Origin of the sequence: Piscinibacter sp., assembly GCF_050175855.1 — a bacterium.
Classification (GTDB): Bacteria; Pseudomonadota; Gammaproteobacteria; order Burkholderiales; family Burkholderiaceae_C; genus Piscinibacter.
The window spans coordinates 1-53,052 of sequence record NZ_JBFXIO010000001.1; the positions used below are offsets into that span (position 1 = coordinate 1).

The window sequence follows — 53,052 nt, forward strand, 5'->3', positions numbered from 1 at the left end:
CCACGAAGCGCACCAATCTGCACGAAAAATATGGAGCGTCCGAAAGTGCTGGAAACGTAAGTGCTTGTCGTGCAACGGGTTTTCAGAGCAAAGCGCACCAATCTGCACGAAAAGTACGACTACCCCTTCTGGCAGGCGGCTCGACCGGAACCAATCGGGCTTCGAAAAGGCCTGCTCCCACAGAAGTACCCCTGTGGGCAATTTCACCTGCAGCAACAACCACCCCTCGTTGCTGCCACGCTCACCTCGCCGTGAGTGTCGGCATCGGTAGGTCGGTAGCCGGCCGCTGAGATGGCTTCGGCGAGACAAGTTCGATCGCTGGACACTGGATGAATCTCGACGCGATGCGCTGCCAGGTCGACCTGTACCTGCGCTCCCGGGTCTGCAGCTTCGACCGCTTTGGTGATCGCATCGACGCGATGACCGCAAGTCATGTCCTTGACTTCGAAGGCAAGCATGTGAGTCCTCTATCGCTGCTGTTGGCCAGATCAGTCTCAACCTTCCAACAATGGGAAGGTCAAGCCAAGTCAACGCAAGACTCGGAGGGAGCTTTGGATCGCCGAGGGCGTCACGAGGAGAAGCCCATTGCCACGCTCTTGCTTTTCGGCGGACTTCGCGTGTCCTGGGGCGATCCAGCTGATGTGGCATTGAAGCTGCTCCACCCGCTGAATTGAGGCGCAAGATGTGAATTTGGCTCACTGCCGCCCGGCGCCGCAACGCACTACGAGGTCTGACATGTACGGATTCACCACCACCTTGCTGGGCCTGTCGTTCGACGACGCCCTGGCCAAGACCACGGCCGCCCTCAAGGCCGGGGGATTCGGAGTCCTGAGCGACATCGACCTCCAGCGCGCGATGAAGGAGAAGCTCGGTGCCGAGATGCTGCCGTACCGCATCCTGGGAGCGTGCAATCCACCGCTGGCTCACCAGGCATTGCAGGCCGAACCGGACATCGGTCTGCTGCTGCCCTGCAACGTGATCGTCCGCGAGGAGGCGCCTGGTCGCGTCGTGGTCGGCTTCCTGGATCCACAGACGATGGTGGGTTTAGTGGGCAAGCCTGGCGTGAAGACGGTTGCCGATGAGGCGGAAAGTCGGCTAAGGCGCGTGTGCGAAGCCCTGGGCGGCGACGAGACCCGGGCGGTCTGAGGGCGCGCCGCTCGCCGCCGAAGGGAGAAAGGTGGTGGCGTTCTTCAGGAACTCGACCACGTGGGTGATCGACTACCGCTACGAAGGCCGGTCTCGTCGCTGGGTCAAGGTGTTCTCGGCGGGGCTCGAACCGACCTCGCAGGTTTGCGAGGAACTGCGAGCACTGCACGGCGATCGAGCGACGTTGGTCCAGGTGCGGGTCGCGACTGCCGAGGAGGAGTCGCAGTTCCTGCGCGGTGAGGGTCCCCGGAACGTCCTCTGCCCGACGGGGCGTTCAGCGGTTGGCGGGAACGGCTGACGATGCGGCTACCGGCTTGCGGGCAATGACCGTGGCAAAGGACTTCTTCAGCCCGCCCAGGGCCGCGAAGTCGTCCCATGTCGACGAGACGATCTCCCATGTCGAGAAGCGGCGGGTCAGCGCATCGCGCTCGAAGAGGCAGTAGCCCTGCGGGTCGAACATGTCCATGTAGGTCGTTCCTTCGACCAGCACATTGACGATCAGGGTGCCCCCAGGTAGCAGGTGCGAGTCGAGTTCCGCCAGCGCCCGTTCCGCAGTGGCACAGTCGAAGAACATCAGGAGTCCGATCGACACCACGGTGTCGAACAGTTCCGTCAGTCGATGGGTCCGCAGGTCCGCGACCTCGGCGCAGATCGGCAGCCGCTCGGCCTCGGCGATGCGGCGCAGGTGCCTCACGGCCACTTCGCTGCCATCGAGTGCATGGACCGTGCAGCCGGAACGTGCCGCCGCCAGCGACAGCGCTCCCAGGCCACAGCCGAAGTCGAGCACCCGGCCCCGCAGATGTGGCAGCGCCGACTGCTCGAACGGGTTCAGCCCGGTCGCGGCGCCCTGGACCTGACGTTCGAACTGCCGGTCGAAGAACTCGACGCTTCGACTCATGTCCGAGCTCGGGGCAGGTTCAGCTCACCAGCAGACGCGGAGCCGCGCTTGTCGCCGCGACACTGCCGACCACGGCAGCCTGCTCGAAGCCGTGGCGGCGGAAGATCGCCAGGACCTCGTCGACTGCCGACGGCGCGCAGGACGCCAACAACCCGCCGCTGGTCTGCGGATCGGTCAGCAGGGCCTGGTCTTCGGCGGCGAAGGAGGCAGGCAGCGCGACATCAGCGCCATAGCCTGCCCAGTTGCGGCCCGACGCCCCGGTGACGAAGCCCTGCGACGCCAGGGAACGCACCCCAGGCAGCAACGGGACGGCCGACCACTCCAGCCGCACCTCGCAACGCGCGCCGCGCGCCAGTTCCAGCGCATGGCCCGCCAAGCCAAAGCCCGTGACGTCGGTCAGTGCGTGCACGCCCTGCAATGCCGCGAGATCGTGGCCCGGCGTGTTCAGCTTCGTGGTGGTGGCGATCATCCGGGCATAGCCCTCGGCGCCGAGCTGTTCCTTCTTCAGCGCGGCGCTCATTACGCCCACGCCCAACGGCTTGCCCAGCACAAGCAAGTCACCTGGCAGCGCGTCGGCGTTGCGTTTGACGCGCTTGGGGTGGACCAAGCCCAGTGCGACGAGGCCGTAGATCGCCTCGACCGAATCGATCGTGTGGCCACCGGCGATCGGGATGCCCGCGGTGCGGCACACCGAGGCGCCGCCCTCCAGCACCCGCCCGATGGTCTGGGTGGAGAGCACGTTGATCGGCATGCCCACCAGGGCGAGCGCCAGGATCGGCCGGCCTCCCATCGCGTAGACGTCGCTGATGGCGTTGGTGGCAGCGATGCGCCCGAAGTCGAACGGGTCGTCGACGATGGGCATGAAGAAGTCCGTGGTCGCGATCAGCGCCTGCTCGTCGTTGAGCTGATAAACCGCCGCGTCGTCGGCGGTCTCGATGCCCACCAGCAGCTCCTTCGGGATGGGCATCGCGGCCGTGCCCTTTAGGATCTCGCTCAGCACCCCCGGGGCGATCTTGCAGCCGCAGCCACCGCCGTGAGACAGCGAAGTCAGGCGGGGCTCGGCCGGCATGGCGGCGAGGGCAGGGCTGGCGGGTGCATTCATGGCGGGGATCCGGTTGGGTGGCGCGCCATCAGCGAGCCGACGAGTTGGTGCAGCCCAGCCCGTTCGGCTGCGGGGGCGAACAGGGCCGCGCGTGGGGCGAGCTGCGCCCACAGCTGCGGGAGCATATCGGGATCGTCGCGGGCGCGGGCGATCAGGGCGGCCAGCGCGGCGTCGTCGCCGACATCGAAGACACCGCCGTAGCCGCTGCCGAGCAGGCCCAGGTTGCCGTCGATGCGTGACGCCAGCACCGGCGTGCCGCTGCGGATGGCCTCGATGATCACGTGCGCGCCGCCTTCCATGCGGCTGGCGTGGACCAGCACGTGGGCAGCCTGGATGCGGCGGCGCACCGTGGCATGCGGCAGGCCCCCGAGCCACTGAAACTGGGGCAGGCGCGCTGCCAGCGCGGTGGCTTCGGCGCCGAGCGCCGGGTCCAGCGCGTCGCCGATGTGATCCAGGCGGATGTCCGTCCGCACGGCGAGGCGCTCGGCAGCGCGCCAGTACGTCCGCGGGTCCTTCTCCTCGCGAAGATGGCCGACCATCAGTGCGCGCAGATGGCGTGGCGTGCGGGTCATCGGCAGGCGTGCCGTGCAGGATTGCAGCACCACGTGGGCCTTGCCGCGCAGTGCCTCGGGCAGTGGGTCGGCACCCCGCTCGTTCAGCACCACCAGGGCATCGGCCAGCGTCAGCGAATGCCGGGCCTGGGCATCGGTGTCGATGTCGCGGTACAGGTCGGTGCCGGTGAGCACCAATGTCAGCGGGCGGTCTGGGTGTGCTGCATGCCATGCTTCGACGGACGCGGCGGATCGCCGTGCGTGCAGCGCGATCATCATTGCCTCGTCCCCGTGGGCCCAGCGATCCGTGAGGCGGACACGGTAAGCTGGCTGCAAGAGGCGGGCCCAGCGTTGGGCCGTCTGCCAATTGCCGTTGTTGGCCGCAGCCAGTGCCGGCGTCACGATGACCAGGGGTTCTCGATGCACGATGCAAGCCTACCGCGGATGGCCCGGGCGGCCCGCCAGGGCTCGGCCGCCGCCCTGGCCGAGGCGCTGAGGGCCAGCCGTGCCGACACGCTGGCGACGTTCACCGCCTACGAGCGGGCCCTGCCGGGCTGCTCGGTGCCACTGCGCGCCGAACTCAACCCGCCGCTGTGGGAACTGGGGCACGTCGGCTGGTTCCAGGACTTCTGGATCGCACGCAATCCGCAGCGGGCGCTCGGTGAGCGCGCGGACCCCGACGTGCCCCGGCGCGCGGCATTTCGGGCCAATGCCGATGCGTTCTACAACTCCAGCCGCGTGCCTCACGACAGCCGCTGGCAGCTGCCGCTGCCCGGCGCCGACGCCACACGAGACGACATGGCGCGGCAGCTCGAGGAAACGCTGGCGCTGCTGCGCGAGGCGGGGGCCGGTGACCCGGATCTGTACTTCTTCCGTCTGGCGCTGCTGCACGAGGACATGCACCACGAGGCTGCGCTGTACATGGCCCGCAGCCTGGGCATAGCCTTCGAGGATCCGCGCTGGCAGGCCCGACCCTTGCCCCCGCCGGGCGCGCCGCTGGCGTTCGCCGCATGCACTTGGCGGCTGGGCGGGCAGGCCGGCAACGGGTTCGCGTTCGACAACGAGTTGCCGGGCCGCACGGTCGCACTGGGACCGTTCGAGATCGACCGCCAGGCCGTGCGCTGGGCCGAATTCCTGCCCTTCGTGGAGGCCGGCGGCTATGACGATCCGCGCTGGTGGACCGAAGACGGCGCGCGGTGGCGCGCCGTGCAGCCGGTGGCCAGCCCCCGCTACACGCGTCGCAGTTCTTCCGGGTGGGCGCTCTGGCGCGATGGCCGCTGGGGCACGCTCGATCTGCAGCAGGCCGCCAGCCATCTCACGCTGCACGAGGCGCAGGCCTGGTGCCGCTGGGCAGGGCGGCGGCTGCCCAGCGAGGCCGAGTGGGAACGCGCCGCCTGCCAAGCACCGGAGGACCTCCGCTGGGGCGACGTCTGGGAATGGACCGCCAGCCCGTTCGCGCCCTTCGACGGATTCGAGCCGCATCCCTACCGCGACTACTCCGCGCCCTGGTTCGATGGGCGCCCGGTGCTGCGCGGCGCTTCGCATTGCACGCAGCCGCGTATGCGCCACCCGCGCTACCGCAACTTCTTTCCCGCCCACCGCAACGATGTGCCGGCGGGCTTCCGCACCTGCGCACCGTAACTCAACCGCTGGCCAGGAACAGGCCGAACCAGTCGCGCGCATCGGTCCACAACTGCGGCGCGCCAAAGCCGGCCTCGCGCAGGAGATCGCCGAAGCCATCCTTCGTCCACTTGTAGGAGTTCTCGGTGTGGATGCGCTCGCCGGCGGCAAAGCGCCGTTCGCCACCGGGCCATTCAACGACCTGGGCCTTGCGGGCCTCCAGATGCATCTCGATGCGCGACTCGACGCGGTTGAACAGCGCGACGTGCCGCCACTGGCGCACATCGAAGTTCGCGCCGAGGAGGGTGTTCAGGTGGCGCAGCAGGTTGAGGTTGAAGGCCGCCGTCACGCCCAGGGCGTCGTCGTAGGCCGCTTCGAGCACCGCGGTCGCCTTGACCAGGTCCACCCCGATCAGCAGCGCACCGCCCGCGGACAGGTCGCGCACCTGGCGCAGCAGCGCCAGCGCCCCTGATCGGTCGAAGTTGCCGATGCTCGAACCCGGGTAGAAGACCAGGGCCTGCGGTCCGACCAGGTCGGGCGGCATGGCCAGGCGGCTGGAGAAGTCCAGACCGACGCCGACCAGGTCCAGCGCCGGGTGTTCGCGCTGCAGGTGAGCCAGCGCCGCGGCCACGTAGTTCGCCGAGATGTCGACTGCGATGTAGCGTCGCGGCGCCAGCAGCGGAAACAGGCCCACACCCTTGGCACAGTTGCCGGCACCGAGGTCCACGATCACGGGGTGGTCGCCGGTGCAACGGCGAACGGCCTGCGCGATCGCCGGGCCGCTTGCCGCCAGGATCGCCGCTTCCGTGCGCGTCGGGTAGTACTCGGTGAGCTCGGTGATGGCGTCGAACAGGCGCGAACCCTGTGCGTCGTAGAAGAACTTTGGCGACACGGCGGCCTGCGGTCGCAGCAGGCCCGAGGCGGCCTCGGCGGCCAGGTCGGTGCCGCTGGTGTCATGCAACTGCAGCAATCGGGGAGTCGGCATCGTGCGCGCGCCAGCGGCGGGCCTTTGTCTCGGTCCTGCCACTCTACCGGGGCCGAGCCGCTAGAGTGCACAGCCATCCCGCCCCTTTTCCGTTGCGCAGGTGCCCCATGATCAGCTTCTCGCCCTCCCGGACCCTCCGCTCGCTACTCACCTGTGCCGTGATGGCCTGGTGCGGCATCAGCCACGCGCAGCAGGTGCTCCGCGTCACGGCCATTCCGGACGAATCGCCGACCGAACTCGCGCGCAAGGCGGCGCCGCTGATGAAGTACCTGGAGTCCAAACTGGGCGTCAAGGTCGAATACACGCCCGTCACCGACTACGCCGCGGCGGTGGAGACCCTGGTCAACCGCAAGGTCGACCTCGCCTGGTTCGGCGGCTTCACCTTCGTCCAGGCCCACGTGCGTTCGGGCGGCAAGGTGATCCCGCTGGTGCAGCGCGAAGAGGACACGCGCTTCCGCTCGGTGTTCATCACCACCGACCCCGGCATCCGGACGCTGGCAGACCTGAAGGGCAAGGACGTGAGCTTCGGCTCGGCCAGCAGCACCTCGGGCCACCTGATGCCGCGCAGCTTCCTGCTGCAGGCCGGGCTCGACCCCGACAAGGACTTCAAGCGCGTGGCCTTCAGCGGAGCGCATGACGCCACCATCGCCGCCGTGGCCGCCGGCAAGGTGCAGGCCGGTGCGCTCAACGTGTCGGTGTGGGAGAAGTTCGTGGCCGATGGCAAGGTCGACACGACCAAGGTGCGCGTGTTCTTCACCACGCCCACCTACTACGACTACAACTGGACGGTGCATGCCGACATGCCCGCTGCACTGCGCGAGAAGTTGACGCAGGCGTTGCTGGCCCTGTCGCGCGACACAGCCGAGGGCAAGGAGATCCTGGAACTCCAGCGCGCCACCCGATTCGTGCCGGCGCAAGCCGACCAGTACAAGGGCATCGAGGCCGCGGCGCGCAGCGCCGGTCTGCTCTGACCGCTGCGTCGTGAAGCTGGAACTCGCCGGGCTTGCCGCCCGACATGCCACCGCGCGACGGAACGCGCCGGACGCGCTGCTGAACCTGGGTTTCCGTGTCGAGTCAGGCGAGGCGGTGGCGGTGATCGGTCCCTCCGGCGCCGGCAAGACGACCCTGCTCGAGGTGCTGGCCTGCGCCCGCCCGCCGTCGCGGGGCGTGCTGAAGATCGATGGCGCGGATCCCAGGCGCCTGCACCGGCGCCTGCTGCGTGCCTTGCGGGGCCGGCTCATCCTGGTGCCCCAGGTGCCACCACTGCCACCACGCCAGCGCGTGGTCACCGCTGTGCTGGCCGGTCGGCTGCCATCGTGGAACCTGTGGACCAGCCTGCGCTCGCTGTTCTATCCGGTGGACATCGGCGCGGCCGACGAGGCGCTGGAGGTGTTCGAACTCGCCGACAAGTTGTTCGACCGCGTCGACCGGCTCTCCGGCGGCGAACGCCAGCGTGTCGGCCTGGCGCGCGCGCTGGTGTCGCCAGCCCGCCTGTGGCTGGTCGACGAGCCGCTCTCGGCGCTGGACCCGGCGCGGGCGCAGCGCGCCGCTGCATCACTGGTGCGCGAGGCCGGCGCACGCGGGGTCACGCTCGTGGCGTCCCTGCACCAGGTGGATGCTGCGCTGGCGCACTTTCCGCGCATCCTCGGCCTGCGCGAAGGGCAGCTGCTGTTCGACCTGCCTGCGGCCCAGGTCACACCGGAGCTGCTGGCCGCCCTGTACGCGCAGCACGAGGACGAACTGTGCGGCGAAGCGCCGCCTGTCGACGAGCCTCCCGCACCGGCGCCGCCGGTCGTGATGCAGTGCCGATGAGTACCGCGTTCGTCGCGCAACGCCAGGCGGCACAGCGCGACCCGGCCTGGCCGGGACGCTTGGGCTGGCTGCTGGCCGCAGTGGTGCTGCTGTGGCCGCTGCTCGTGACCACCGAGTTCAAACCCTGGGTGCTGCTGGACCCGCAGGCACTGCGCGTCACCGGTCACTTCATCTCCAGCTTCGTACCGCCGGCGCATTCGCTCGAGTTCCTGTCGCTGGTGGCGCGCGAGACCTGGCGCACGGTGGCCATCGCCACCGCGGGCATTACGCTGGGCCTGCTGCTGGCCGTGCCGCTCACGCTGGTGGCCACGCGGGCGTTGTCGATGTCGGCGCTGACCGGTCGCATGGCCCCGCTGCCCCTGGCGCTGCGGCAGGCCGTGCGCATGCTGCTCATTGGGCTGCGCAGCGTGCCGGAGTTGGTCTGGGCACTGGTCTTCGTGCGGGTGGTCGGCCTGGGCCCGGCTGCCGGGGTGCTGGCCATCGCGCTCACCTACGGCGGCATGCTGGGCAAGGTGTACGCGGAGATCCTGGAAAGCGGTGACGCGCAGGTCACGCAGACGCTGCTGCGCAACGGCGCCTCACGCCTGCAGGCCTTTGCCTACGGGCTGCTGCCGCAGAACGCGGCCGAGCTGACCAGCTACACCGTGTACCGCTGGGAATGCGCGATCCGCAGTTCGGTGGTGCTCGGCTTCGTGGGTGCGGGCGGGCTCGGGCAGTTGATGGACGGCTCGTTGAAGATGTTCGCCGGCGGCGAGGTGCTGGCCATGCTCATCGTGTTCGTGGCGCTGGTGGCGCTGGCCGACCGGCTGAGTGCGGTGCTGCGCCGCGCGCTGGGCTGAGCGTTCGAGAGGCCATCCGATGCGCCCGCCCGCCGCCAACCGCCCCTACCGGCTGCCGCCGCCGCTCTTCGATGCACGCTGCCGCGCCTGCCGGCTGACAGCAGGCGTGCTGTTGCTCGTGGTGGCGAGCTTCGCTTCGCTCGACATGCATTGGGGCGATTTCCTGTCGGTGGCCGCGCTGGCCAGCATGGGGCGCTTCCTGGGCGAATTCGCCCCGCCCGAACTCAGCGCAGGCTTCGTGCGCAGCGTGGTCGACGCCGCCTGGGAAACACTGGCCATGTCGGCGCTGGGCACGCTGCTGGCCGCTGCGGCCGGCGTGCTGCTGGCGCTGCCTGCCAGCCGGCTGCACGACCAGGACCGGGCGCCCGGCCGCGCGCCGGCCCGCCTGCTGCTCAACGCGCTGCGTGCCGTGCCCGAGCTGGTGTGGGCGGCGCTGCTGCTGATCGCGGCCGGCCTGGGCCCCTTCGCCGGGACGCTGGCGCTGGCGGTGCACACCACCGGCGTGCTGGGCCGGCTGTTCGCCGAGGCCATCGAGAACGCCGCGCCGGGCCCGGCCGCCGCGCTGCGGACGCAAGGCTGCGGCACGGCACGCGTGTTCCTCTACGCCACCTTGCCCCAGGTGCTGCCGCAGCTGATGAGCTACTCGCTCTATCGCTGGGAGAACAACATCCGCGCAGCCGCCGTGCTGGGCGTCGTGGGCGCGGGCGGCCTGGGCCAGATGCTGTCGTTCCACATGGGCTTGTTCCAGATGCACAAGACCGCCACCGTGCTGCTGGCCATGCTGCTGCTGGTGGCCCTGGTGGATGGCGCCAGCTTCGCGTGGCGCCGCTGGCTCACCCGCTAGGGCACATACTGTGGCCGGTCCATTTGATGGGAGCGCCAGCATGGATGCCGAGTCTTTCGATGCCATCGTCGTTGGCGCCGGTCAGGCGGGCCCGGCTATCGCGGCACGCTGCAGCCGCGAGGGCCTGAAGACCGCCGTGATCGAACGCCACCACTTCGGCGGCACCTGCGTCAACGTGGGCTGCGTGCCGACGAAGACGCTGGTGGCCAGCGCGCGCGCCGTCCGGCTTGCGCAGCGCGGCGCCGACTTCGGCTTCGACATCACCGGCCTGCGCGTCGACATGGCCCGCGTGATGGCCCGCAAGGACGCGATCGTCGCGAAGTCGCGGGACGGCGTGGAGACCTGGATGCGCGGGCTGAAGGGCACGGACGTCATCGTCGGCGATGCCCGGTTCGTCGGCCCGGCCACGCTCGAGGCAGCAGGGCGCCGATTGACCGCGCCGCGCATCTTCCTCAACGTCGGCGGACGCGCGGTACGGCCCGCGTTGCCCGGCATCGAGACGGTGCCGACCCTGGACAACGTGTCGGTGATGCAGCTGGACTCCGTGCCGGAGCATCTCGTCGTTGTGGGCGGCAGCTACATCGGTCTGGAGTTTGCGCACCTGATGCGCCGCCTGGGTGCCGCCGTCACGGTGGTGGAGCGCTCCGCGCGCCTGCTTCCGCGGGAGGACCCCGACGTGTCCGACGGCATCCGTTCGATCCTGGAGGCCGAAGGCGTGCGCTTCGAACTGGGCGCTGAGTGCCTGTCGCTCGCCCGGGCGGGCGAGGGCATCGTCGTCGGCGCAGCCTGCGGTGGCGGTGACGGCATTCTCGGAAGCCACGTGCTGCTGGCCGTCGGCCGCCAGCCCAACACCGACGGGCTGGGCCTGGAACTGGCCGGCATCCGCACCGATGCGCGCGGGTACATCGAGGTCGACGACCAGTGTCGCACCAGCGCCGAAGGCGTCTGGGCCGTGGGCGACTGCAACGGACGCGGCGCATTCACGCACACCTCGTGGAACGACCACGAGATCGTGGTCGCGAACCTGTTCGATGGCGATCCACGCCGCATCGGCGACCGCATCCCCTGCTATGCACTCTTCATCGATCCGGCTCTGGGGCGCGTCGGCATGACCGAGACCGAAGCGCTGGCCAGTGGCAAGCGTGTGCTGCGCGCCAAGATGCCGATGCAGCGCGTGGGCCGAGCGCGCGAGGCGGGTGAAACCTCGGGCTTCATGAAGGTGCTGGTCGATGCCGACACGCAGCGCATCCTGGGCGCGGCCATCCTCGGGATGAACGGGGACGAGGTGGTGCACGGGCTGCTGGACATCATGGCGGCCGACCAGCCGTACACCGTGATCTCGCGGGCCGTGCACATCCACCCGACCGTGAGCGAACTGGTGCCGACCTTGCTGCAGCAATTGAAGCCGGTCTGATCTGAATTCACCCCGGCGAAGCGGGATTCAAGATCGCAAGCGAAACCTGCATGGTTCGCCGCGGCAGATGCAGCGGAAGAGCCTTGGCTTGAGCGCTTCGGATGGGAACTCCAAGTCCCCGAAGCGGACGCGCCGTTGATGCCGGCAGTGTGTTCACCCCCGGCGTCTTGGCGCAGGTTTCCTACTTGGCTCCCGCCTGCCCTACCTGAGCAGCTTGCAGGATGCTCAGCAACGGCGCGTATCCGGCCTCCTGCAAGGCCTGTCCGCGCGCCACGTACAGATCCGCCGACCCCTTGACACCGTGACCTTCGAGCAACCGGTTCATGAAGTTGAAGAGGCAGACCGTGAGGACGGCGTCATGCAGGTCGCGCTCCGTCCAACCCGCAGCGACGATGGCGTCCACATGGCGCTGCGTGGCCTTGGCCGGGGCGAGGGTCAGCACCTTGGCGTAGGCCAGGATCGGCTTGAGTTTCGGGTCGACCGGTGCGCTGTCGATGTCGTCCAGCAGCGCGACGATGAGCGATTCCCCCACCCCATAGGCCTTGGCCGTTTCCGTGTGCACGCCGAAGCAGTATTGGCAGGCATTGAGGCCGGAGACGTAGGCCGCGATCAATTCCTTTTCCTTCGCCGTGAGCTGCGTGTCGGCGCGCAACACGGCGGTGTGGAACTCGATCAGCGCGCGGCCGGCGGCAGGGTTGAGCGTGAGGATGTGCCGCACGCCTGCATCGTCGGGCAAAGAAGAGATGAACGGCATGAGTCCTCCATGTGACGCGAACACGCGACCCCACGAGGTCGCCCTGATGGGATGAGCCGATCAGCCGCCCCCGCGTTGCGTGGCGAGGTCGAATCGGCGTTGCACCTCGTGCCGACGTTCTGCCGACAGGCCCGCGTACTGAAAGCGCACCTGCAGGCGCGGAATCTCGAGCAAGGCGATGCGGCGTGCGGCCAGCGGCTGCCAGACCAACCGGAGCATGCCGTCAGGGAACACACCACGGACCTCATTTGAAGCGGAGTCCGTCTCGATGTCCGCACCGGGCAGCGCGGCGGGCAGCGCTCGCAGCAGATCCGCCACGGTGCATCCCATGGTCTGCTCGAATTCCTCGGGGACGAATTCCGGCGTCATCTCAGGATGGTCGTGGCGGTCTGTGCCGCGGAGTGGTCAATCGACCTTGTAGGCCGAGAACACGGCATCCACCGGTGTGGCGAAGGCGTGGTTGCTGTAGTTGCTGAGCGTCTTCACGGCGATGGCCAGGACGATGTAGAGCACGTCCTTCTCCTGGAAGCCGGCGCCGAGGAACGCCTGCACAGTATCGGCGGCGGGACGCCCCTGGGTCTTGACCATCTCGGCCGTCAGTGCGTACAGGGCCGCGAGCCTGGCGTCGGGAATCGGCTGGCCGGCACGAACGGCCTGCAGCACAGGCCCCGGTACACCTGACTTCTTGTCGGCGATCATGCTGTGCGCGGCCGTGCAATAGGTGCAGCCATTGACCTGGCTGACGGCCAGGAACACCACCTCCTGCTCGGCGGGCTTCAGTCCCGACTCCGAACGGAACAGCGCGTAGCCGTGCAGGTAGGTGCTCAGCACGGCCGGCGCGTTGACCATGTTGGCGTACATGTTCGGCAGGAACCCCACCGCCTTGACGGCCTGGTCGAGGATGGCCTTCTGGGCATCGTTGGCGGTGGCGGGGTCGACGGCGTGCAGGGTGTGCAGGATGGGTTTGGCAGACATGGCGGTTCCTTTGGGCGTGGGTGAGCTGAGAAAGCCGTTCATCCTAGGAATGGCCGGGGTCGACGTGGATACTGTCCGTCGCGGACTGATGACCCGGCGTCTCGCCGGGCCCGTCGGGCGGTTGACTCGTCGATTCGGTCAGGCCTGCGGCGCCGCTTCCGCCTCGACATTGCGCAGCCAATGTGTCGGGGCTTTGCCGGTCTTGCGGATGAAGGCCCGGGTGAACGCGCTGGCACTGCCATAGCCCACGTCCAGGGCCACGTGTTTCAAGGGCCGTCCGGCTCGCAGCAGCCCCTGAGCCAGGGTGACGCGCCACGTCGCCAGGTAGTCCGCGGGTGTGTCCCCGATGACCTCGCGGAAGTGCACCGCGAACCGGGCCCGAGACATCCCCGCGAGTTGGGCCATGTCCGACAGCTCCCAGGCGCGCATGGCGTCCTCGTGGACCGCCACCAGGGCCTTGGCCAGACGCGGGTCTGCAAGCCCGGCCAGGGTGCCGCCCTGGGTCAGTCCGCGATCCAGGCAGTGGCGCAGCAGGCGGATCAGCAGCAGTTCACACAGGCGGTCCAGCGCGGCCTGGCGCCCGCACTGCTCGGTGAAGGCTTCGTCGTACAGCAGGTCCAGCAGGGCCTGCGCACCGGGAAGATCGCGCAGCGGCACCAGAACCATCGGCGGCAGCGAGTCCGTGATCGGGTTGCGTCCACCGCCACCAAACTGGATCGATGCGCACACCACGTCGGCACCGTCCCGGTCGTTGGCGATCAGGCGGTGGGCGTCCGGCCGGGGCAGGAACAGCAGGGTCGGTTCGGTGATGGTCAAGGTGCCTTCGATGCCGCCGGTCAGCGTCACCGGTCCGCGCTTGATCAGGTGGACGTGGCCACGCTGCGTGTCGCGTTCGAAGTGGTGGATGCCGCAGATCTGGCCGGTATAGAAGACCCCGGCGCTCAGCGAGAAGCGTTGCAGCAGCAGGGAGAGGCGGTCCATGGCGAGTGCGAAACGTTTGGTCAACAGGATGGTACTTGAGGACGCCGAACGTTTCATCGGAGGGCCCAAAGTTCACCGCAACGCCGGCAGCAACCCACACCGGCGTGAACCCCCAACCACCTCGATGAAGGACCTTCGTCATGACACCCTCCACGACCCGACCGCGCCGGCGGTTTCTCGCCAACCTGATCGTTGCCGCCAGTGCGGTCACGCTGTTGAACAGCCCCGCACTGGCCTATGACGAGAACTCGACCAGTGCCGTGAACGTCGACGCCAGCGGCCTCGCACTCAAGGGCCACGACCCGGTGGCCTACTTCAACGCCGCGAAGCCGACGCCAGGCCTTGCCCAGTTCAGCGCACAACACCAGGGCGCGACCTATCGGTTCGCGACCGCCGCCAACCGCGATGCCTTCATCGCCAACCCGGGCAAGTACGCGCCGGCCTACGGCGGCTTCTGCGCGATGGGCGTGGCGCTGGAGAAGAAGCTCGACGTCGATCCGCAGGCCTGGCGGGTGGTGGACGGCAGGCTGTACCTGAACGTCAACAAGGACGTGCAGAAGCGCTGGCTCGACGATGTGCCCGGCAACCTGGCCACGGCCGACAAGAACTGGCCGCGCCTGAAGGACCGGGTGCCGAAGACGCTCTGAGTGCCTGTCCGGAACCTCAGGAGCTTTCCCGCCACCGTTGCCGGACGTTTGCCACGAACCCGTCCCGGTCGGCGCGCATGTTGCGCACGACGGCTGCTGGCGCATCGGTCTGCTCGTGACGAGCGGACCAGATGACGAGCTCGACCAGGACAGGCGCCAGGTCGATGCCCTTGGAGGACAGGCGATAGATGAAGCGACGCGCGTCCTGCGGGTCGCGCCGCTTCTCGACGATGTTCGCATCCTCCAGCTTGCGAAGCCGGTCAGCCAGGATGTTGGATGCGATGCCTTCGCCTCCCGTCAGGAAGTCGTTGAAGGTCCGTCGTTCCTTGAACATCAGGTCGCGCACGACCAGCAGCGACCAGGCGTCGCCAAGAAGTTCGAGCGCAATGCTGATCGGGCAACCCGATCGTCGTTGACGAGATGCAGGGGGAGGGGCCATGGGCGAGCATCGATGATCGCATATCACTTGCCATTTGCAAGTGATTGACTACACTGACGCACCCTTTGCCAAGCAACCCGCGCCGGCTGCGCCTGCAGGAGGTCAACGTCATGCGCAAGTCCTTCTGGTTGTCGGTCCTGGCCTACCTGGTACCGACCTTCCCACTCGGCTACTTCTGGCATCTGGTCACGTTCGCGGATCGATACCATCGGCTCGAGATGTACCGGGACGATGTGATCATCCCGTTGGGCTTGGCCTCGATGGTGATCCAGGCGCTGGTCTTCGCCTGGGCCTATCCGCGACTGTTTCCCTCCACGCGCATGCCATGGCAGCGCGGGGCCTTCGGTTTCGCGTGCATCTTCGGCGTCATGGCCTGGTCGTTCGCGGTGCTGCCGGTCGCGGCCAAGTACCGCATGACCTCGGTGCAGGACTTCATGGTGCTGGAGACTGCCTTCACGGTGTTGCAGTTCGCCGTCGTCTCTCCGCTGATTGCGCTGGCCCACCGGCTCGGCGAGGGCAAGTCGGCGGCGGCCGTGTCGGCCTGATCGGGCGACGCTGATGCCCTACGACCCTCAGCTGGCAGAACGGATGCGCACAGCGCTGCAGGCACGCGCTGGCGTGGTCGAGAAGAAGATGTTTGGCGGCTACTGCTGGATGCTCCGCGGCAACATGCTGTGTGGCGTCGAGGTCGGACGCTTCATGTTCCGTGTCGGCAAGGATCAGGAGGCCGAAGCGCTGTCGCGGCCCGGCGCCAGCCCCATGGACATCACCGGCAGGCCGATGAAGGGCTTCGTGTGGGTGGATGCCTCCCAGGCCGTGGGCGAAGGGCTCGAATCGTGGATTGACATGGCGGCGCGCTACATCGACGGGCTTGAGCCGAAGTAGAGCTTCGGCTGTCACGGGCGGCGGTGCGCACATGACGTTCGCATCGTCGAGCTTGTCGGCGATGAGCCGGAGCGAATCGAGACACGGAAGGAAGCACAGCATCGGCTCGCCGACGGCGGCCGTGCAGTCGCGGCTGACGTTTGGGCCGTTGTTCCCAACTTCGTGACCATGAGGTGGCCGCACCCGTCGACCGATTGATCGCAGGGCGGAATGGCTGCAACGGGCCTGACAGTCCACGGCGATACGCCGAACCGAGGATCGCCAACCCCACATGCCTGCACCGCGAGCCTTCAGGTGCGTGGGCGTCACGCATTGCCCGAACCGACCGACCAATGAAGACGGAAGGGCGCAAACGAACTCAGGCGGCCCGCCGGACCCACCACTGACCCAGGAGTCATCATGAACAGGTTCATTGCCACCACGCTGCTGTCGGTAGTTGCCTCGACCGTCCTCGCCAGCCCTGCTTCTGCCTCGGACGACACCGGCTACCAGTCCTATCGCCGAGTGGTGCTCGGCGATTCGGCGCTTGCGCCTGCCGGGCAGGCCACGACCGCCAGTCTGGACGCCGGAGGAAATCCGGGCGCCTATGCCCGCTACCTCATCCACCTGGGGCTGTCCGAACGCGATGCCATGGCACGTGCGGCAGGTGTCGATGGAGCGGAGTCGTCGGCAGTTCGCCGCACGTCCGAAGCTCTGATTGCGCTCGACTCCCGCGAGCTCTACGAAAGGGCCGTGCTCGGCCACACGATCAGCGAGTTGCTGGCCCGTCGATCCGACGGCGACCGTCGTGTCGTGCGAGCCGAAGATCGGCGGCAGTAGATGCTGCGTCGGCGAGCCGCCCGAGGCGAGGCGAAACGCCTCGGGCCGGTGCCGACGGCGAGTCGGCTCTTGCTGGCTATCGAGCCAGCGCTTCGTCCAGAAATGCCGCAAGCGCCTGCTTAGGCAGGCTGCCGGCACGAGCGGCGACGACCTGACCGTCCATGACGACCATCAGCGTCGGGACACTTCGAATGCCAACTTCGCCAGCGATGACGGAGAACTCGTCGACGTCGACCTTGATGACCTTGAGCTTGCCGGCGCGCTCATCCGCGAAGTCCTCGAGGACCGGGGCGAACGCCTTGCATGGGCCGCACCAGGTCGCCGAGAAGTCGACCAGGACCGGTGTTCCCTCGGTGCCGAGCACGGCGCGGGCATGGTCGAGGCTGGTGGGTTCGATGACGTGGGACATGTCGATACCTTGATGGAATGGTGGGACTCGGTCCAAGTCCAGATAGGGCCTGGAAGGCCTGCTGCAAGATGCCGAGCGTCACCGAGCGTCTCGGGGTTGTTGCCATTCGTCTCGCGCTGGCGTCCGCAGAGATGGCGCCAACGCCACGATGGCTTGTTCGTTGCCTGTGCCCTTGGACGTGGCGCCTTCCAACTGCATGGGCCGGGTGATGCAAGCCCCGGCCGCAAATCGTCGAGTTGGCCCATGCGAGCCGACCGCGCAAGGCGGTCGACAGTGGGCGTCCAGACCGGGTCAGCCGATGTCAGGTCCGACACCGGAGTCGACGGTTCCGGCACGGCCTATTGCGCAGACGTGGTGGGTCGCGCGGCCAAGGTCGCGGCCGAGTTCGCCCGAATGCGCTGAGTTTGCAGCGGGTCGGGGCCGGCCTCCCCGTAGGACAGGCGCTCGCCCCGCGCGATCGCAGCGAGCACTTCGGCCCGCGCGTCGGCGCGCGTGCGCGTCGAGGCGATCTTCTCGAATTCCGGGGCGTAGCTGGCCTCGCCCTGCGAGGGGCGCCAGCCGCCCGCGAGAGCGGCCTGCAGTTCGGCGCGCACCTCGGCGCGGGTACGCATCGAGACGAAGTTGTCGAACTCCGGAGCGCGCGTGGCTTCCTGCGCGAACGACGTGAGCGTGGCGAGCGCCAGGGCAGCGGCTGTGATGAACGTCTTCATGGTGGTGTCCTTCGGTTGTGCGTCTGGGCCACCTTGGCCCGTGCCGGCATTGCGGTCTGCAGTGCTGACAAACTCTTGGACGTACCTCGATCGGAAAACGTGACTGTGAACGCGCGCGCCAGATCGCCCGCGCTCGGGTCGCGGCGCCAGGGCAATTTGGCGTGCAAGACGTGACGGCCTGTCACGGATCGGCGATCTCCTGCGTCGAATACGAGCAGTCGTCTGGGCGGATGGCTGCTCAACCGTTTTTCAGGAGCCGACGATGAACCCGTCTACGAACGCATGGAGCGGACGACCGCCATTCCGCCAAACCGCAATTGCCGCGGCAGGTCGCGCGGGTATCCGCTCGAGAGTGATGCAACTGGGCTTCATCGCGGCGCTGATTGGTGGTGCGCTCGTCTCACAGACCCACGCCGCCACGGCCGCGGCGGGTGCAGACCTGGTAGGGCAGGTCGCGGGCTATTCGGCGGATGTGGCCAATGAGGAGGGCTACTGGTACTCCCGCTACAGCATGATGACGCTCACGATGCAAAGTGGGCTGGGGACGACCATTCCCATGGACGCCGCGCTCATGTCCATGATGCAGCAGATGATGACCGCCGTCGGTGCCACGCCGGACGATCCGGTGATGCCGCCCGTCAACCCGAGGCTGCTCCTGACCATCCACGCTGGCGGCGATCCGCACTATGTGAGCGAGCCAAATCAGGCTGATTTCGCCACGCTGGCATGGGCCGGCGGCCCTTCGACGCTGACGACCGAGGCCACGGCGATGACGATCGCCAAGGAACTCGAATGGGCGAAGCTCTTTCACCGCAACGAGCACTTCGGTCAGGCGCAGGTCGACCGGTTCGGTTCGACCCAGCGCTTCGTGGGCATGCTGCTCGCGGCGATGCCCAAGATGCAGCTCCAGGCCTATCTCGCGGCACAGGCCTGAACCGAGAACGGAAGTACTCGCGGCCGCGGCAGCGGCCGCCTGTCAGCGTGGCGGCACTGGCGATGCGGGTTCGTCGAGTTCGAGTCCATTCGACAACATCTCTGCCGAGGCGGCATGCACGGCCCCGATCTGCTCTGCCACGTTGCTGCAGTTGCGGCACATCGACAGGTGCAGCCTCAGCCTCATCTCGTCGATCAGCCCCAGGGGCTCGTCGAGTCGTTGCGACAGGAGTTCGGCCACGCGTTTGCACGAGTACATCAGGTTCATGTGCTTGCCCTCTTGCCGATCCAGTCGCGCTGCATGCAATCGCGCAAGGACATCCTGGCGCGGTGAAGAATTGTCCGGCAGTTCTCGGCGCTGACGCCCAGCCGTTCGCAGATTTCCGCGGTCTCGAAGCCCAGCCACTCGCGCATCATGAACACGCGGCCCGCCTGTCGCGGCAGGCAGCTCACGCAGCGCTCCAGCACGGTCATCATCTGTCGCTGTTCGGCGCGGTTGTCAGGCTGCTGCCAGGCCGGAATCGGCTCGACGTACGCTCCGTCGGCGTCGTACAGGGCATCGATGGCCTCGTCGTTGCTTCCGGCGTCGGCGTTGAAGTAGACGACACGCTTTCGGCCGGGAGAGCGGTACCAGTCCGCGACCTTGTTCTTCAGGATGGCCGTGGCCCAGGTAAGCAGCGATGAGTCGCCACGGCGTGTCGCGTGTTGTTCCACGACGACCATCAAGGTGTCCTGCACCAGATCTTCCGCCAGCCCGTCATCGTGCATCGCATAGCGCGCATGTCGGACGAGACGAACTCGCAGGGCAGGCAGCTGCGTTTCCAGGCCGGCGGCGTCGGCAGCAACCCTTGCCGCGCCCCTTGGGGCCGCTCCCGCGTCCTGCGGCTCAGCGTGAATGTGGGCCATCCTGAGCCTCCTTGGGTTGCTAGGGGACGATGGGCGGGCGCACTTCGGCGCAGCCCGCCTCGGTGCAGTGGGTCAAGGGCATCGGCATCTGCGTGCGTCGCATCAGCCACAGCACCATCGCGATGCCGCCCAGCATGGCCGCATAGGCACCCATCGCTTGCAGGGCCAGCGTCGGCAGGGCATTGAGCAAGAGCGTGTCGTTGCCGCCGGGGACCATGGCCGCACCGGCGCCCATCAGCATGCCGCCTCCTGTGTGGCGCACCCACGCGAGAGCTTCCTGGGGACGGCGCCAGGCGATCGAGCCGCGCTGCATCGCGGACAGCACCATCCCCAGAACCAGGGCAATGACGAGGGAAGAGTGCGTGATTTCGGGTGCACGGCCGCCCCACCCGGCGTGCAGGACGCTGGTGCGCAAATGGTTGGTATACGACCACGCCCCTTGTGTCGCGTAGAGGGCGCCGCCGGCCAGCCCCAACAGTGCGGCCGCCACCGTCAGGTGGTAGCGCGGTGCCAGCAGGCGATCGCGGACCGACGTGGACGGCGAGCTTTGTGCAAGCCGCCACAGCGTCAGCAGCCGCATCATGGCCCACAGCCCCAGCGCGACAAGCAGCCACGGCGCAAGCGCCGGCCAGCGCGCCCAGACTGTCGGCACCGCCATCAGCTCGCCTGGCATCAAGACCCCGGGGTGGGTCCGCAACACCGCCTGCGATACGGCCCACAGCGCCACGCCCAACGCAAACCCGACCAGCGTCGCCAGCATGCCGAGTTCGCCATCGGCCAGGCGATGCAGGGTGGACAACGAACAACCCCCATTGAGCGCTGCGCCGACGCCGAAGAGCCAGCCACCCGCGAGGGCCCAGGCCGCGGGAGTCGGCATCGAAACCGGGGGCAAGCTGCGGCCGGCCACCAGCGACAGTACCCCGGCGAGCAGGGCCATCCACAAGGCGGCCTGCATCAGGCTGCCGAGCATGTGGGTGGTGCCGCTGGTCATGATCTCGGCTACGGCACGTACGTTGCACAGGCTGGCCCGGTGGGCTGCAAAGCCGACCAGCGCCGCGCAGACCAGGGCGAGGGCGAAGTCGAGCATCGGGGCGGCGGACGGCGTCATGGTGAGCTTCGCGGTGACGCCGCTACGGAGCGCGCAGCACGTCGGTACGAGGATAGAAGGCCACCCAGGCAAACCAGAAGGACAGGGTGCCGGTCAGCGCCTTGCCCTGGGCGTCGAAGGCCTCCGCGGTGCGGTTCGCGCGGTCGTAGCGGATGAGCAGTGCCTGCCCACCGAGGGTGTCGGTCATGCGGCCTGCGGAGTCCACTGTCCGCTCCAGCACGCTGAAGGGGTAGGCCTTGGCCGCGCCGTTGACGCGCAAGCCGAGCACCCATTCCTTGAGCGGAAGGCGTCCGTCGCGGTGCTGCACATCGAACAACAGTTGCTGCACGCGGTCGTAGCCGGCGTAGGGGTCGCGACCATAGTCGCGCTCGAAGCCGGTGTCGGTGGACAGGACCTCGGTGGCCGGGTGCCGTCTTCGCCAGTCGGCCCAGGTCGTGTGCGTCAAGGGCACAGCAGTCAGCGTTGTCCCGACGAGCGGGCCGCTGATCGCCGCGGACAGGATTTGCGACCACAACGACTGGGTGGTGTGGTCGTACAGCAGCACGTCGCTGTTGTAGAGCAGTCCCGACACACCGAAGCCCGAGACGCCAGTGCTTGCAGGAGGCTCGAAGGCCATGCCGGTGCCGCACAGAGGGCAGTAGGTCACGACGATGGCACGCGTGCCGAACCGATCGTTCACCACCTCGTGCCAGTTCAGAATGCGCAGGGGGTATGCGCGAGTGATGCCATCAAGCGTGATGCCCAGCACACGGTCCTCTTCGGCCAGCCTGGCGCGGGTAGCAGAGACGAACTTTGGTCTGTCGATGGCGGGGATGCCGTCTTTCGGTGGGCCACCGCGCTCGATGGCCTGGATGGGGATCGACGCGCCCGCCAGATCGAACCCATTGAGCACCGGCCCGGCACTGACCATCTGCATTGCGCTTGCCGATGCGAGGGCAACCAGAAGCGGGGCCAGACGGCGGCGATTCATGAGCGTGGCGCTTTGCGGTGAGTTGGCGACGAGGCCCCGGGCGTGAAACGCTGGGCGCTGCAAGTGCTGCGTTCTGCTCACGACCCGGGCCTACCCCGTCGTCCATTGGACGGGAGAGGGCGGGCTTTCATTACAGGCCACAGCGCCGTCCGACCGCCGTTCGAGGGCGGCTCAGATCGGGGTGTCCAGGTCGTGCACGACTAGTCCTTCCGTCGGCCCCACGGGAGCCGTCCAGGCCTGTTTCGCGAGGGTGCGTCGCGCATCGTTCAGGCCTGCCTGCCAGCGCTGTTGGATCCGTGGGACATTGAAGTCCATGTCCTTCGTGTGATCTTCGTCGGGCAAGCGGGGTGCGACCAGGCGCATCAAGTGCATGACGGTGCCGCAACCGTAACCGGCCATTTCGCGCACGTCGGACTGGGCCAGGGTTGAGGCCGGCAGCTGGCGTGTCAGCTCGCGCACGATGTGGCGCAACTGGTGGATCTGCGCCTGGCGCTGCACATGGCTGTCGACGCGGCTCGAGAACTGGATGTCCTTCTGCCGCCCGCTCACCTGCCACATGGTCTGAGGCGCATCGCCTGCGCCTTGCCACAGCTGCACCGCAAAGACGAGCGAGTTGCGTCTCGGGTTGTCGTCGAACACGGCCTCGACCGGGGTGTTGGAGTAGATGCCGCCGTCCCAGAACAGGTCGTCGCCGATGCGCACCGCCGGAAAGGCCGGTGGTAGCGCGCCGGACGCCAGGATGTGGCGCAGGTCGAGTGGCTCGTCGCGGCTGTCGAAGTAACGCATCCGGCCCGACTTCACGTTCACCGCGCCCACCGTCAGACGCGGCGCGCAGGCGGTCAGCAGCCCGCTGTCGACGAGGCCGGCCAGGGTGTCGCGCAGACGGGAGGTCTCGTAGTAGCCCGAGGTCTCCTCACCCAGCGCCAGGTGCGGGCTCAGCCATGCGCGGTGGTGCGGCGCGAAGAAGCCCGGCAGCCCATGGTTCATCGCACTCAGGGTCGTCCAGAACGTCGGCAGGCCCGGCAGGCCCGGCCACAGGGCAGGCAACCCCTTGTGGGCGACCTTGTCCCAGAAGGCGCGCAGCCGATCGAGCCGGCGGCCAGGCGCATTGCCCGCAATGAGCGCGGCGTTGATCGCGCCGATCGACGTGCCGATGACCCAGTCCGGCTCGACGCCGGCTTCGTGCAGGCCCTCGTAGACGCCGGCCTGGTACGCCCCCAGTGCGCCGCCGCCTTGAAGCACCAGGACCACCTGGCGATCGCCCGCCGGCTGGCATGCGTCGCCCGTGTTCGTGGCGCGTCGAGTGGCCGCGCCGGCGCTCTTGCGTTGTCGTGTGGCCATTTTCGTCGCTCCTACGTTGCCAGGTAATCGTGGATCACGCGGCCATAGGGCAGGGTGAGGTCGGCGATGAAGTGCAGGCCGCCGAGCATGCTGCGCACCGGCAGGTCGGCCACCGGGGCGTTGACGTGTGGCACGAGGTGCAGCCGGGCCGGGCCGGACCATGCGCCATGGACCTGAATGTCCGCCAACTCGTAGGCCACCAGCTGTGCGATCGCCGGCGTGCCGTCGACATGGGGGATGAGCTTGAGGTTGACCTGGGTCTTGCTCATCTTCTCGATGATCGATCCCGACGAGCAGGCCTTGCGTCCGTCGACGTCGTACAGCAGGTGCTGGTGCTTGTAGCCCATGGTGGCGATGGCCACCTGGATGCCGGCGTACTCCAGCACGCCGGTCAGCGTGTCGTGAACCACCGAGAGCTTCGGGTTGCCGTGCTTCTTCGGGAAGCCCCAGATCTCGCGGCCTCCGGCGATCGGCGGCTCGTCGTCGAGGTACATCTGGGCCGTGAAGTTCACAGGCTGCCCCTGGAACAGCGCCGGAATGACGACACCCGACTCGGTGTAGTCGCCGAAGCCGGCCGAATCGGGCATGCGGATGAATTCATACAGCACCTGGCCCGAGCCGTCGGGCTCCAGCGGGACGGGCAGAGCGGCGCGAATGGCCTCGGCGTCGCTCATGTAGGTGACGATCAGGTATTCCCGCTGCAGGAAGCGGTAGGGGCCGCGCGGGTAGGACGGCGAGGCCATCGGCATCGACGGCAGGTCGAGCACGGACAGCGCACCGGCGGGGGTGTGGGGTGCGTTCATCAATGCGCCGTCCAGCCGCCGTCGATCGGCAGCACGGTGCCGGTGATCGACGCCGCCGCGTCACCGCAAAGGAAGGCGACCAGTTGCGCCACCTCGTCGGTGGTGACGAAGCGCTTGGTGGGCTGCGCAGCCAGCAGCACGTCGCGCTTGACCTGCTCTTCGGTGATGCCGCGCGCCTTGGCCGTGTCGGGAATCTGCTTCTCCACCAGCGGCGTCAGCACGTAGCCCGGGCACACGGCATTGGCGGTGATGCCTTGCTCGGCCACCTCCAGCGCCACCGTCTTGGTGAACCCGGCGATGCCGTGCTTGGCCGCCACGTAGGCCGACTTGTACGGGCTGGCAACGAGCGCATGGGCCGAGGCGATGTTCACGATGCGGCCCCAGCGGTTGAACTTCATGTGGGGCAGGGCCAGCCGGGTAGTGTGGAAGGCCGCCGTGAGGTTGATGGCCAGAATGGCGTGCCACTTGTCCACCGGGAATTCGTCCACTGGCGCCACATGCTGGATGCCGGCGTTGTTGACCAGCACGTCGATGCCGCCCCACTGCTGGGCTGCTCGGGCCAGCATGGTTTCGATGGCGTCCTGCCGGCCCATGTCGGCGCCGTCGTACAGCACCTTGACGCCATGCGTGTTCGCAAGACCTGCTCGAAGGTCCTCGATCGTCGCAGCGTCACCAAAGCCGTTGAGCATGATGTTCATGCCGGCGGAGGCCAGTTCGCTCGCGATGGCCAGGCCGATGCCGCTGGTCGAGCCGGTGACGAGGGCGCTTCTTCTTCGATGCTGCATGCGGTGCTCCTGCGGCGGGTGGTCCAAAAGGGGTTTGACGGTCGCGCAGCCGCTTTCATTACAGGTCCGTCCGGACCAGGGCCCTCAAGTGCTGCGCCCGGCCGCCGATAAAGCGCATGCCGGGGCGGTGCATGCGCTCGTCGGTCCCGTTACGGCTTGCGCTCGTCCAGCCCACCACCATGTCATCGCTCTCAGCTCCGAAGCCGTCCTGGCGCTCGCCCCGCCTGGGCGTGCGGCTGGCGCTCGGATTCGGCGCGCTGGTGGCCTTCGTGGTTGTCGTCGTGATGCTCGCGGCGGCGCAGCTCACCACACTGGCGCGCCATGGCGAGCAGTTGGTCTCCGAGGACCTTCAGCGCATGCTGAAGGTGCAGGAGGTCGACCGCCACGTGCAGGGGCACGGCGTTGCGATGGCCCGGCTGCTGACGGCCGCGCGGTCGGAGCGCGAGCGCATCTATCCCATGGTCGATGCCGAGAACGCAGCGGTCGATGCCCTCATCGCACAGCTGTCCAGCCACACCGGCGACGCCGAGACGCGAGCGCTGCTCGCCGATTTGGCATCGCTGCGCCGGCACTATGGCGACGTGTTCATCGACGTCGTCACCGAAATCGAGGCGGGCGACGTGGCCAAGGCCGGCCGCCTGTTCGATGGCGAGGGGCAACTCGCCATGCGCGCCGTGCTGAACGCTTCCGATGCCTTGTTGCGCCATGAGCAGACCGTGCTCGCGAGCCGGCAACAGCAGGTCCGGGAGCAGATCGAGGGTACCCAACGACGACTGGCGCTGCTGGCCTTGGCCGTGGTCGGCCTGTCGATCGTGCTGGCCTGGCGCACGACCATCAGTGTCACGCGCCCGCTCTCCCGCGTCGAACAGGCTGCGGACCGCATTGCAAGAGGTGACTACAAGGCACGCGTGGCCGCGACCTCGGATGACGAGCTCGGGCGCGTGGCGCAAGCCATGAACGCGATGGCCGACGCCGTGGCCGCGCGCGAAGCGCAGCTCGAGGGCGTGGCCTACACCGACCGGCTCACCGGGCTGCCGAACCGGTCGATGCTGCGCAGACAGGTACGCGAGGGTGGCTGGGCGAGCGAGGGCTTCGCCGTCATCCTGATGGATGTGGCACGCCTGCGCACCGTCAACGAGGTGCTCGGATTCGAGACCGGCGACATGCTGCTGGTGGCCGTGGCGAAGCGCTTGCAGGCGGCCGTCGCTGCCGAGCCAGGCGCGAGCGGCCGGACCACGCTGGCACGCCTGCCCGGCGGTGTGTTTGCGGTGCTGTGTGAAGGCCGCGCCCGCGCCGCGATGGAAGCTGTGCGTGAACGACTCGACGCCCAGCTTGCGAAGGCGCTGGCATGCGACGGCCATGCGGTTGATGTCAATCTCGTGTTCGGGCTGGCGGAGGGGCAGCCTGCTGCTGGCGATGCCGAGGAGCGGGTCAGGGCACTGGACAGCGTGCTGCAAGGCGCGGAACTGGCCATCGCAGAGGCCAAGCGCCTGAAGCTGGCGTGGGCCTGGCACACGCCGACCGACGGCCATTCGCGCACGCGGCAGCTGAGCCTCTTGTCGGACCTCCGGCGCGCGGCGACCGAAGGGGAGCTCGAGATGTGGCTCCAGCCCAAGCAATGCCTGCGTCGCGGCCGCACGCTGGGCATGGAAGGCCTGGTGCGCTGGCGCCACCCGCAGCGCGGCTACATCTCGCCGGCCGAATTCATCCCATTCGCAGAGCGAACCGGCCACATCGGTGTCGTCACGACCGCCATGCTCGAGGCTGCGCTGGCCACCCTCGCCGGATGGTCGTCCCGCCATCCGGAGCTGAGCCTTGCAGTGAACGTGAGCGCGCTCGATGTGCGTGACCCCGGCTTCGTCTCCCAGGTGGAGCAGATGGCCCGGCGACACCGCGCGCCCCTATCCCGCTTGCGCTTGGAGATCACCGAGAGCAGTGTCATGGAGGACGCGGACCGTGTGCTGCCGGTGTTGCACGGGCTGCGGGCCCTGGGCGTGCAACTCTCCATCGACGACTTCGGCACCGGCTACTCGTCGCTGGCGTACCTGCAGCGCCTGCCCGTGAGCGAACTGAAGATCGATCGCAGCTTCGTCGCAGGGGCCGATCGGAGTGTGGAAGCCCGCGCGCTGCTCAGGACCATCATTGACCTGGGCCACAGCCTGAAGATGATCGTGACCGCCGAGGGCGTCGAGCGTACCGAGGAGCGGGACCTGCTGATCGAGCTGGGCTGCGATCAGGCGCAGGGTTATCTGATCTCGCGGCCGCTGGCGCCGGATGCCGCACGGCAATATATTGGAGCCGCCGCGGCAGAACCGAAAAGAGTTGCCGCGGCCTGAGCTCGCCGCGGCCGGCGCTCAGTCGGCGCAGCACGACTATTGCCTGACGTCCCGGGTGAAGGTCTGCGCGCACAGCTTGAGACCTTCGACCATGGTCAGGTAGGCGAACAGCTGGTCGGCCACATCATGCACCGTCAGCAGTCCCTCGGCCCCCAGCGCCAGAAAGTGATGGCCAAGCGGGACATCGAATTGCCGGCCCAGCGCGCCGGCAATGTGGTCCAAGGCTCGCGGCACAGGCATCGCGATCCTGTAGGGGCGCGTGCTCGTCATCGCGTCGAAGGCGTCGCAGATGCCCACGACTCGGGCTTCATGGGGAATGGCACCGCCCACCATTCCTCGCGGATAGCCTTGGCCAACACGCCGCTCGTGGTGTGATGAGACGGCGTCCGTTGCCCCATAGAATGTGACCATCGGCAGTGCGCCATAGGCGTTCACTTTCAGCCCCATTTCGACCATCATGAGTGCCACCCCGACCAGCAACCCGTGTCCCGCCTGCGCTTCGCGCGCCGACGGTGCACTGTCGTTGGCGTTTTGGGATTTGCCATCATGACGCGCTCCTTCCTGAAGACAGTGGCCCGTGGCCTTGTTGGCGTCGTGCTGATGACGCAGGTGATCATTTCGGCGTATGCCTGCCCCGCCATGGTAACGCCCGCGGCGGCGGACATGCGGATGCCTGCTTCCAGTCCCATGGCGGATGAACAGGGCGGTGCGAACGCCGACATGCTGATGGTGCAGACGAGCAACTGCGACGACATGGTCGGCGCATCGGATCCCTCGTCGCCCAACCTGTGCGCTGAGCACTGCAAGTACGGCCAGCAGAGTGATCACGCGCCGACCCTGAATGCACCGGCGGTCCTGCTGACTGCCCTGTATGCAATCCCGCTGGTGCCCGAGACGGCACCGCTGCCGCGCCCTGCGGCGGCCACGTTGAGTGCATTGGTTGCTGCGTCTCCGCCGCACGCCATCCTGCACTGCGTTCACCGAATCTGATCCTCCCGACGACGCTGCGCTGACGACCCCTCGGGTCGCCCGGCGCATCGGTCGTGCTCGCACGCGTCCACGAGCCAACGCTCGCCGCCGTGAATCGAGCCCGGCACCCATTCCCCTGGTTCGTTGTCTGGAGTTTTCATGTTCACAGTTCCAAATCGGCTCGCGAGGCACGCGTGCGGGTCACGCCGTCGCTGGGCGCCAGCTCTGGCCCTTGTCGCCCTTGTCGTGGGCCTGGATGTGCGCGCCCAGCAAGCCCTGACGCTTGAGCAGGCGCTGCAACTGGCCCAGGAGCGCTCGCGCCAGCTGGTTGCGCAAGACCGAGCCGCGTCGGGCGCCCGGGAGATGGCCATTGCTGCCGGGCAATTGCCCGACCCGACGCTAAAGGCTGGCATCAACAACCTGCCGATCGTTTTCAGTCTGACGCGCGATTTCATGACCATGCGCTCGATCAGCGTGATGCAGGAATTCACGCGCGATGAAAAACGCAAGGCTCGCTCGGCGCGATTCGACCGAGAGGCAGAAGCTGCCGAGGCCGGCCGCGCCGCAGCGCTGGCCAACCTGCGGCGCGACACCGCGATGGCCTGGCTCGAACGCTACTACCAGGAGCGCACGTTCGAGGTGCTGCAGGCGCAGCGCGCCGAGGCCGCGCTGCAGATCGAAGCCGCCGACGCGGCTTATCGCAGCGGGCGTGGCGCCCAGGCCGACGTGTTTGCGGCACGTTCGGCTGTCGCGCAGATCGATGACCGCATCCAGCAGACGGACCGACAGATCGCCACCGCCAAGACCAAGCTCGCGCGCTGGGTCGGCGACGGCGCCGACCATGCCCTGGGTGCGCCGCCCCCTCTCGCGGCGGTGCGCCTTTCCGGCGTAAACCTCGAGGCTCAGATGGAGCGCCATCCGCAATTCGCCTTGATGCTCAGGAAGGAAGCTGTGGCACGGGCAGAAGCCGATATCGCGCAAAGCAACAAACGATCGGACTGGAGCGTCGAGCTGATGTATCAGCAACGCGGCCCGGCCTACTCGAACATGGTCTCCGTCAATCTCTCGGTCCCTCTCCAGTGGGACCAGCAGAACCGGCAGGACCGTGAGGTGGCTGCCAAGCTTGCGCTCGCCGAGCAAATGCGCGCCGAGCGCGAAGAGGCCGTGCGCGAGTACATGGCTGAGATCCGCACCTGGTTGCAGGAGTGGCAGAGCAATCGTGACCGCCTCGCGCACTACGACAGTGCCCTGATCCCCCTGGCGGCCGAGCGCACGCGCGCGGCGATCGCCGGCTATCGCGGCGGCGCAGGGCCACTGGCTTCCGTCCTCGAAGCGCGGCGCCTGGAGATCGAGGCGCGCGTCGAACGCCTGGGTCTTGAGCGGGAGACCGCCGGCGTGTGGGCGCGACTTGAATACCTGTTTCCGACCGAGCCCCAAGCGTCCATGCCCGATCTCCCTGCCACCCTCAAGGAGCAACAGCGATGAAACTCAAGACCTTCCTGATCGGCCTGATTGCGGCGGGTGTCCTTGGTGCTGCTGGCTACGGCCTGTACGCCACGGGCATGAACCGCGGCATGGGCATGGCCTCCTCGACGCCTGCACCGGCCGGCGGCGGCGATGCGGCAGTAGGCGCAAGCGCAACGAAGACTGTGCCGCAAAGCATCGCCCAGGGCGAAGACGCGACGCGCCGACACATCCTGTCCGGCATCAAGGCCGGCGATGTCGATCCAGCGACCGGCAAGAAGATCCTCTACTACCACGACCCCATGGTGCCGGGGAACAAGTTTGACAAGCCGGCCAAGTCGCCGTTCATGGACATGATGCTGGTGCCCGTCTATGCCGACAGCGACGGCGGCGACGGCAGCAAGGTCACGGTCAGCCCGCGCGTCCAGCAGAACCTGGGTGTGCGCACCGCGGAGGTCACCGAAGGCACCCTGTCGACCCAGGTGTCCGCCGTCGGCAGCATCGCCTTTAACGAGCGCGATCAGGTCATCGTGCAGGCGCGCGCAACCGGCTACGTCGAGCGCCTGCATGTTCGTGCCACGCTCGACCGGGTATCAAAGGGGCAAGCGCTGGCCGAGCTCTATGTGCCGGACTGGATCGCTGCGCAGGAAGAGTTCCTGTCCGTTCGCCGCATGCAAGGCACCGACCTTGCGCCGCTCGTAGATGGAGCCCGCCAGCGCATGCGCCAGGTAGGCATGAGCGACGCGCAGATCGCGCTCGTCGACAGCAGCGGCCGCACGCAGCTGCGCATCGCGCTGGTGGCGCCGATCGGTGGCGTCGTCACCGAGCTGGTGGCGCGCGAAGGCATGACGGTGATGTCCGGAGCCACATTGTTCCGCATCAACGGTCTCGGCACGGTGTGGGCGAACGCCGAAGTGCCGGAGAGCCAATCGGCGTTGCTGCGCCCGGGTGCAAAGGTTCAAGCCATCAGCCCGGCCGTGCCAGGCAGGAAGTTCGACGGCAAGGTGCAAGCCATCCTGCCCGAGGTCAATGCGACCACACGCACCTTGAAGGCCCGCCTCGAACTCGCGAATCCCAGCGGCGCTTTGGTGCCCGGCATGTTCGTGCAGATGCAGTTCATGGACATGCGCGACCAGAAGGCGCTGTTGGTGCCCACCGAAGCCATCATCCAGACCGGCAAGCGCACTGTGGCGATGCTGGCCGAAGACAACGGACGCTTCCGGCCGGTCGATGTCGAGATCGGCATCGAGAGCGGCGGGCAGACGGAAATCAAACGCGGCCTGCAACTCGGCCAGCGCGTGGTGGTGTCGTCGCAGTTCCTGATCGACTCTGAGGCGAGCCTCAAAGGCATCGAGGCGCGCCTGAACGTCGAGCCCAATCCGACAGCCGCGGACACGGCTCCCCGGCACACCGGTACCGCGAAGATCGAAGCGATCGGCCGCGACACGATGACCTTGTCGCACGGCCCCATAGCGTCGCTGAAGTGGGGCGCGATGACGATGGAGTTCAAGCTGCCGAAGGGCGGTGTTCCGAGAGGCCTGGGGGCGGGAGATCGGATCGACTTCGAGTTCTACATGGACGCGGAGAGCCTGCCACAGCTCACCAGCACAAGCCTGCTGCCGCCGGAGCCGAAGGCTTCGAGCGTGGCAGCTTCGGGGAGCAAGCCATGATCGCCAGGCTGATCCGCTGGTCGATCGCCAACCGCTTCCTGGTGCTGCTGGCCACGCTGATGGTCAGCGCGTGGGGCGTGTACTCGGTGCTGCGCACGCCGCTCGACGCGCTGCCCGATCTTTCCGACGTGCAGGTGATCATCCGCACGACCTATCCCGGCCAGGCGCCGCGCATCGTCGAAAACCAGATCACCTACCCGTTGACGACGACGATGCTGTCGGTGCCGGGGGCGAAGACGGTGCGTGGCTACTCGTTCTTCGGCGACTCGTTCGTCTACGTGCTGTTCGAGGACGGTACCGACATGTACTGGGCGCGCTCGCGGGTGCTGGAGTACCTGAACCAAGTGCAGTCGAAATTGCCGCCCGGTGCGAAAGCTTCGCTGGGGCCGGATGCGACCGGAGTCGGTTGGATCTACCAGTATTCGCTGGTTGATCGCAGCGGCACGCAGGACGCGGGGCAGTTGCGTGCCTTGCAGGACTGGTTCCTGAAGTTCGAGCTGAAGACGGTTCCGAATGTGGCCGAGGTCGCCTCGGTGGGCGGCATGGTTCGCCAGTATCAGATCCTGCTCGACCCGGACAAGCTGGCCGCCTATGGCATCCCACACGCCAGGGTGGTCGAGGCGATCCAGCGGTCGAACCAGGAAGCCGGCGGTTCGGTGCTCGAGTTGGGCGAGGCCGAATACGTGGTGCGCGCCTCGGGCTACCTCCAGTCGCTCGACGATTTTCGCAAGGTGCCGCTGGTCAGCACGGCGGCGGGCGTGTCGGTGCGCCTCGCAGACGTCGCGCGCATCCAGGTCGGGCCCGAGATGCGGCGTGGCATCGGGGAGCTCGACGGTGAAGGCGAGGCCACCGGCGGCGTGATCGTGATGCGCTCGGGCAAGAACGCTCTGGAGACGATCGCCGCGGTCAAGGAGAAGCTGAAGTCGTTGCAGTCCAGCCTGCCCAAGGGCGTCGAGATCGTGCCGGTCTACGACCGCTCCGGCCTGATCGAGCGCGCGGTGGAGAACCTCGGCCACAAGCTGCTCGAGGAATTCATCGTCGTCGCAGTGGTGTGCTTCATCTTCCTGTTCCACCTGCGCTCGGCCTTCGTCGCCATCGTCTCGCTGCCGCTGGGCATCCTGGCCGCGTTCATCGTGATGCACTACCAGGGCGTCAACGCCAACATCATGTCGCTGGGCGGCATCGCCATCGCGATCGGTGCAATGGTCGACGCCGCGGTCGTGATGATCGAGAACGCGCACAAGCACCTGGAACGCTGGAGCCACGACCACCCGAACGAGAAGCTCGAAGGCGAAGCGCGCTGGCGGGTCATCGGCGACTCGGCGGCCGAGGTCGGGCCGGCGTTGTTCTTCTCGCTGCTGATCATCACGCTGTCGTTCATCCCGGTGTTCACGCTGGAGGCGCAGGAGGGGCGACTGTTCTCGCCGCTCGCCTTCACCAAGACCTATGCGATGGCCGCCGCGGCCGGGTTGTCCGCCACGCTGATCCCAGTGTTGATGGGCTACTTGATCCGCGGGCGCATTCCTGAAGAGAAGACCAACCCGCTCAATCGGCTGCTGATCGCGATCTACCGGCCGATGTTGAACGTGGTGCTTCGTGCGCCGAAGACGACGCTGGTGGTGGCCGCAGTGGCGCTGGTGCTGAGTCTGTGGCCGCTGCAACACATCGGTGGCGAGTTCATGCCACGACTCGACGAAGGTGACCTGCTCTACATGCCGTCCGCGCTGCCCGGGCTGTCGACCGGCAAGGCGGCGGAATTGCTGCAGCAGACCGACCGCCTGATCAAGACCGTGCCCGAAGTACTCAGGGTCTACGGCAAGGCAGGCCGCGCTGAGACCGCGACGGACCCGGCGCCGATGGAGATGTTCGAGACCACGATCCAGTTCAAGCCGAAGAGCCAGTGGCGGCCCGGCATGACGCAGGACAAGCTGGTCGACGAACTCGACCGCATCGTCAAGGTGCCGGGGGTGGCCAACATTTGGGTGCCGCCGATCCGCAACCGGATCGACATGCTCGCCACCGGCATCAAGAGCCCGGTGGGTGTGAAGGTGGCGGGCACCGACCTGGCCGTCATCGACCGGGTGACCGGCGAGATCGAGAAGGCGCTGAAGGACGTGCCAGGGGTCAGCAGCGCGCTGGCCGAGCGGCTGACGGGTGGTCGCTACGTGGATGTGACGATCAACCGCGACGCCGCCGCGCGCTTCGGCATGAACATCGCCGACGTGCAGTCGGTCATCACCTCGGCGGTGGGCGGCGACAACATCGGCGAGACGGTCGAAGGCTTGCAGCGCTTCCCGATCAACCTTCGCTACCCACGCGAGATTCGCGACTCACTGGAAAAGTTGCGCGTGCTGCCCATCGTCAGCGAGAAAGGTGCGCGGCTGGTGCTCTCGGATGTGGCCGACATCCGCATCACCGATGGGCCACCGATGCTGCGCAGCGAGAACGCACGGCTTTCCGGCTGGGTGTACGTGGATATCCGGGGCCGCGACCTTCGGTCGGCGGTCAAGGACATGCAGCGCGTGGTTGCCGAGAAGGTCGTCTTGCCGGCGGGCTATTCGATCTCGTGGTCCGGCCAGTTCGAGTTCCTCGAGCGTGCCACCGCGAAGCTGAAGGTGGTGGTGCCGTTCACGCTGCTGATCATCTTCGTGTTGCTGTACCTGACCTTCAAGCGTTTCGACGACGCGCTGCTGATCATGGCGACGCTTCCCTTTGCGCTGGTCGGGGGGATCTGGCTGCTGTACCTGCTCAGCTACAACCTGTCGGTGGCCGGAGCTGTGGGCTTCATCGCGCTGGCCGGGGTCTCGGCAGAGTTCGGCGTGATCATGCTGCTGTACCTCAAGCAGGCCTGGGACGCGCGCGTCGACGAGGGCAAGACCAGCACTGCCGACCTGCTCGACGCCATCCGCGAAGGTGCGGTGCTGCGCGTGCGCCCGAAGGCGATGACGGTGGCGGTGATCCTGGCGGGCCTGTTCCCAATCATGTGGGGCACCGGTACGGGCTCCGAGGTGATGCAGCGCATCGCGGCACCGATGGTGGGCGGCATGATTACCGCACCGCTGCTGTCGATGTTCGTGATCCCGGCCGCCTATCTGCTGATGCGGCGCAAGCGTGAGCCCACGGCACGGCGCCTGGCGTTCTGGCCGAGGCAGCGTGCCGCGGCCTGACCTATTCGGCCGCTGGCGCCTCGCCTTGCACGCGGCCGCGTTCCTGTGCGTGGCCCTCGTTCGTCATGGCCTCAGCCTGCGCAGCACGACAGTCGCTTCACATCCTTCGTGAAGGTCTGCGCGCAGAGCTTGAGCCCCTCGACCATCGTCAGGTATGGGAACAACTGGCTCGCCAGGTCCTGCACCGTCATGCGCGCGCGGATCGCCAGCACGGCGGTCTGGATCAGCTCGCCGGCTTCGGGCGCCACGGCCTGCACGCCCAGGAGGCGGCCGCTGCCCGCTTCGGCGACGATCTTGATGAAGCCGCGGGTGTCGAAGTTGGCCAGCGCGCGCGGCACGTTGTCCAGGCTCAGCGTGCGGCTGTCTGTCTCGATGCCTTGCAGGCGGGCCTCGGCCTCGCTCAGACCTACCGTGGCCACCTGCGGGTCGGTGAAGACCACCGCCGGCATGACGCTCAGGTCGAGCGCGGCATCGCCGCCGGTCATGTTGATTGCCGCACGCGTGCCGGCAGCCGCCGCGACGTAGACGAACTGCGGCTGGTCCGTGCAGTCGCCGGCGGCAAAGATATGCGTGCTCGACGTTCGCATGCCCGGGTCGATCACGATGGCGTCCTGCTTGTCGACCTGGACGCCCGCGACATCGAGGCCGAGGCTGTGCGTGTTGGGCGCGCGGCCTGTAGCGACCAGCAGCCGGTCGGCGCGAATTTCGCCGTCAGATGTCGCGAGCACGAACTCGCCGTTCGCGTGGGTAACCTGGCTGGCCTGCGTGTGCTCGAGGACTTCGATGCCTTCGGCACGGAAGGCCGCCGTGATCGCCTTGCCGATGGCGGGATCCTCACGGAAGAACAGGGTGCCGCGCGCCAGCACCGTGACTTTGCTGCCCAGCCGGGCGAAGGCCTGCGCCAGTTCCAGCGCGACCACCGACGAGCCGATGACCGCCAGTCGAGGCGGAATGATCTCGCTGGCGAGCGCTTTGGTCGAGGTCCAGAAGGGGGTGCCCTTCAGGCCTGGAATCGGGGGCACCGCCGCGCTGGCGCCGGTGGCGATCAGGCAGCGGTCGAACGCCAGCTCGCGCTCGTCGCCGTCGTTCAGGCGCACGACGACGCTGCTCGCGCTCTTGAAGCGCGCCTCACCGCGCAGCACAGTGATGGCCGAGGTGCTCTCCAGGATTCTTTCGTACTTGGCATGGCGCAGTTCGTCGACTCGAGCCTGCTGCTGGGCCAGCAACCGGCCGCGGTCGATGACGGGCCGCGCCGCGGACACGCCAGCGTCGAACGGGCTCTCGCGCCGCATGTGCGCAACATGGGCGGCGCGGATCATGATCTTGGACGGCACGCAGCCGACGTTGACGCAGGTGCCGCCGATCGTGCCGCGCTCGATTAGCGTGACGCGCGCGCCTTGCTCGGCCGACTTCAACGCCGCCGCCATCGCGCCGCCGCCGCTGCCGATGACGACGACGTGCAACCTGCCCGAATTGCCGGCGGCATTGGGGCTTCCACCGAGCAAACCCAGTGCCTTGTCCAGCAGGCTGGTGCCCTTGGCCAGGGCCGGTGCATCGGCCAGCGCGGCGCGGTAGCCCAGCGAGGCCACTGCGGCCACTGCTGCATTCATCACGGCCAGGGGCGCGTCGCCGGTCATCGCCAAATGCACCGTGCCCTTGGGATAGGACACGTTGGCCGAGTGCACGCCGGGCACCTTCTCCAGCGCCTGCTTGACGTGCGTGGCGCAGGAGTCGCACGTCATGCCGGTGATTTGCAGTTGGGTCATGGGTTCCCTCTGAATTCGAGTTGGTGCAAATGATCCGATCGGTCGCCGGTCATGCGTGCTTGGCAGGCAGTTCGCAGCCATCAGGACCGCAGCGCCGACTCGCGGGCGAGACGAAGTCCCAGATAGAGACGGCCACCATCGCGGCCAGACCGACGTAGAGCAGCTTCTCAGCCATCGTGAAGGTGGCCACGAGCACGATGACGGGGCCGGCCATGCCTAGCACGCTGCGGTGCCACTTGCGGTGTTTCAGCCAGCCCAGCGCGTTGGCCAGCAGGGCCAGCGAGGCAAACAGCGGCAGCAGCACGGTGATGAACAGGCCCTCGTACTGGCTCAGGAATCCTAGGCCGATGGCGCTGCCGAAGCTGGCGAGCGCCGGAAAGCAGGCTCCGCAGCCCATCGCGGACACGATGGCGCCCAGCCCGCCTGCCTTGTTGCCGATGGCGTCGAGGGGTCCCATGGTGCTTCTCCAGGAATGGATCGGAAGGATCAGCGCTTTAGGCTGGACGGATACCCGGCGTTCTCGGTGGCCTGGGTCAGCTTCTGCACGCTGGCCTTCGCGTCGTCGAAGGTCACGACGGCTTCGCGCTTGTCGAAGTTCACGTCGACCTTGTTCACGCCGGCGACCTTGGCAATCGCCGTCTTGACGGTGATCGGGCAGGCCGCGCAGGTCATGCCAGGCACCGCCAGCGTGACGGTCTGGGGAGCGGCCCAGACAGGGGCGGTGATGGCGGCGAGGGCGATGGCGGCAAACAGCGTCTTCATGGTGGACTCCTGATCAGTAGAACAAGGGAAGGACGTAGGGAAACCCGAGCGCGACGAGCACCAGTGCGGCGACGACCCAGAAGATGAGCTTGTAGGCGCCGCGCACCTGCGGGATGGCGCAGACCTCGCCGGGCTTGCAGTCCTGCGCGGGCCGATAGATGCGGCGCCAGGCGAAGTACATCGCGACCAATGCAGCACCGATGAAGATCGGGCGGTACGTCTCCAGGACGGCGAGATTGCCGATCCAAGCGCCGCTGAAGCCCAACGCCACGAGCACCAGCGGACCCAGGCAACAGGTGGACGCCAGGATCGCCGCCAACCCGCCGGCGAAGAGCGCGCCGCGCCCGGTCTGCGATTCGTTCATACAACTTCCTCGGTGTGATGGGGAGACGACGGTGTAAGCTTATTGCCGTACTCAGGTACGGAGTCAAGCACCATGCCAACCGATCCGCCGGGCCTCACAATCGGGGCCGTCGCCAAGGCCGCCGGGGTCAATGTGGAGACCGTCCGCTTCTACCAGCGCAGAGCGCTTCTGCCCGAGCCGGACCGGCCTTACGGCAGCATCCGGCGCTACGGGGCCAAGGACGTGGCGCGGGTGAAGTTCGTGAAGGCCGCGCAGCGTCTGGGATTCAGCCTCGACGAAGTGGCAGGACTGATGACGCTGGACGATGGGGCCCACTGTGCCGAAGCGCGCCAGCTTGCCGAGGGCAAGCTCGCCGACGTGCGCGCCAAGCTGAAGGACCTGCGGCGCATCGAGTCACTCTTGAACGGCCTGGTGCGCGAGTGCGGCTCGCGCCGCGGCCGGATCTCATGCCCGTTGATCGCCGCGCTGCAAAGTCCGTGATGCACGTCCGCCGGACCTTGGGCGCAGGGGCCGGACACACAGCGTCTGTAAGAAAAGCGCGTCGGTCTGCGTCTGGTCGACTTTCGGCCATTGAGATGGTGCACGTGATAGCACGATGGACGACGGCAGCGCTGCACGAAGAAGGAGGCCCATGATGTTCGCGCGATGGCAACAGCGGCACGGCGCGCAGGTGGCCTTGAACGGCAAGCCCGTGGCCATCGAATGGTCGCGCGCGGCGCAGGCTGCTCTCGCGCGACGAACGCAGCCGCTGACCCTGGAACTGGAGCTCTATTTCTCCTGCCTGGTCAAGAAGGTTCGTCCACTTTCACGAGTCCGTGCCCGAACGGGAAACGATTGCCATCAACGACCAGTTGCGGATCTGCTTCCGAACGGTCACGTCCACCGCCTGCTCGATGGACGTCGCACAGCGCCTTGGTCGCCAGCCCGAGATGGAGTTGGATGGCAGCGTCGTGTGCAAGCTGGCACCCAAGCGCGTCTGGATCGATCACCGCCGCGGTGCCTGGGCGGCAGAGTACTGGATGTGACGCCGATGCATGACCTCCCGACGTCACTGCGGCGCTGGCTCCTGTGTGCCTGGGTCATCCCCCTTGTGCTGCTGTGCGTGCAGCCGATGAACGTCGCGGCGCAGGCAGCCAGCCTGCCCCTACAGAAACATCCCGACGTGGTGGCCGCCAAGGTACGTGCCAGCGGTCCCGGGCGTTTCGACTTCGACGTGACGGTCTCCTCACCTTACGACACGCCCGGGCGCTACGCTGACGGGTTCAGGGTGAGCACCGCAGACGGGGCCGTCTTGGGCGAGCGCAAGCTGCTGCACGACCATGCCGACGAGCAACCGTTCACGCGCGACCTCTACGGCATTGTGGTGCCGGTGGGGGTCAAGCGGGTCATGGTCCAGGCCCGCGACAGCACATTCGGCTACGGCGGCAAGATCGTCGAGGTGCTGTTGCCGGGGCGGAATTAGGACGAAGCCAAGCATTGCGCCAGGTCGCCGGCGGTCCGAGGCGGCGGGCTCAGGCAGATGACGACAGTGCCGCAATGGCGGTGTCGCGGACGAAGCGTTGGATGAGCGCTGTGTCCGCCACAGGCGCGAGGTCTTTGGCCTGGCCCTGTCGGCCGGTGGGCTCGACACGATAGGGCCGGTCGTCGAGTGAGTGGTCGAGGCGGTACTCGCCGCCGCAGTTGCGGCAGTACACCGACTCACCGACGAACTGCTCACGCCGCACGACCAGGGTCGGTCCGCAGTTCATGCAGTGCTGCAAGGGAATGCCGTCATCGCTGTGGGCGGCGATGTGGTCGAGCAGCCCCTCGGCGCCCAGCGCCAGAAAGTGACGGCAAAGCTCATCATCGAATTGCCGGCCCAGGGCGCCGGCCATGTGCTCCAAGGCTTGCGGCACGGGCATCGCGACCCTGTACGGGCGCGTGCTCGTCATCGCGTCGAAGGCGTCGCAGATGCCCACCACGCGTGCCGCATGGGGAACGGCATCGCCCACCAGCCCATCCGGGTAGCCCTGGCCATCAGGCCGCTCGTGGTGCGATCGAACGGCGTCGATGGCCCAGTGCGCCAGCGGATGACCCGCCAGCAGCCTGCCGCCCAGTTCCGGATGGGTCTGGATCACCGCGTGCTCGTCGTCGCTGAGCGCAGAGGGCTTGCGCAAGATCGCATCGGGAATGCCGACCTTGCCCAGGTCGTGCAGGAAGGCACCGATGCTCACACGCGCGCAGACCGACAGTGACGTTCCCGCACGCTCGCAAAGCAGGGCCGCGTAGCGCGACACGCGCCAAAGGTGGCCTCCGGTGTACGGGTCACGCGCCTCCACCACCCAGGCCATCGCGAGCAGGCTGGCCAGCAAGGCCTCCTGGTCGGCCCGCGAGGTGACCTGCCCTTCGGCTGCGCTATGCACAGTGGCCGCGGTGCCGGACTTGGTGAACCACTTCAAGGACCACATGGGTTGGGCCTCCTAGGCAGCCGTGCCGAAGCGGCGCATGAACTTCCGGTCGATGTGATCCTTCCATCGCCAGACCCATTGGCCGCTCCAGGACCAACTGCCCCAGGTGGCCAGCGCGTGCCGGTCGCCGGTGCTGATGAGGTAGAGCGCGCGGGCCTGGGGTGTCCACGCGTCAAGGGCCCGACCCTCGCAGAACGCGCGCAGGTTCTTCGCCAGCACCGGCCCGGCACGCACGGCGAAGACGCCCGATTTCGGGCGCGTGTCCGAATACGCCGCAACATCACCGGCGGCAAAGATGTTCGGATGCGAGCTGCTCTGCAGTGACCGATTCACGCGGATGAACCCGCGCTCGTCGGTGGCCAGTCCACAAGCCGCTGGCCAGGCCGGCGCCGCGGCACCGGTGGAGGCAATGCACGCGTCGAATGACAGTAGTGCACCGCCCTCGAGATGAACGCGGCCCGCTTCCAGCCGGAGCGCGCGGCTGCCGCCCTTCCAGACGATGCCACGCTGTGCCAGCAGCCGCGCGGCGTGCCGACGGGTGCCGTCAGGCGCACCCGGCAGCGGCAAGTCTTCGGAGCTCACCACCGTGATGAACAGGTGCGACCAGCCGTCGGTGGCGGCGCGCCGTTGGACGGCGAAGGCCAGTTCGATCCCGGCCGCACCGGCACCGAGGATCACGAGGTCGAAGCGGCGGCACTGGCCGAGGATGCGATCCACCAGGCTGGGCCAGGCGGCGATGAACGCCTCGATGGGGCGCACGGGCAGGGCGTGTTCCGCGCTGCCCGGAAGGTCTCCCAGCGCGGGCATGGGGCCGGTGTCGACGGACAGCGTGTCGAAGCGCAGCGTGCTGCCATCGGCACAACGGACTGTGTCGTCATCCAGGTCGAGGCCGAGGCCGGCGGTTTCGTGGAAGGCCACGCCGGCGCGGCCCGCCAGCGCATCGAGTCGGATCGCGCAGGCCTCGATGGGATAGTGGCTGGCCACCCAGCCCGGCAACATGCCCGAGTAGATCTGGCGGCGGTAGGGCGTGATCAGGTGGACATCCCAGCCGATCAAGGGCTGTTCCGCCAGGTCGGCCAGCACCTTGACATGGGCGTGCCCGCCACCGAGGAGCACCAGCCGCTTCATGTGGCCGCCGCCAGAGATGGCTCGGGTGCTGGGCGCTCATCTCGCCACGCCTGCCAGCGCGCCAGGTCTGCCGGCACATCCAGGTCCCACAAGGTCTCGAACTCACGCCAGCGGACGCCGGCCTCTTTGGCGCGTTCGCGGGTCTGGGCCATGACCGCGTCGGTGCTCCAGGTGATGCCGCGGAACAGGGCCGCCTGCGGGCGGCGCAGGCCCACCAGCACGTAACCGCCGTCCTCGGCCGGGAAGAAGACCGCCTCGTCGCCGTCGAGCAAGGCCTGGGCAGCCTGGCGCAGGTGAGCCGGCGTCAGCGGCGGGCAGTCGGTACCCGTCAGGATCAAGGGCCCTTGTTCGCAGTGCAGGCGGAACGCGGTATGCATGCGCTCGCCCAGGTCACCGCTGGCCTGCACGAGGCAGGGCACACCGGTGGCCTGGTGCAGCGCCCTGAAGAAGCGATGCTGCGCATGGGGCGCGCACCACAGGGTCACGGCGCCGAGCCCGGCGTCGAGCGCGGTCTGCACCGCCGAGCGCGTCAGTTGCCGCTGCAGACGCGCAGCGCCTTGTGGCCCCAGGGCTGGAATCAGCCGGGTCTTGGCCAAGCCCGGCATCGGCGCCTTGGCGAGCACGGCCACCTGCACCTGGTGCAGGCGATTCGACGGCTCAGCGGGGTCGGTAACCATATTGGATGGCCAGTTGCCGCGGGTCGGCGCCGAAGAAGTAGGCGGCGCGCAGGCGCCACATCAGGAAGATGGTCCTCCACACGCCATGGCGCTCCCAGCGCCGCGCCGAAGTCGTCACCCGCTCGCGCAGGCAGGCCGGCGGACCGTGGACCTTGAGGGCGCGCGAGATCGCGATGTCTTCCATCAGCGGCAGTTCCGGAAAACCTCCGACCTGGCGGAACAGATCGTGGCGCACGAACAGCGCCTGGTCGCCGGTGGCAATGCCGGTCCAGCGCGAGCGCAGGTTCATCATTGCGGACACCACGCGAAGCAGCGGCCGCGGGCTGTCGATCCGCACGTCGAAGCGTCCCCAGAAGAACGGTCCGAGCGTGGCGCGACGCACCAGCACATCGGCGTGCTCGGGCAAGACGGAGTCGGCATGCAGGAACAGCAGCGCGTCGGCCGGGCAGGCCGCGGCGCCCGCATTCATCTGCGCCGCACGGCCGCGCGGCGCGAGCAGCGCGAGGTCGGCATGCTGCCGGGCGATCTCCAGCGTGTCGTCCTGACTGCCTCCGTCCACGACGACAACGCGCGCGCCGCGCTGCCGATAGGTCTGCAGCGCCTGCAGGCGCGGCGCCAGTGTCGGGGCCTCGTCCAGCACCGGGACGACGATGCACAGCGCGGGTCTCATGCGGCCGGAACCCGCGTGTCGTCGTGCCAGGCGAGTGCACGGTGGTTGAAACCCGAGGCAATGGTCGGCTTGATCACGGCAAAGTAGGGCGAGACATCGAAGTCGCGTGGCGCGAACAGGCTGTGGTGGCGCACGTGCAGGATCTCGTCCATGCAGCCTGGGCACATCGGGTCGGTGGACGGAACGTTCTCGATAAGCGGCAGGATGGGGTAGCGCACGGACTGGAAGGCCTGGGCAATGAGGGTGGAGCAGATGGCGCGGGTCGGGTCCCCGCTGCCCAGCGACAGCATGCGGCGCCGCCAGCGCACCGGCACCGGGGGCGTCGGCAACAGGTAGCGTGCCAGATCGACGACGTTCTTCAGGTCGTACTGGTGACCCAGGCGTGCCATCGCATGCTGGACGAGGGCATCGACCTCACTCGCGTCCAGGCCCACGGGCCGGCACACGCGGCAGTGCAGTCCGGCGTACTCGGCCACGCTGACCAGCCGCACGCCCTCGCGCAGGTCGGCTTCGAGAAAGCAGAGTGGGCGACCGTGCGCATCCGCCCGGCCATCCGCATCGCCCACGAACAAGGCCGCGTGGGACCAGGTCGACTGGGTCAGGTACTTGATCGCCACGCTGAATCGGCTCTGGCCCTCGACGAGCAGCACATCGCCGGGCTGCAGGCAGGCCATCAGCCGCACGGGATCCGTGGGCGCAGCCAGGCTGTGCGTGTGGTGGGTCTGGCTCAGGTAGCGGCTCAGGCGTTCGCCGAGCCAGCGGGTGATGCCGTCGAGAAGGCTTGCCATGGGGTGGATGGGGCCGCGTCGCCCTTCAACGGGCGTCGTTGAGCGCCCAGTCGTAGTCCAGGAAGGCCAGCTTGTAGCGGCCGGCGCGGATCTCGGCCTGCGCCTGGGGCGTTGGTCCCAGCACCTCGGCATGGCGGGCGAACAAGGTCTGCAGCGAATCGATGCCCTTGTGCCCGCGCTCGAAGTCCTTGCGGTACCAGTCGAAGATCTTCGATACCGACAGGGTCGCCGTGCCGGCATCGAAGCGGTTGCGCGACCGGTCGGACAGGAAGCGGTGCAGGGCGTCGTCGAGCTGCGCATCGAGCCGCTCCGCCACGAAGGCCTCGTTGCGCAGCATCGGACAGCCGATGGAGGCGCAGACCACCGCCACGTGGATGCGCGGGTCGTCGAAGACCCCGGGGGCGCGGATCATCTCGTGCTCCACCTCGTCGAGCGAGCGCTCTTGCCCCAGCAGGCGGAAGAACTTCTTCTTCCACGGGCTCTGCACGAAGCTGCCCAGGTCCTTGATGGACTTCAGGTCCGGGTAGCGCGAGAGGATCAACTCGACCGTGAACGTGTTGTAGGCATTGATGAGGAAGGCCAGTTGCTGGGCGCGCGTCCACGTGCTGTAGCTCGCCGGGGCGACGGCCGACAGGCTGTCGAGGTAGGCCTTGAGGGCTGGGCGCTGCGTCTGCAGCGCGGCATAGCGCAGCGTCGACGCGTTGCCGCTCGGGGCGACCACCACATGCTGCTTGAGCAGCGCGTCCCAGGCGGCATGCCGGTGGTCGAACCCTCCGGCAGAACTCTGGGCCCAGGCCGGAATCGCCCGCACCATCAGCGCGACCGGCACGGCGCCGATCAGGACACGGCGGCGCCGGGACACGGGGTCGGTTCGAGTGAGGCAGGCAGGTGTCATGGCTCGGTGGGGTCGGCGCCTTCATCGGCGGACATGCCGGTGAAGCGGTAGTAGAAGGCCCCATCGATGACGGGACGCGATTGCGTGACGTGCTCGATCAGGCCGAACTGCATCAGGCGGTGCAGCAGCACCCAGGCGTCGTGGCGCTTCAGGCCTTGCACGGCCACCAGGTGGTCCACGGCTTCCGAGCCGACCCAGCAGCGCGGATAGGTCTTGCCCAGGTAGCTGCGGTCGGCGATGGGGACGCCGCGGCCCGACACCAGTGCTGTCAGTGCGTCGCCGAGGTCGATGGCGTCTGCCGCCACCGAGATGGCCAGGCGGTAGTAGAGCTTGTCGTCGAGGAAGGGATGTTCGTGCGCCACATGCACCAGCAGCCCGAGCGACATCAACGCCTGGCCCATCGCAAGCGCCTCGGGCGCCGACCGCTTGAAGTGGCGAGCCATCCAGGCCACGGCCTCGCTGCCCACGAAGCAATCCGGGTAGCGCTGCAGCCGCCAGGTCCGGTCGCCGATGTCCAGCGAGCGGCTCAGCAGATCGCCCAGCCCTTCGGCGGACAGGCCGCTGAGCGCGCGGATCGTGGCGCGCGGGGAGCTGGTGTCGCGTGCGTCGTTCATCACCCGCGCATAGCGGGCCAGCTCGGCCGGCGTCACCGGTTCGAGCGCCAGCGCGCGGGCCACGAGGTCGAGTGCGCTGCGCAGGCTGCCCTCGCAGTCCATCGGATCGAACTCGGGAATCAGGTCGGCGAAGCCCAGCTTCTGAACCCAGCGCCGATCGGCTTCACTGAGGTGCCCCATGCCCGGGCCTGGGGCCAGTCTCGTGAGAACGATGCGGCGGCGGCTTTCGCCGCGCGGCAGGGTGGCGTCCAGTTGCAGCAGGGTCGGCACCGTGGTCGAGCCGCCGCGTGAAATGTCGACGAAAGCCAGGGCATGGGGCTTGTCGGCCAGGCCGCGCAGCACCGTGTCGCGTCCCCGTCGGTCGGTCGGCAAGGGTGTCGGTGCCAGGCGCATGGCCATCAGGCCGGCCCGCAGGGCCGCACGGCCAGCGACATCGGGCAGGTCCAGCAGGACGGTGGATTCGGAGAGGCGTGCCATGGCGAACGCCCGTCAACCGCGCCGCCAGGCGTGAAAGCGCTCGACCCAGGCCAGCAGCGCCTGCGGCGCGTGTGCGCGCTTCCAGTTGCCGGCGGCGTATTTGTTGGCCTCGGCCAGCGTCGGGTAGGTGTGGATCGTGCCGAGGATCTTGTTCAGGCCGATGCCGTGTTTCATCGCCAGCACGTACTCGGCGAGCAGATCGCCGGCATGTTCGCCCGCGATCGTCACACCGAGGATGCGGTCCTTGCCCGGCACGGTCAGCACCTTGACGAAGCCGTGCGCCTCGCTGTCGGCGATGGCGCGGTCCAGATCGTCCAGGCCGTAGACCGTCACCTCGTACGGGATCTTCTTCTCCTTCGCCTCCAGCTCGTTCAGGCCGACCCGCGCCACCTCGGGTTCGACAAAGGTCGCCCAGGGGATCACGCGGTAGTCGGCGCTGAACTTCTTGAGGGGGTCGAACAGCGCGTTGACGGCCGCGTACCAGGCCTGGTGCGCGGCAGTGTGGGTGAACTGGTAGGGCCCGGCCACGTCACCGGCGGCGTAGATGTTGGGGAAGTTGGTCTGCAGGTAGCCATTGACCTCGACGGTGCGCCCGGTGGTCACGCCCAGTTCCTCCAGGCCATAGCCCTTGAGGTTGGCCACACGCCCGACGGCCACGAGGATGGCATCGAAGGGAATCTGCTTCTCCTGACCGCCAGCCTCGACGACCAGCACCTTCTCGAGCCCGCCACCCTGCACCCGAAGCGCCTTGTGACCGGTCAGCACGGTGATGCCTTCGGCGCGAAAGCGGGCTGTGACCAGCTCCGACACTTCCGAGTCTTCGCGCACGAGGACGCGCGGCAGCATCTCGACCTGCGTCACGCGCGATCCCAGCCGCGCGAAGGTCTGCGTCAGTTCGCTGCCGATCGGGCCGCCACCCAGCACTACCAGGCGCCCCGGCCGCTGGCGCAGTTGCCAGACGTTGTCGGATGTGAGCAGCTCGGTCGGGCCGAGTTCAGCCATGCCCGGAATTGGCGGCACGAAGGGCCGCGCCCCGGCCGCGATGACGATGGCGCGCGTGGTGAGGGTCTCGACACGGCCATCGCGGTGGGTAATCTCGACCTCCCACGGCGACACGATGCGCGCCGTGCCCTGCGCCACGTCGACGCCCAGGCCGGTGTAGCGCTCGACCGAGTCGTGCGGCTCGATGTCCTTGATGACCCGCTGCACCCGTTCCATCACTTCGCCGAAATCGAAGTCGGCGGTGGCGCCACGCATGCCGAATTCCTTCGCCCGCTGCACGTGGGAGAGGAACTTGGCAGATCGGATCAGCGCCTTGGACGGCACGCAGCCGGTGTTCAGGCAGTCGCCCCCTAGCGCGTGCTTCTCCACCAGCGTGACCTTGGCCTTGATGGCCGCCGCGATGTAGGCCGTGACCAGGCCGGCCGAGCCGCCGCCGATGACGATGAGGTTGCGGTCGAAGGACTTGGGCTTCTTGAAACGGGCGTAGATCCTTCTGGCCTTGAACATGTCGATGATCTTCTTGGCGACGAGCGGAAAGATACCCAGCAGCACCAGCGAGCCCAGCACGCCCGGCGAGACGATGCCGGACAGGGAGTCGATGCGGGCCAGCTGCGTGCCGGCGTTGACGTAGACCAGCGTGCCGGCGAGCATGCCGAGCTGGCTGACCCAGTAGAAGGTCCAGGTGCGCAGCGTGGTCACGCCCATCGCCAGGTTGATGACGAAGAAGGGCAGCACGGGCACCAGGCGCAGCGTGAACAGGTAGAAGCCGCCTTCCTTCGCGATGCCGGCGTTGAGGGCGGCCAGCCGGTCGCCGAAGCGCGACTGCACCCAGCTGCCGAGCAGCCAGCGTGCGGCCAGGAACGCGAGTGTGGCGCCGATCGAGGAGGCGAACGAGACGATCAGCGTGCCCCAGCCCAGCCCGAACAGCGCGCCGGCGGCCAGCGTCATTACCGCGGCGCCGGGCAAGGACAGCGCCGCCACCGCCACGTAGCCGGTGAAGAACACCAGTCCAGCCAGCAGCGGCTGGCCCGCGCGCCAGGCCTGCAGATCGGCCTGGCTGCTCTTGATGGCGGCCAGGCTCAGGAACCGGCCGAGGTCCAGCCCGAAGAACAGCGCCAGCAGCAGCACCAGCCCCACCAGCAACCACCACCGCTTGTCCAGACGCATCTCGTTCTTTCTTGGTTCGTCGAGGCATGTGCGCCTTCGCTGCTTCATAGACGCGCTGGCGGTACGGATCCTTACAGACGCCGGGGTGTAAGCAATTCACGCCGGCGTTCGTCCATGGGGGATCGACGACCAGGAGACCCGATGAACTCGACCCCCATCCATCCGCGCATCGGCATCTTCGGCGGCAGCGGCCTGTACCGCATGGAAGGGCTGACCGACGTTCGCGAGCAGGTCCTCGACACGCCTTTCGGAGCGCCGTCCGACGCATTCCTGCTCGGCCGGTTGGGAGGCGTGGACGTGGCTTTCCTGGCGCGACATGGCCGCAGCCACGGCTTGATCCCCAGCCAGATTCCGTTCCGCGCCAACGTCTATGCGATGAAGGCGCTGGGTGTGCAATATCTGCTGTCGGTCTCGGCCGTCGGCTCGATGCGCGAGGACATCGCGCCGCTGGACATGGTGCTGGTCGACCAGTTCATCGATCTCACGCGCAAGCGCGAAGGCAGCTTCTTCGGCGATGGCGCGGTGGCGCACGTCTCGCTGGCCGATCCGGTGTGCGCCGTCCTGCGCGACGTGCTGGCCGCTTCGTTTGCGGATACGGGGCTGGCCGATGTGCGCCTGCACACGCAGGGCACCTACGTCTGCATCGAAGGGCCGGCGTTCTCGACGCGTGCCGAATCGCGCTGGTACCGCAGCCTGGGCGCCGCGGTGATCGGCATGACCAACATGCCCGAGGCCCGCCTGGCCCGCGAGGCCGAGATGGCCTATGCCACGCTGGCGCTGGCCACCGACTGGGACTGCTGGCACCCGCACCAGGCCTGCGTCACCGCCGAGATGGCGATCGCCAACCTGCAGGGCAATGCACAGCGTGCGCAGCAGGTGCTGGCCCATGCGGTGCGCCGCATTGCAGCCAACTGGCCGGTGTCGGCAGCGCACAGCGCACTGGGCGCGGCGCTGGTGACGCCGCCGGCGGCCATGGCGGCCCCGGTCCGGGAGCGGCTGCACGCCTTGATCTCGCGCTTTCTGTGAAACCGGCTCGAAATCTGCGGCAGGCCTGTAAGACCTCGACGACCTGCCTCGTCTATTCGCCACGAAGGCCGTGCTCGGCACGGCGCTTCGGCCAGTCCCACCGCTAGGTCCATCCACTGTTTCAGGAGATTCCCATGACCCAAACCACCCCCAAGTTGCCCGCGATCGCCCTGGCCCTGGCGCTGGGCGCCGCGTTCACGGCCTTGCCCGCCGCCGCACAGATGGCCGACAAGGACAAGTGTTTCGGCGTCGCCTTGAAGGGCAAGAACGACTGCAAGGCTGGTGCCGGCACCACCTGCGCTGGCACGTCCAAGGTGGATCACCAAGGCAACGCCTGGTCGCTGGTCCCGAAGGGCACCTGCGAAAACACGGTCTCCAAGACCTCGCCCACAGGCTTCGGCCAACTTGCCGAGTTCAAGGAAAAGAAGGCCTGAGCGGCGGACCCTGCCGAGCACCCCGAGCCGCCGCCCATGTCTGCCGCTGATCAAGGCCTGCGCCACGCCACAGTCGGCTCGCCGGCCGCGGGCGTGCGCGGCGGCGCGCCCGGCTTGCCGTGGCGCGCCGGCATTGGCCTGAAGCCGGAGCACTTCCGCGAGGTGCTGGCCACGCGCCCGGACATCGGCTTCTTCGAGGTGCATGCCGAGAACTACATGGTCGACGGCGGGCCATTCCACCACTTTCTGGCGCGCGTGCGGGAACACTACGCGCTGTCTCTGCACGGCGTGGGCCTGTCGATCGGTGGCTCGGATCCGCTCGACGAATCGCATCTCGACCGGCTGGCCGCATTGATCGAGCGCTACCAGCCGGCTTCATTCTCCGAGCACCTGGCGTGGTCCAGCCACGGCGAGGTGTTCTACAACGACCTGCTGCCGGTGCCCTACGACCGGCAGACGCTGGCCCGCGTGTGCGAACACATCGACCGCGTGCAGGAGCGGCTCGGCCTGCGCATGCTGCTCGAGAACCCGTCGACCTACCTCGAGTTCGAGGCCTCGACGATGAGCGAGACCGCGTTCCTGCGCGAGGTGATGAAGCGCACCGGTTGCGGGCTGCTGCTGGACGTCAACAACGTGCACGTGTCGTGCACGAACCACGGGCGCGACGCGATGGCCTACCTGCGCGAGCTTCCTTTGGGAGCAGTGGGCGAAGTTCATCTGGCCGGTTTTGCGCGCGACCAGGACGCCGCCGGTGCGCCGCTGCTGATCGACAGCCATGGCAGCCCGGTGGACGAGGCCGTCTGGGGCCTCTTTGCCCACGTCATCGCGCAACTCGGCGCTGTGCCGACGCTGCTCGAACGCGACAACGACGTGCCTGCCCTGCAGACGCTCCTGGCCGAAGCCGGCCGCGCCGAGGCGACGATGGGTGCGCGGGCCGAACCGCGGCGCTGTGGCCTCTACTGGGGCGGCGCATGACAGGCGCGGCGACGCTCCCCGGCAGCCAGCGCGACTTCGCAGCTGCGCTGCTCGACCCGCAGCGCGCTGTTCCGCCGGGACTGCGCACCTGGAACGGCTCGGACCCGGCAGCGCGCCTGGCCGTGTACCGCAACAACGTCGTCAGCTCGCTGGTCGATGCGCTGGCCGACACCTTTCCGGTGGTCCAGCGACTGGTGGGCGTTGAGTTCTTCCGCGCCATGGCAGTCCTGTTCGTGCGTGAGTCGCCACCACGCTCGCAGGTGCTGGCGCACTACGGGCGCGACTTCCCAGCCTTCGTTGCCGCGTTCGAGCCGGCTCGAGGGCTGCCCTACCTGGCCGACGTGGCGCGGCTGGAGGTGGCGCGCGTGCAGGCCTATCACGCGGCCGATACGGAATTGATCTCCGACGAGATGGTGAGCTTGGCGCTGGCCAGCGGCGAGCGCATGGGCGAGCTGCGTTTGGTGCTGCATCCCTCGGTCCATACGCTCGCGTCGCCTCATGCCGTCGTGACCTTGTGGGCGGCGCATCAGGTGGACGGTGACGACGTTGCGCAGGTCGACGTCGACGCGCCGGAGAGCGCCCTGATCCTTCGCGTGGGCCTCGAGGTGCTGGTCCTGCCTTCGGCCCTCGGGACGGTCTGTTTCGTCGAGGCCGTCCGTGAGGGCCAGAACCTGGGTGACGCTGCGGCGCGCGCCATCACGGCCGCGCCCGGCTTCGATCTCAGCGGCACCTTGACCCAATTGCTGGCGCACGGCGCGCTGAGTGCTATCCATCTTCCACCGAGGTTGTCCTCATGACCACGTCCGCATCGTCCACCGCCCGTGCCGGCCATCGCGCCGCCTCATCCGGCGCTTCCTCCATGGCGCGACTGATTGATGCGGCCATCGGTGTGTTCGAGCGCATCCCGCACTCGCTGATCGCGTTCATCGCGCGCTTCTCGATCGCGGCGGTCTTCTGGAATTCAGGGCAGACCAAGGTCCAGGGCTTCGTGGTCAACCTGGTCTCCGGCGAGTTCAAGCTCGGCTGGCCGAGTCTGTCGGATTCGGCGCTGGCGCTGTTCCAGGACGAATACAAGCTGCCGTTCATTCCGCCCGAGTTCGCGGCGCCGATGGCGGCCACGGCCGAGCATCTGTTCCCGCTGTTGATCCTGATCGGCCTGGGGACGCGCTTCTCGGCCCTGGCCCTTCTGGGCATGACCCTGGTGATCCAGCTCTTCGTCTACCCCGGCGCCTACGCGACGCACGGCACCTGGGCCGCGGTGCTCTTGGTTCTCATCGCTCGCGGGCCAGGCATGTTGTCGGTGGATCACTGGCTCGCGTCGCGCCGGGCGGCGATCCGATGATGGCCGCCGGCCGACCACTTATCAGCCGTCGCTCGCCCGCCTGGTGCGCGACGCCACCCCATGTCGAGTCGCGCGCACGCGCCCCTCAACATGTCCGCACCGTTGCACGGGCTCGGTGAGGTCCCTTTCCTTCCCCTCGACTTGATCCATACACAGGAGATCTCCATGAGCAAGCTTTCATCCCACCTGACCAAGGCCTTGGCCTCGGCCGTGGTGACCGCCGCCGCACTCGGCGGCAACGTCATGGCCGCCACCTGCGCGGGCGCCAAGTGCGGCCCGAAGAAGATGGCGGCCAAGTGCGGCGCCTGCAGCGCCAAGGGTGCTGCCTGCGCGGCCAGCGGTGCCAAACACAAGATGAAGGCCAAGGCGAAATGCGGCGCGAAGTGTGGCGCCAAGTGCGGTGCCACCAAGGCCAAGTGCGGCGCCTGCGGCGCCAAGAAGTGACCCGTCGAACCCCACAACCTGAAGGAGACACGACATGAACTCACTTTCATCGACCCTCGCCCGCACACTGGCCTCCGCCGTCGTGACCGCCGCCGCCCTCGGCGGCTGCGCCATGATGTGCGGCGCCAAGAAGTGCGGCGCGGGTACTTCCGCGCAAGCCTGCGGTGCGTGCAAAGGTAAGTGCGGCGCCTGCAAGGGCAAGTGCGGTGCTTGCGGCGCGAAGAAGAAGTAGGAGCATCGCCACCAGTTGCCTCGGCTCCCGACCTGTTGTCGGAGCTGAGGCCGTATCGGATTTCACCTGCACCCCGGGATGAGTGCCCATCCATTGCTGCGCCGTCGTTGGCGGCAGGCGTCCGACGAAGTGTTTGCCTCGGACCTGAGGCAGGCACGCGACAGCGTGGCCGCGTTCAGCCAAACCACGGAGGCCTCGGGTTCCCTGCTGCAGAGCTGGATCGAAGGGCGGCCCGTCGTCGAGTTCGAGCACTATCCGCCCGACGATGTGGTCGACTTCCGCAACGGCTCGCAGTTCTACTACCACGCCCACCGCGACGGCGACCAGGAACACGGCCACCTGCACCTGTTCTGGCACGCTACCGCGTCGGGGCGACGCCGATACCTGCGTCCCGGCAATCCACGATGGGTTCGCACGGCGCCGACGCATCTGTTCGCGATCTCGCTCGATGCCCGGGGGCTGCCGGTGGGTCTGTTCACCGTCAATCGCTGGGTCACCGACGGTCACTGGTTCGATGCCGCGACGACGCTCTCGTTCGTCGACCGCTTTGCACTGGATGCTGTGGAAAGCCATGCAGCTTCGTGCCGCTGGCTCACCAACTTCGTGAGGCTCTACCGGCCCCTGATCGAAGCGATCCTGTTGAAGCGCGATGCTCGCCTGGCCCGACGCGCATCGCTCGAAGACGCATTGATCGACCACCGCCTGGAGGTGCTGAGTCTTCAGCCCATCGACTGGGCGGCCGACCTGGATGCGCTCGAAGCCGAGGCCGCACGGCGCGGCTTGTGACGTGGTGAGCTACCAGCGCAGCAGCAATGGACCCAGCAGGGCGCCCAGGGCTGCGGGGAGCAGCACCCCTGCCGTGTACCAGACCAGCACGAACAGCGGCGACAACTCTGGGCAGTACAGCGCATACCCCAGCGCACCCAAGCCGCCGGCGAACAGGCCCGCGGCGAAGCCTGCCCATCGTGGCCTGGTCGGCGCCAGGCCGCGCAGCGCCCACATGGCAGCGGCGAGTGCCGGCACCGAGAGTGACGCCACGCGCCAGGGGCAGGAGGTCCAGGACCGCCCGAGCAGCAGATCGAGGCGCTGTGTCTCACCGGCTTGCGTCCACACCGTGACCGCCAGCAACGCCATCGCCAGCACCACCCCGACGACGGCCCAGAGCGCCCGTCGCCACGGTGTGCCCGGACGGGCGATGCGGTCGACGAACCAGGCAGCGGACAGGATCAGCGCGACGACGTACCCAAGCTTCACTGCCAGCGCCACACCCATGTCCGTGAGGCTGGCATTCAAACCCAGTGCACCAATTGCACCGGCGATGCTTCCGGCAGCCCCCAGGCTTGCGGCCATCGCGACGCGGCGTTCCACCGCATGGCGGGGTGCCGGCCCGGCCTGGCGTGCCAGCAGCTCGACGAGTTGCTCGGTCTTCATGGCCTGCCCCGGATCAAGCCGGCCAGGCGCTTGAGGCCACGATGGACATTGACCTTGATGGCCGATTCCGACACACCCGCGCGCCGCGCTGCGTCGGCGACCGAGAGGCCCTCGAGCTTGGTGTCGACG

General features: G+C 67.9%; 63 protein-coding genes (1 of these 63 only partly in view). 28 read left to right on the forward strand and 35 right to left on the reverse strand.

The annotated features are described in order from the left end of the window. Positions 1-219, reverse strand: a 219-nt coding sequence (locus tag AB7U92_RS00005; protein ID WP_428573458.1) for a hypothetical protein, incomplete at its 3' end; no start/stop codon positions are given. Further along, the gene (locus AB7U92_RS00010; protein ID WP_428573628.1) at positions 204-434 is read right to left on the reverse strand and encodes a heavy-metal-associated domain-containing protein; all 231 of its coding nucleotides are present in this window, start codon (positions 432-434) and stop codon (positions 204-206) included. The genes AB7U92_RS00010 and AB7U92_RS00005, both read right to left, overlap by 16 nt. On the opposite strand from AB7U92_RS00010, the gene AB7U92_RS00015 reads away from it, so the two are divergent. The 3 genes from AB7U92_RS00015 (at position 330) to AB7U92_RS00025 (ending at position 1,444) form a co-directional block, all read left to right on the forward strand. Further along, positions 330-674, forward strand: a complete 345-nt coding sequence (locus tag AB7U92_RS00015) for a hypothetical protein (protein WP_428573636.1) — start codon at positions 330-332, stop codon at positions 672-674. The genes AB7U92_RS00010 and AB7U92_RS00015 overlap by 105 nt on opposite strands. Positions 675-735: 61 nt before the next feature. Next, positions 736-1,146: a DUF302 domain-containing protein gene (locus tag AB7U92_RS00020; RefSeq protein ID WP_428573460.1), complete on the forward strand. Its 411-nt coding sequence runs from the start codon at positions 736-738 to the stop codon at positions 1,144-1,146. Positions 1,147-1,180: 34 nt separating this feature from the next. After that, on the forward strand, positions 1,181-1,444 hold the full coding sequence (locus AB7U92_RS00025; RefSeq protein WP_428573462.1) for a hypothetical protein: 264 nt from the start codon (positions 1,181-1,183) through the stop codon (positions 1,442-1,444). Here the strand turns inward: AB7U92_RS00025 and AB7U92_RS00030 are convergent. From AB7U92_RS00030 to senB, 3 genes are read right to left on the reverse strand one after another with little or no spacing between them, the layout of a single operon-like run. Beyond that, the gene (locus AB7U92_RS00030) at positions 1,421-2,044 is read right to left on the reverse strand and encodes an SAM-dependent methyltransferase (RefSeq protein ID WP_428573465.1); all 624 of its coding nucleotides are present in this window, start codon (positions 2,042-2,044) and stop codon (positions 1,421-1,423) included. The genes AB7U92_RS00025 and AB7U92_RS00030 overlap by 24 nt on opposite strands. 19 nt (positions 2,045-2,063) lie before the next feature. Next, a complete protein-coding gene (gene selD / locus AB7U92_RS00035; RefSeq protein WP_428573467.1) occupies positions 2,064-3,146 on the reverse strand; it encodes a selenide, water dikinase SelD in 1,083 nt (360 codons plus the stop codon). Next, positions 3,143-4,099, reverse strand: coding sequence for a selenoneine biosynthesis selenosugar synthase SenB (gene senB, locus AB7U92_RS00040; RefSeq protein ID WP_428573469.1), 957 nt, complete (start codon positions 4,097-4,099; stop codon positions 3,143-3,145). Before senB ends, selD begins: the two co-directional genes overlap by 4 nt. Positions 4,100-4,141: 42 nt before the next feature. On the opposite strand from senB, the gene senA reads away from it, so the two are divergent. Beyond that, positions 4,142-5,338, forward strand: coding sequence for a selenoneine synthase SenA (gene senA / locus AB7U92_RS00045; protein ID WP_428573471.1), 1,197 nt, complete (start codon positions 4,142-4,144; stop codon positions 5,336-5,338). Between the two features lies 1 nt (position 5,339). Here the strand turns inward: senA and egtD are convergent, their stop codons facing one another. Beyond that, the gene (gene egtD, locus AB7U92_RS00050) at positions 5,340-6,302 is read right to left on the reverse strand and encodes an L-histidine N(alpha)-methyltransferase (protein WP_428573473.1); all 963 of its coding nucleotides are present in this window, start codon (positions 6,300-6,302) and stop codon (positions 5,340-5,342) included. A gap of 107 nt (positions 6,303-6,409) precedes the next feature. Here egtD and AB7U92_RS00055 point away from each other — a divergent pair, with 107 nt between their 5' ends. From AB7U92_RS00055 to AB7U92_RS00075, 5 genes are read left to right on the forward strand one after another with little or no spacing between them, the layout of a single operon-like run. Beyond that, positions 6,410-7,273, forward strand: coding sequence for a putative selenate ABC transporter substrate-binding protein (locus AB7U92_RS00055; RefSeq protein WP_428573475.1), 864 nt, complete (start codon positions 6,410-6,412; stop codon positions 7,271-7,273). A 10-nt stretch (positions 7,274-7,283) separates the two neighbouring features. Further along, a complete protein-coding gene (locus tag AB7U92_RS00060; protein WP_428573477.1) occupies positions 7,284-8,114 on the forward strand; it encodes a phosphonate ABC transporter ATP-binding protein in 831 nt (276 codons plus the stop codon). After that, a complete protein-coding gene (locus AB7U92_RS00065) occupies positions 8,111-8,953 on the forward strand; it encodes a PhnE/PtxC family ABC transporter permease (RefSeq protein ID WP_428573479.1) in 843 nt (280 codons plus the stop codon). Before AB7U92_RS00060 ends, AB7U92_RS00065 begins: the two co-directional genes overlap by 4 nt. Positions 8,954-8,972: 19 nt before the next feature. Then, a complete protein-coding gene (gene phnE, locus AB7U92_RS00070) occupies positions 8,973-9,797 on the forward strand; it encodes a phosphonate ABC transporter, permease protein PhnE (protein ID WP_428573481.1) in 825 nt (274 codons plus the stop codon). 40 nt (positions 9,798-9,837) lie between these two features. Next, positions 9,838-11,211, forward strand: coding sequence for an FAD-containing oxidoreductase (locus AB7U92_RS00075; protein ID WP_428573483.1), 1,374 nt, complete (start codon positions 9,838-9,840; stop codon positions 11,209-11,211). Between the two features lie 181 nt (positions 11,212-11,392). Here the strand turns inward: AB7U92_RS00075 and AB7U92_RS00080 are convergent, their stop codons facing one another. From AB7U92_RS00080 to AB7U92_RS00095, 4 genes are all read right to left on the reverse strand, one after another. Then, positions 11,393-11,965, reverse strand: coding sequence for a carboxymuconolactone decarboxylase family protein (locus AB7U92_RS00080; RefSeq protein WP_428573485.1), 573 nt, complete (start codon positions 11,963-11,965; stop codon positions 11,393-11,395). Between the two features lie 60 nt (positions 11,966-12,025). Beyond that, positions 12,026-12,334, reverse strand: a complete 309-nt coding sequence (locus AB7U92_RS00085; protein WP_428573488.1) for a hypothetical protein — start codon at positions 12,332-12,334, stop codon at positions 12,026-12,028. A gap of 36 nt (positions 12,335-12,370) precedes the next feature. After that, the gene (locus tag AB7U92_RS00090; RefSeq protein WP_428573490.1) at positions 12,371-12,940 is read right to left on the reverse strand and encodes a carboxymuconolactone decarboxylase family protein; all 570 of its coding nucleotides are present in this window, start codon (positions 12,938-12,940) and stop codon (positions 12,371-12,373) included. Between the two features lie 138 nt (positions 12,941-13,078). Beyond that, positions 13,079-13,978, reverse strand: coding sequence for a helix-turn-helix domain-containing protein (locus tag AB7U92_RS00095; RefSeq protein WP_428573492.1), 900 nt, complete (start codon positions 13,976-13,978; stop codon positions 13,079-13,081). 83 nt (positions 13,979-14,061) lie between these two features. Here AB7U92_RS00095 and AB7U92_RS00100 point away from each other — a divergent pair, with 83 nt between their 5' ends. Continuing rightward, the gene (locus AB7U92_RS00100; RefSeq protein WP_428573494.1) at positions 14,062-14,568 is read left to right on the forward strand and encodes a YHS domain-containing (seleno)protein; all 507 of its coding nucleotides are present in this window, start codon (positions 14,062-14,064) and stop codon (positions 14,566-14,568) included. Positions 14,569-14,584: 16 nt separating this feature from the next. Here the strand turns inward: AB7U92_RS00100 and AB7U92_RS00105 are convergent, their stop codons facing one another. Next, entirely contained in the window at positions 14,585-15,007 is a 423-nt protein-coding gene (locus AB7U92_RS00105; protein ID WP_428573496.1) for a winged helix-turn-helix transcriptional regulator, read from the reverse strand. Positions 15,008-15,117: 110 nt separating this feature from the next. On the opposite strand from AB7U92_RS00105, the gene AB7U92_RS00110 reads away from it, so the two are divergent. The 3 genes from AB7U92_RS00110 to AB7U92_RS00120 all read left to right on the forward strand — a co-directional run bounded on the left by AB7U92_RS00110 (position 15,118) and on the right by AB7U92_RS00120 (position 16,711). Next, positions 15,118-15,552 carry a hypothetical protein gene (locus AB7U92_RS00110; protein ID WP_428573498.1) on the forward strand — a complete coding sequence of 145 codons (435 nt, stop codon included), beginning with the start codon at positions 15,118-15,120 and terminating at the stop codon, positions 15,550-15,552. 13 nt (positions 15,553-15,565) lie between these two features. Next, entirely contained in the window at positions 15,566-15,892 is a 327-nt protein-coding gene (locus AB7U92_RS00115; protein ID WP_428573500.1) for a TfoX/Sxy family protein, read from the forward strand. A gap of 399 nt (positions 15,893-16,291) precedes the next feature. After that, positions 16,292-16,711, forward strand: coding sequence for a hypothetical protein (locus AB7U92_RS00120; RefSeq protein WP_428573502.1), 420 nt, complete (start codon positions 16,292-16,294; stop codon positions 16,709-16,711). A gap of 76 nt (positions 16,712-16,787) precedes the next feature. Here AB7U92_RS00120 and trxA read toward each other — a convergent pair whose 3' ends face one another. Further along, complete coding sequence (trxA, locus tag AB7U92_RS00125; RefSeq protein WP_428573504.1) at positions 16,788-17,120, reverse strand: thioredoxin; 333 nt, start codon at positions 17,118-17,120, stop codon at positions 16,788-16,790. A 338-nt stretch (positions 17,121-17,458) separates the two neighbouring features. Then, the gene (locus tag AB7U92_RS00130; RefSeq protein WP_428573506.1) at positions 17,459-17,830 is read right to left on the reverse strand and encodes a DUF4148 domain-containing protein; all 372 of its coding nucleotides are present in this window, start codon (positions 17,828-17,830) and stop codon (positions 17,459-17,461) included. 355 nt (positions 17,831-18,185) lie between these two features. Here AB7U92_RS00130 and AB7U92_RS00135 point away from each other — a divergent pair, with 355 nt between their 5' ends. Continuing rightward, positions 18,186-18,764: a hypothetical protein gene (locus AB7U92_RS00135; RefSeq protein WP_428573508.1), complete on the forward strand. Its 579-nt coding sequence runs from the start codon at positions 18,186-18,188 to the stop codon at positions 18,762-18,764. Positions 18,765-18,806: 42 nt separating this feature from the next. Here the strand turns inward: AB7U92_RS00135 and AB7U92_RS00140 are convergent, their stop codons facing one another. The 7 genes from AB7U92_RS00140 to AB7U92_RS00170 form a co-directional block, all read right to left on the reverse strand. Beyond that, positions 18,807-19,031 carry a zf-HC2 domain-containing protein gene (locus AB7U92_RS00140; protein ID WP_428573510.1) on the reverse strand — a complete coding sequence of 75 codons (225 nt, stop codon included), beginning with the start codon at positions 19,029-19,031 and terminating at the stop codon, positions 18,807-18,809. Continuing rightward, a complete protein-coding gene (locus AB7U92_RS00145; RefSeq protein WP_428573512.1) occupies positions 19,028-19,669 on the reverse strand; it encodes a sigma-70 family RNA polymerase sigma factor in 642 nt (213 codons plus the stop codon). Before AB7U92_RS00145 ends, AB7U92_RS00140 begins: the two co-directional genes overlap by 4 nt. A gap of 19 nt (positions 19,670-19,688) precedes the next feature. Then, entirely contained in the window at positions 19,689-20,777 is a 1,089-nt protein-coding gene (locus tag AB7U92_RS00150) for a YeeE/YedE thiosulfate transporter family protein (RefSeq protein ID WP_428573514.1), read from the reverse strand. A gap of 22 nt (positions 20,778-20,799) precedes the next feature. Further along, complete coding sequence (locus AB7U92_RS00155; protein WP_428573516.1) at positions 20,800-21,747, reverse strand: DUF3179 domain-containing protein; 948 nt, start codon at positions 21,745-21,747, stop codon at positions 20,800-20,802. A 171-nt stretch (positions 21,748-21,918) separates the two neighbouring features. Continuing rightward, the gene (locus tag AB7U92_RS00160; protein ID WP_428573518.1) at positions 21,919-23,088 is read right to left on the reverse strand and encodes a patatin-like phospholipase family protein; all 1,170 of its coding nucleotides are present in this window, start codon (positions 23,086-23,088) and stop codon (positions 21,919-21,921) included. Between the two features lie 11 nt (positions 23,089-23,099). Continuing rightward, entirely contained in the window at positions 23,100-23,891 is a 792-nt protein-coding gene (locus tag AB7U92_RS00165; RefSeq protein WP_428573520.1) for an acetoacetate decarboxylase, read from the reverse strand. After that, the gene (locus AB7U92_RS00170; RefSeq protein ID WP_428573522.1) at positions 23,891-24,676 is read right to left on the reverse strand and encodes a 3-hydroxybutyrate dehydrogenase; all 786 of its coding nucleotides are present in this window, start codon (positions 24,674-24,676) and stop codon (positions 23,891-23,893) included. The genes AB7U92_RS00165 and AB7U92_RS00170 overlap by 1 nt, the downstream gene beginning before the upstream one ends. 179 nt (positions 24,677-24,855) lie before the next feature. Here AB7U92_RS00170 and AB7U92_RS00175 point away from each other — a divergent pair, with 179 nt between their 5' ends. Then, positions 24,856-27,012, forward strand: coding sequence for a putative bifunctional diguanylate cyclase/phosphodiesterase (locus AB7U92_RS00175; RefSeq protein ID WP_428573524.1), 2,157 nt, complete (start codon positions 24,856-24,858; stop codon positions 27,010-27,012). Positions 27,013-27,048: 36 nt separating this feature from the next. On the opposite strand, the gene AB7U92_RS00180 is transcribed toward AB7U92_RS00175, so the two are convergent. Then, positions 27,049-27,471 (reverse strand): HD domain-containing phosphohydrolase, encoded by a 423-nt coding sequence (locus AB7U92_RS00180; protein WP_428573526.1) that lies wholly within the window; start codon positions 27,469-27,471, stop codon positions 27,049-27,051. A gap of 87 nt (positions 27,472-27,558) precedes the next feature. On the opposite strand from AB7U92_RS00180, the gene AB7U92_RS00185 reads away from it, so the two are divergent. The 4 genes from AB7U92_RS00185 (at position 27,559) to AB7U92_RS00200 (ending at position 34,282) form a co-directional block, all read left to right on the forward strand. After that, the gene (locus AB7U92_RS00185; protein WP_428573528.1) at positions 27,559-28,002 is read left to right on the forward strand and encodes a hypothetical protein; all 444 of its coding nucleotides are present in this window, start codon (positions 27,559-27,561) and stop codon (positions 28,000-28,002) included. 225 nt (positions 28,003-28,227) lie between these two features. After that, positions 28,228-29,466, forward strand: coding sequence for a TolC family protein (locus AB7U92_RS00190; RefSeq protein ID WP_428573530.1), 1,239 nt, complete (start codon positions 28,228-28,230; stop codon positions 29,464-29,466). Continuing rightward, the gene (locus AB7U92_RS00195) at positions 29,463-31,115 is read left to right on the forward strand and encodes an efflux RND transporter periplasmic adaptor subunit (protein ID WP_428573532.1); all 1,653 of its coding nucleotides are present in this window, start codon (positions 29,463-29,465) and stop codon (positions 31,113-31,115) included. The genes AB7U92_RS00190 and AB7U92_RS00195 overlap by 4 nt, the downstream gene beginning before the upstream one ends. After that, positions 31,112-34,282: an efflux RND transporter permease subunit gene (locus AB7U92_RS00200; RefSeq protein WP_428573534.1), complete on the forward strand. Its 3,171-nt coding sequence runs from the start codon at positions 31,112-31,114 to the stop codon at positions 34,280-34,282. Before AB7U92_RS00195 ends, AB7U92_RS00200 begins: the two co-directional genes overlap by 4 nt. A gap of 71 nt (positions 34,283-34,353) precedes the next feature. Here AB7U92_RS00200 and merA read toward each other — a convergent pair whose 3' ends face one another. The 4 genes from merA to merT are packed head-to-tail and all read right to left on the reverse strand — an operon-like array spanning position 34,354 to position 37,174. Beyond that, entirely contained in the window at positions 34,354-36,048 is a 1,695-nt protein-coding gene (merA, locus tag AB7U92_RS00205; protein WP_428573536.1) for a mercury(II) reductase, read from the reverse strand. Between the two features lie 49 nt (positions 36,049-36,097). Then, complete coding sequence (merC, locus tag AB7U92_RS00210; protein WP_428573538.1) at positions 36,098-36,505, reverse strand: organomercurial transporter MerC; 408 nt, start codon at positions 36,503-36,505, stop codon at positions 36,098-36,100. 29 nt (positions 36,506-36,534) lie between these two features. Next, positions 36,535-36,810, reverse strand: coding sequence for a mercury resistance system periplasmic binding protein MerP (gene merP, locus AB7U92_RS00215; RefSeq protein ID WP_428573540.1), 276 nt, complete (start codon positions 36,808-36,810; stop codon positions 36,535-36,537). A gap of 13 nt (positions 36,811-36,823) precedes the next feature. Next, positions 36,824-37,174: a mercuric ion transporter MerT gene (merT, locus tag AB7U92_RS00220; RefSeq protein ID WP_428573542.1), complete on the reverse strand. Its 351-nt coding sequence runs from the start codon at positions 37,172-37,174 to the stop codon at positions 36,824-36,826. Positions 37,175-37,246: 72 nt separating this feature from the next. Here merT and merR point away from each other — a divergent pair, with 72 nt between their 5' ends. Beyond that, a complete protein-coding gene (merR, locus tag AB7U92_RS00225) occupies positions 37,247-37,654 on the forward strand; it encodes an Hg(II)-responsive transcriptional regulator (protein ID WP_428573544.1) in 408 nt (135 codons plus the stop codon). Positions 37,655-37,805: 151 nt separating this feature from the next. Further along, positions 37,806-38,636, forward strand: coding sequence for a hypothetical protein (locus AB7U92_RS00230; RefSeq protein WP_428573546.1), 831 nt, complete (start codon positions 37,806-37,808; stop codon positions 38,634-38,636). A gap of 49 nt (positions 38,637-38,685) precedes the next feature. Here AB7U92_RS00230 and AB7U92_RS00235 read toward each other — a convergent pair whose 3' ends face one another. From AB7U92_RS00235 to AB7U92_RS00270, 8 genes are read right to left on the reverse strand one after another with little or no spacing between them, the layout of a single operon-like run. Beyond that, positions 38,686-39,612: an HD-GYP domain-containing protein gene (locus tag AB7U92_RS00235; RefSeq protein ID WP_428573548.1), complete on the reverse strand. Its 927-nt coding sequence runs from the start codon at positions 39,610-39,612 to the stop codon at positions 38,686-38,688. 21 nt (positions 39,613-39,633) lie between these two features. Continuing rightward, positions 39,634-40,749 (reverse strand): FAD-dependent oxidoreductase, encoded by a 1,116-nt coding sequence (locus AB7U92_RS00240; protein WP_428573550.1) that lies wholly within the window; start codon positions 40,747-40,749, stop codon positions 39,634-39,636. Beyond that, on the reverse strand, positions 40,746-41,378 hold the full coding sequence (locus tag AB7U92_RS00245) for a TIGR04282 family arsenosugar biosynthesis glycosyltransferase (RefSeq protein WP_428573552.1): 633 nt from the start codon (positions 41,376-41,378) through the stop codon (positions 40,746-40,748). Before AB7U92_RS00245 ends, AB7U92_RS00240 begins: the two co-directional genes overlap by 4 nt. 28 nt (positions 41,379-41,406) lie before the next feature. Beyond that, complete coding sequence (locus tag AB7U92_RS00250; RefSeq protein WP_428573554.1) at positions 41,407-42,096, reverse strand: TIGR04283 family arsenosugar biosynthesis glycosyltransferase; 690 nt, start codon at positions 42,094-42,096, stop codon at positions 41,407-41,409. Next, positions 42,093-42,884, reverse strand: a complete 792-nt coding sequence (locus AB7U92_RS00255) for a YiiX/YebB-like N1pC/P60 family cysteine hydrolase (protein WP_428573556.1) — start codon at positions 42,882-42,884, stop codon at positions 42,093-42,095. Before AB7U92_RS00255 ends, AB7U92_RS00250 begins: the two co-directional genes overlap by 4 nt. 25 nt (positions 42,885-42,909) lie before the next feature. Then, complete coding sequence (locus AB7U92_RS00260; RefSeq protein WP_428573558.1) at positions 42,910-43,746, reverse strand: DUF547 domain-containing protein; 837 nt, start codon at positions 43,744-43,746, stop codon at positions 42,910-42,912. Positions 43,747-43,775: 29 nt separating this feature from the next. After that, on the reverse strand, positions 43,776-44,870 hold the full coding sequence (locus tag AB7U92_RS00265; RefSeq protein WP_428573561.1) for a DEP domain-containing protein: 1,095 nt from the start codon (positions 44,868-44,870) through the stop codon (positions 43,776-43,778). A gap of 12 nt (positions 44,871-44,882) precedes the next feature. Beyond that, positions 44,883-47,039, reverse strand: a complete 2,157-nt coding sequence (locus AB7U92_RS00270; RefSeq protein WP_428573563.1) for an FAD-dependent oxidoreductase — start codon at positions 47,037-47,039, stop codon at positions 44,883-44,885. A gap of 141 nt (positions 47,040-47,180) precedes the next feature. Between AB7U92_RS00270 and mtnP the strand changes: the two genes are divergently transcribed. From mtnP to AB7U92_RS00305, 7 genes are all read left to right on the forward strand, one after another. Beyond that, complete coding sequence (mtnP, locus tag AB7U92_RS00275; RefSeq protein ID WP_428573565.1) at positions 47,181-48,065, forward strand: S-methyl-5'-thioadenosine phosphorylase; 885 nt, start codon at positions 47,181-47,183, stop codon at positions 48,063-48,065. 134 nt (positions 48,066-48,199) lie between these two features. Continuing rightward, positions 48,200-48,499, forward strand: coding sequence for a DUF2282 domain-containing protein (locus AB7U92_RS00280; RefSeq protein WP_428573567.1), 300 nt, complete (start codon positions 48,200-48,202; stop codon positions 48,497-48,499). A gap of 36 nt (positions 48,500-48,535) precedes the next feature. Next, positions 48,536-49,474, forward strand: a complete 939-nt coding sequence (locus tag AB7U92_RS00285; RefSeq protein ID WP_428573569.1) for a DUF692 domain-containing protein — start codon at positions 48,536-48,538, stop codon at positions 49,472-49,474. Continuing rightward, the gene (locus AB7U92_RS00290; protein WP_428573571.1) at positions 49,471-50,271 is read left to right on the forward strand and encodes a DNA-binding domain-containing protein; all 801 of its coding nucleotides are present in this window, start codon (positions 49,471-49,473) and stop codon (positions 50,269-50,271) included. The genes AB7U92_RS00285 and AB7U92_RS00290 overlap by 4 nt, the downstream gene beginning before the upstream one ends. A gap of 62 nt (positions 50,272-50,333) precedes the next feature. Then, the gene (locus AB7U92_RS00295; RefSeq protein WP_428573630.1) at positions 50,334-50,816 is read left to right on the forward strand and encodes a DoxX family protein; all 483 of its coding nucleotides are present in this window, start codon (positions 50,334-50,336) and stop codon (positions 50,814-50,816) included. 165 nt (positions 50,817-50,981) lie between these two features. Beyond that, positions 50,982-51,260 (forward strand): hypothetical protein, encoded by a 279-nt coding sequence (locus tag AB7U92_RS00300; RefSeq protein ID WP_428573573.1) that lies wholly within the window; start codon positions 50,982-50,984, stop codon positions 51,258-51,260. A gap of 310 nt (positions 51,261-51,570) precedes the next feature. Next, on the forward strand, positions 51,571-52,278 hold the full coding sequence (locus tag AB7U92_RS00305; RefSeq protein WP_428573575.1) for a DUF6969 family protein: 708 nt from the start codon (positions 51,571-51,573) through the stop codon (positions 52,276-52,278). Between the two features lie 9 nt (positions 52,279-52,287). Here the strand turns inward: AB7U92_RS00305 and AB7U92_RS00310 are convergent, their stop codons facing one another. Both AB7U92_RS00310 and AB7U92_RS00315 read right to left on the reverse strand, forming a co-directional pair. Continuing rightward, positions 52,288-52,923, reverse strand: a complete 636-nt coding sequence (locus AB7U92_RS00310) for a DUF1109 domain-containing protein (protein WP_428573577.1) — start codon at positions 52,921-52,923, stop codon at positions 52,288-52,290. Continuing rightward, positions 52,920-53,052 carry the 3' portion of a sigma-70 family RNA polymerase sigma factor gene (locus tag AB7U92_RS00315; protein WP_428573579.1) on the reverse strand. The gene runs 416 nt beyond the window's last position, so the window shows 133 of its 549 coding nt (coding positions 417-549); the start codon falls outside the window, past its right edge — the gene reads right to left on this strand; it ends in the stop codon at positions 52,920-52,922. Before AB7U92_RS00315 ends, AB7U92_RS00310 begins: the two co-directional genes overlap by 4 nt.

Coding starts and splice junctions, on each gene's coding strand:
- AB7U92_RS00015 (WP_428573636.1), top strand. CDS start 330: ATGAATCTCGACGCGATGCGCTGCCAGGTCGACCTGTACCTGCGCTCC.
- AB7U92_RS00010 (WP_428573628.1), bottom strand. CDS start 434: ATGACTTGCGGTCATCGCGTCGATGCGATCACCAAAGCGGTCGAAGCT.
- AB7U92_RS00020 (WP_428573460.1), top strand. CDS start 736: ATGTACGGATTCACCACCACCTTGCTGGGCCTGTCGTTCGACGACGCC.
- AB7U92_RS00030 (WP_428573465.1), bottom strand. CDS start 2,044: ATGAGTCGAAGCGTCGAGTTCTTCGACCGGCAGTTCGAACGTCAGGTC.
- selD (WP_428573467.1), bottom strand. CDS start 3,146: ATGAATGCACCCGCCAGCCCTGCCCTCGCCGCCATGCCGGCCGAGCCC.
- senA (WP_428573471.1), top strand. CDS start 4,142: ATGGCCCGGGCGGCCCGCCAGGGCTCGGCCGCCGCCCTGGCCGAGGCG.
- egtD (WP_428573473.1), bottom strand. CDS start 6,302: ATGCCGACTCCCCGATTGCTGCAGTTGCATGACACCAGCGGCACCGAC.
- AB7U92_RS00055 (WP_428573475.1), top strand. CDS start 6,410: ATGATCAGCTTCTCGCCCTCCCGGACCCTCCGCTCGCTACTCACCTGT.
- AB7U92_RS00065 (WP_428573479.1), top strand. CDS start 8,111: ATGAGTACCGCGTTCGTCGCGCAACGCCAGGCGGCACAGCGCGACCCG.
- phnE (WP_428573481.1), top strand. CDS start 8,973: ATGCGCCCGCCCGCCGCCAACCGCCCCTACCGGCTGCCGCCGCCGCTC.
- AB7U92_RS00075 (WP_428573483.1), top strand. CDS start 9,838: ATGGATGCCGAGTCTTTCGATGCCATCGTCGTTGGCGCCGGTCAGGCG.
- AB7U92_RS00080 (WP_428573485.1), bottom strand. CDS start 11,965: ATGCCGTTCATCTCTTCTTTGCCCGACGATGCAGGCGTGCGGCACATC.
- AB7U92_RS00085 (WP_428573488.1), bottom strand. CDS start 12,334: ATGACGCCGGAATTCGTCCCCGAGGAATTCGAGCAGACCATGGGATGC.
- AB7U92_RS00090 (WP_428573490.1), bottom strand. CDS start 12,940: ATGTCTGCCAAACCCATCCTGCACACCCTGCACGCCGTCGACCCCGCC.
- AB7U92_RS00095 (WP_428573492.1), bottom strand. CDS start 13,978: ATGAAACGTTCGGCGTCCTCAAGTACCATCCTGTTGACCAAACGTTTC.
- AB7U92_RS00100 (WP_428573494.1), top strand. CDS start 14,062: ATGACACCCTCCACGACCCGACCGCGCCGGCGGTTTCTCGCCAACCTG.
- AB7U92_RS00105 (WP_428573496.1), bottom strand. CDS start 15,007: ATGGCCCCTCCCCCTGCATCTCGTCAACGACGATCGGGTTGCCCGATC.
- AB7U92_RS00110 (WP_428573498.1), top strand. CDS start 15,118: ATGCGCAAGTCCTTCTGGTTGTCGGTCCTGGCCTACCTGGTACCGACC.
- AB7U92_RS00115 (WP_428573500.1), top strand. CDS start 15,566: ATGCCCTACGACCCTCAGCTGGCAGAACGGATGCGCACAGCGCTGCAG.
- AB7U92_RS00120 (WP_428573502.1), top strand. CDS start 16,292: ATGAACAGGTTCATTGCCACCACGCTGCTGTCGGTAGTTGCCTCGACC.
- trxA (WP_428573504.1), bottom strand. CDS start 17,120: ATGTCCCACGTCATCGAACCCACCAGCCTCGACCATGCCCGCGCCGTG.
- AB7U92_RS00130 (WP_428573506.1), bottom strand. CDS start 17,830: ATGAAGACGTTCATCACAGCCGCTGCCCTGGCGCTCGCCACGCTCACG.
- AB7U92_RS00135 (WP_428573508.1), top strand. CDS start 18,186: ATGCAACTGGGCTTCATCGCGGCGCTGATTGGTGGTGCGCTCGTCTCA.
- AB7U92_RS00140 (WP_428573510.1), bottom strand. CDS start 19,031: ATGAACCTGATGTACTCGTGCAAACGCGTGGCCGAACTCCTGTCGCAA.
- AB7U92_RS00145 (WP_428573512.1), bottom strand. CDS start 19,669: ATGGCCCACATTCACGCTGAGCCGCAGGACGCGGGAGCGGCCCCAAGG.
- AB7U92_RS00150 (WP_428573514.1), bottom strand. CDS start 20,777: ATGACGCCGTCCGCCGCCCCGATGCTCGACTTCGCCCTCGCCCTGGTC.
- AB7U92_RS00155 (WP_428573516.1), bottom strand. CDS start 21,747: ATGAATCGCCGCCGTCTGGCCCCGCTTCTGGTTGCCCTCGCATCGGCA.
- AB7U92_RS00160 (WP_428573518.1), bottom strand. CDS start 23,088: ATGGCCACACGACAACGCAAGAGCGCCGGCGCGGCCACTCGACGCGCC.
- AB7U92_RS00165 (WP_428573520.1), bottom strand. CDS start 23,891: ATGAACGCACCCCACACCCCCGCCGGTGCGCTGTCCGTGCTCGACCTG.
- AB7U92_RS00170 (WP_428573522.1), bottom strand. CDS start 24,676: ATGCAGCATCGAAGAAGAAGCGCCCTCGTCACCGGCTCGACCAGCGGC.
- AB7U92_RS00175 (WP_428573524.1), top strand. CDS start 24,856: ATGTCATCGCTCTCAGCTCCGAAGCCGTCCTGGCGCTCGCCCCGCCTG.
- AB7U92_RS00180 (WP_428573526.1), bottom strand. CDS start 27,471: ATGATGGTCGAAATGGGGCTGAAAGTGAACGCCTATGGCGCACTGCCG.
- AB7U92_RS00185 (WP_428573528.1), top strand. CDS start 27,559: ATGACGCGCTCCTTCCTGAAGACAGTGGCCCGTGGCCTTGTTGGCGTC.
- AB7U92_RS00195 (WP_428573532.1), top strand. CDS start 29,463: ATGAAACTCAAGACCTTCCTGATCGGCCTGATTGCGGCGGGTGTCCTT.
- AB7U92_RS00200 (WP_428573534.1), top strand. CDS start 31,112: ATGATCGCCAGGCTGATCCGCTGGTCGATCGCCAACCGCTTCCTGGTG.
- merA (WP_428573536.1), bottom strand. CDS start 36,048: ATGACCCAACTGCAAATCACCGGCATGACGTGCGACTCCTGCGCCACG.
- merC (WP_428573538.1), bottom strand. CDS start 36,505: ATGGGACCCCTCGACGCCATCGGCAACAAGGCAGGCGGGCTGGGCGCC.
- merP (WP_428573540.1), bottom strand. CDS start 36,810: ATGAAGACGCTGTTTGCCGCCATCGCCCTCGCCGCCATCACCGCCCCT.
- merT (WP_428573542.1), bottom strand. CDS start 37,174: ATGAACGAATCGCAGACCGGGCGCGGCGCGCTCTTCGCCGGCGGGTTG.
- merR (WP_428573544.1), top strand. CDS start 37,247: ATGCCAACCGATCCGCCGGGCCTCACAATCGGGGCCGTCGCCAAGGCC.
- AB7U92_RS00230 (WP_428573546.1), top strand. CDS start 37,806: ATGATGTTCGCGCGATGGCAACAGCGGCACGGCGCGCAGGTGGCCTTG.
- AB7U92_RS00240 (WP_428573550.1), bottom strand. CDS start 40,749: ATGAAGCGGCTGGTGCTCCTCGGTGGCGGGCACGCCCATGTCAAGGTG.
- AB7U92_RS00250 (WP_428573554.1), bottom strand. CDS start 42,096: ATGAGACCCGCGCTGTGCATCGTCGTCCCGGTGCTGGACGAGGCCCCG.
- AB7U92_RS00255 (WP_428573556.1), bottom strand. CDS start 42,884: ATGGCAAGCCTTCTCGACGGCATCACCCGCTGGCTCGGCGAACGCCTG.
- AB7U92_RS00265 (WP_428573561.1), bottom strand. CDS start 44,870: ATGGCACGCCTCTCCGAATCCACCGTCCTGCTGGACCTGCCCGATGTC.
- AB7U92_RS00270 (WP_428573563.1), bottom strand. CDS start 47,039: ATGCGTCTGGACAAGCGGTGGTGGTTGCTGGTGGGGCTGGTGCTGCTG.
- mtnP (WP_428573565.1), top strand. CDS start 47,181: ATGAACTCGACCCCCATCCATCCGCGCATCGGCATCTTCGGCGGCAGC.
- AB7U92_RS00280 (WP_428573567.1), top strand. CDS start 48,200: ATGACCCAAACCACCCCCAAGTTGCCCGCGATCGCCCTGGCCCTGGCG.
- AB7U92_RS00285 (WP_428573569.1), top strand. CDS start 48,536: ATGTCTGCCGCTGATCAAGGCCTGCGCCACGCCACAGTCGGCTCGCCG.
- AB7U92_RS00290 (WP_428573571.1), top strand. CDS start 49,471: ATGACAGGCGCGGCGACGCTCCCCGGCAGCCAGCGCGACTTCGCAGCT.
- AB7U92_RS00295 (WP_428573630.1), top strand. CDS start 50,334: ATGGCGCGACTGATTGATGCGGCCATCGGTGTGTTCGAGCGCATCCCG.
- AB7U92_RS00300 (WP_428573573.1), top strand. CDS start 50,982: ATGAGCAAGCTTTCATCCCACCTGACCAAGGCCTTGGCCTCGGCCGTG.
- AB7U92_RS00305 (WP_428573575.1), top strand. CDS start 51,571: ATGAGTGCCCATCCATTGCTGCGCCGTCGTTGGCGGCAGGCGTCCGAC.
- AB7U92_RS00310 (WP_428573577.1), bottom strand. CDS start 52,923: ATGAAGACCGAGCAACTCGTCGAGCTGCTGGCACGCCAGGCCGGGCCG.